Origin of the sequence: Bacillus haimaensis (assembly GCF_048270625.1) — a bacterium.
Taxonomy (GTDB): Bacteria; Bacillota; Bacilli; order Bacillales; family Bacillaceae_I; genus Sutcliffiella_A; species Sutcliffiella_A haimaensis.
On sequence record NZ_CP158164.1, the window covers coordinates 2,130,357 to 2,187,478 of the forward strand.

A 57,122-nucleotide genomic window follows, 5' to 3' on the forward strand; every position below is an offset into this window, starting at 1 on the left:
TGCTTTTTCTACCATTTTAACATGCTCAAAAGTAGCGATCATATAGGAATACACCTCCGATTCCATCATACCATGAAAACTAAAGGAAGTATAATACCCAACCCTAATTTATCTCTACTTCAAAAGAGTCCGAAATTCCGTATTCAGTCTGGTCATTGTGCATCAGCTTTACGCTTATAGTGTGTTTTCCAGTCGGCATCCCTTTCAGAATGAAGGCTCCCTGTGACTTGGTTTCATAAAATTTTCCATCTACATAGACATGGAGGCGTCCCTCTCCCTGCTTTCTTTTTCTGCTATCGTCGGTAAAATGAAAATTCGGACCAACGATGCATTCCATGTAGACATGCTGACCCTTGATATGGTGATGAATGGTCATCGATAACGATTTACTGGATGGTTTCTTCGCCTGTGAAGACATTAAAGATACTTCTGTTGCCAGTTCATTTACATTGTTCATTACTTCGGGCTCTTTGCGCTTCTCTTCTTTGCAGCCTGATAGAAGCACAAGAGTAAAGCAGGTAAAGGTAATAAAAAACTTATTCATCATGGTTGCTCCTCCCAATTTTTACTTAGTTTGAGAAATTGGAAGTGTTTCTATTCTTGGATATGTAAAATGGAGCTGTCTATTAGCTCCATTAAAATCAAGTTTTATTTTGTTCAATCCATATTCTTCATGGTCTGAAACATATGCACCATCATGGACGCCATCTGGACGGAATTCTGGAATTTTTCTACCTTGTGGGGAATGGTCTGTTTGTAATAGTGCATGGATGATAACTCAAAATCATTTAGTTTTTCAGGGTTTCTCGTCAGTGTTCGATACCAGGATGGCTGTTCACGCAAGTATGACTTTAATGTTTTTTTCTTTTGGATATATTCGTACACATCTTTTCTCATGATCTTCATCCATTCCTATCAGCTTAATCTTTTCGAAACGAAAAAGGATTTTTGGCACCTTGGGATGGCGAACTTCCCTTTGATGAGCTTGGGATAAACTGTTGAATGAGCTGTTGGATATTGCCTATTGCAGAGTTTACATTGGTTAGATGGTACTGCATCTGATTCATATCCATTTTCTTTAAAGATTGTAGTATTTGAGGAATAACATCTGATTTTGACTGCTTGGAGCTCTCCTCCTCCTCTGGAAGGTTGGGGTCCCGGAAGCTTTTCCAGCTTTCGTCCTCCTCCCCAAGCAAATACCATTCTTCAAAAAGCTCCTGCCAGGTTTTTTTGTTGCTTTTCACTTCCTGAGCAAGCTTCGGATGCTTTTTGACAAACGCTTTGAACTTTTCAATACTTGGGTGCTTTTCTTTCGTTGCCATTCTCTCACCTCTCTCCTCTATATGCCTAGTGTATTTTATTGAAAAAAAAGAAAAAGTGTTCGCCTATTTTTCTTTTCTTTCCATGACATTAATTGATAAGATGAGAGGAGACTGTTTAGAAAAGAGGAACAAAAATGGATTTAACACAACAATGGAACGATTTTTTAATAGATGCTACAGAGGAGGAGCGCGAGATTGCCTCTTTATACCTTGATAGCCTAAAGCGGAAAAAGGCGGGTAAGAATGGAACTCATATCGGTGCACTAATGGGGATCACGAGTGTGTTCCATGAGCCTGGTACATTGACAATGACCATTCCAAATACCGAGATTCTTCAGAATTCATTAGACATATTGCATGGCGGACTTACTGCCACTCTTCTTGATTCAGCAATGGGAACATTGGCCTTCAGGCTACTACCGGAAGATAAAGCAGCTGTTACCACCGAGATGAAAATCAACTATGTTGCAAAAGGCGTCGGAAATGAATTTAAATGTGTCGCAAATGTTATACATAAAGGCTCCAAGCTTCTGGTAATGGAAGGGAGAGTTTTCAGGGACGACCAAACATTGATTGCTCATGCTACCGGAAGCTTCTTCATTATCCCCAAAAAAGTGTAAAGAGGTTGTTTTTATGGTAACAGCAGTAATCATTCCTATTTTAATCCTGTATTTTTATTGGATTACGAAAAAAGAGAAAGTCAGGCAGCGTCGAAAATGGGAAGTTCTGGACCATGTTAGGCTGGAGGCCCGTTTACATGGTACCATCACCGACTTGAGGACAGTGAAAAAGCGCTATTACCATGAAATGTACATGATGGTAACCACCATTCGGCTACAGACCAACGACCGGACCGTTCCTGTGGTGCTTCGTCAACCATTCACTCAGGATTGGAAAGAAATAAACCTTCACTCCGGCAACGATGTATTGGTGGAGGGACAGTGGGAAAAAGACATGTTTATTGCTGGAAGCATAAAAAAAAGCTGAACATCGCGAGTGTCCTCCGATGTTCAGCTTTTTTACCATGTCTCAATGAAGTTCTGGGTATAATATTTTTCATTCACCCCTACTCCCAGATGGGTAAAACGTTCATTGAGCAAGGTTTTGCGGTGCCCTTCGCTATTGAGCCAGCCTTCGACGGCAGCTATTCCATCGACATACTGTGCCGCAATATTCTCCCCTGCATATTGAAATGGTACATTACCGGTTGTCAGTCTGTCAGAAAGACTTCCGGAAGTAGGAGACGTATGTGAAAAATAATCTGCATCCTTCATATCCTTACTGTGCAGAAAAGCAACATCTGCCGTTTCATCGTGCCACTCCACAGGAGCAAGCTCAAATCGGTGCCTGATCATATTGGTAAAATCGATGATCTGTTGTTCTGCCCCTGCTTCCACCGCTTTCCATTCCTCACGGTCCAGCTCCTTCGGGTCGAGCAATGGCCCCCGGTAAACCAGTTCATACGGCCGCTGCTTGATTAAAGTCTCGGCATTCAAATACCGTATACTCGAGAGCTTTTTATCAAAGCTGTCAAAGTATAATTGTACATACACATCCCCCAGCAGTACTAAAGGACGAGTCTGTAGCTCCTCTTCTTTCATTTCGAAACGATAGGAACCTTCTTCATATAAAACAGTGACAGAATCTGCAAAGGACCATTCCTCGTTAAGGGAATCATATGCTTGACCAATTCGGAAAGGACTGTTTTCACTGTTTGACCCTGTACTGAAAGCTGTTACCACTTTCCCGTTTTCCACTCCGAATTGAATATATTCTTCAGGATAATTATGATAGATATACCATTCATAGTCATAAGCGGATAGATCTTTTCTATCCGGTTCGCCGTAGGTATGCAATAGTTCACTGACAGATTTCCCGATAAATGATGCTATTCCTTCCACTGTGTCGGATGATTGGATTTTTGACTGGATCACGGCCTGCTCTTCCTCATTAGTGTCACCAGATTCAAGCTGTTCTGTTTGAGGCTGGTTGCCCAACAGTTCTTCCAGCTGCTCGGGCTCTACATTAACAAAGAGGTAAAGGCAGAAAGCAACAAACAATAGTATAAATAGTCCTCTCATTTTCCGGTCGATCCCTCCTTTTCTATTAATATATTTGATAGACTTCCTTTAGATTCTAATTATGTACACAAAATGGTAGATTTTTTATCTTTATCACTTTTATACCCAACTTCTGATGAATGAATACGCTTTTTTCCATATTTACTTCATTATAAAAGATTTGAAAGTGGAAGGACAAAAAAAAGACTGCAGCTTTTTATATTAACTGCAGTCTTCCTCTTATCTTTCGGAAATATCGCTTAAAGCTTCTCCAGCACTGTCATCTGACATTTGATTTACAGCAAGATCTCCTAAAGCCAATATTCCAATCAACTGTCCATGCTCCACCACAGGAAGTCTTCTGACTTGATGCTTGGCCATCAGATGGGCAGCTTCATCAACAGATGCTTCCGGAGTGATGGTTACCAGGTGATCACTCATCACATTGGTTACAGAATTGGAACCTGCATGCTTTTCAGCAATTCCTCTAACAACAAGGTCCCGGTCTGTTATCATTCCTACAAGCTGATTATTTTCCACAATAGGGATTGCTCCCACATTCAAATCCTTCATTTTCGTTGCAACTTCATATACATTGTCTAATGGTGTGCAAACATCTACATTCGTCGTCATTACTTCTCGTACTGTTTTCATTATGTCACCTCGTATTTTTCGATTAAATTGGATAGGATACATAGTAGAGGAGGAATCTTACTTCTCCTTCAGAGATAGTTTGACCATTTTCTACAAAATCATGACTTTTTCTAAAAAAGTGCGACGAAAAGGCGAGTTCGACTATTCCTTTATTGAAAGTTATCCTTATTCGTACTATTATTAACAAGGAGCGTACTTTTTTGGTAAGGATCGAAAGGGAGTGTACATACATGAGAATTGAAAACACTGGAATTGAAAATGAAGTAGTGGAATTATCCCGTTTAACGGATATCATGGAAGACTTAGGGTTCGTACTGGCAGGACAATGGGATTATGAGCGCGTTACATTTGATCGTAAATTCGAAAATAAAGGTGACGTATATTACTTGCGTGTCCAAGGCTTTGCTGTTGAAGGAGATGTTGGGGGATCTCATGCAATGATCAAACTGATGCCTCCACTTTTAGGTAAGCATTACTATCCTCATGGCGTGGAATATGGAGAAGGCGAAACTTTCCCCTCAAATGTTGTAGAGACATCCAAATCTCTATTGGTACAATCAAAAGAAAGAATGGATCAAATGAAATAAAATTCTGTATAGAGGGTGAGTTTGTTTGTGCATGGCACAGGCATTCCACCTTCTTTTTAATTTCTATAGACCTCCCCTACAAAGATACGGACCGATTTTACCTGATAACCTGTCATTACCTCTATCTCATTCTTGATATGCTGCTGTAATCTAATACAAACATCTGGGATGCTTGTGTTAAAAGCTACGGCAATAAATACATCTATTGTAACCAAATGTTCCTTTTCCAAATGAATAATGGCCGATTGCCTTTGTTCTTGTTGCAATAAGGAATATACTTTGCCGAGTAGTCTTGGCGCAATCTGTTTGATGCCCTCTATATCAGAAACACATATGGAAGTGATCGTTTGTAGCAGTAACGTGCTGACTTCAATCTGCCCTTTACTGATTTCCATAAAAGCCTCCTAGAATTTTGTCTTTACCAAATCATGATTGTGGTATAGAAAATGCGCTCCTATTGGCGATAGCTATATATTTCCCTTAAGGAAGCAATCATTATCATTTTTTGACTTCCTATACATAATTATTTTCCTACATACTATTATTTCAGTAAAATCCATACTATAATCTATATTAGAGAAGTATGTGTTTAGAAAGGAGTCATCCATTGTCCTCATTGTTTACGAAGAAAACGTTATTAATTGTTATTATCATTGCCGCAATCTGTGTGGTAGGTTATTTCATTTTACCGGTATCCATACCGATCATATTAGCACTTGTAACAACATTTTTTTTAGAACCAATTGTTAAACTTCTCCAGCAACGCGTCAACTTGAAAAGAAACCTTTCCGTCATGATTGTATTCCTTCTGTTTGTCGCTTCCATTGGAGCAGTTGGCTATTTTATTACTACTAAGGTGATTACAGAAGCAATCAATCTTGTGGAAAATGCTCCATCCTACATAAATGAAGTAAATAGAGTATGGCGAGATTTTCAAGTAGATCTTCATAATGCTTCTGAAGAACTGCCACCTGAAGTAGTGGATGCAATAAGTGACCAGGTGGAATCCTTCCTGTATGATCTTAGAATATTTTTGACGGACTTTTTGAATATCCAAAATATCAGCAGCCTCTTTACGGATATTCCTAATTATCTGGTCAGTTTTCTTGTTTATCTAATCGCCCTGTTCCTCTTCCTCATGGATATGCCGCGATTAAAGGTTGGATTCTATTCTCACTTGAAGGAGTCGACTGCCAATAAAGTCAAATTTATGACCTCTAGACTATCATATGTTGTATTTGGCTTCTTTAAAGCCCAGTTTTTGGTCAGTGTCATCATTTTTTTCGTTTCACTGGTTGGACTATGGATCATTGCACCTGAAACGGCTCTAATCATGTCTCTGATCATCTGGCTGATTGACTTCATCCCTATTATCGGTTCTATTGTCATCCTTGGCCCTTGGGCGATATTCCATCTCATAACGGGTGATATCGGACTCGGAACCCAGCTTACAGTTCTGGCCATCGTTCTTCTTATAATCAGAAGAACGGTGGAACCGAAAGTAATGGGAACACATATAGGTTTGTCCCCTCTTGCCACATTGATTGCGATGTATTTAGGCCTGAAGCTTCTCGGAATTCTGGGTTTCATTGTAGGGCCGCTGATCCTGATTGCATTCAATTCCGCACGAGAAGCTGGAATCATCAAGACAAATTTTAAAATATGATAAAAAAGGTGCTCGGAATTTTATCCGAACACCTTTTTTCATGTTTATTGCAAATTGTAGACAAGATGAAATTAAAATCCCAAAATGGCTTTAAAGACAGATGTCGTTTCTCCACCCTGATAAATCACATAGAGAAGCAGGTAAACTGCAACTCCAGTAATACCCGTAGAAAACCAGATAATACTTGTAATTGGTCCAAGTTTTCTATGCTTGGATAGGTTGTTTTTATATCCTGTCCATAATGTGATGATACCCATTACTGCTCCTATCGTTGCCAATGTTATGTGGAATAGCAGGAACAATGTATAGTAAATCTTAATATTATCCGGTCCGCCAAAGCTGGTATTACCGACGAATATCGTTCTTGAGGCATATATAATGAAAAAGATGATCGCAAATACCGCTGCAAGCAGCATGGTTCGCTTGTGTGCCTCAATCTTTCTTTTACTGATTAAATACCAACCGATACCGACAAAAATAGCACTTAGTACAATAAAAAAAGTACTGATGGTTGGTAGGATAGGAATTGAATAATCCATGTGTTTCTCCTCTCACACTTATGCTCTACTCAAGACTATTTTAAGTTAACTTTCATAAATCTTGCAATATGAAAGTAGAACGTTCATGATATTGTAAAATTCACTGACCTCAATAAAAAACAGCAACGTTGCATGGTTGCTGTCGAAGCTGTTGCTACTCCACTACTTTTGGATTCATCGATTGTGATAATTCCATCTCTTCTTTTTCTCTTTCACGGCGAGCCCATTGGAAGAACACATAGGCCAAAATGCTTCCGTACATGATTTCTTGAATGATTTTCATAATAACACCGCCAAGCTTTTGATCTTCAATAAGCGGAAGGGCGTTGAAGAGTTCCGGTCCACCCAGATCTAAGCCTGCCAATGTTCCAGCAGGTACACATAGCTCAAGTGCAGCCAGCCATGCAGTCAGTTCCGAGTAGGTCGCATAAAGCGGTTGATCGGCGAAAATGATTAATGCACATGCCGGTGTCAACAGTATTCCATCACCCATGATGTAGCCGATTTTCAGAATACCTGAAAGTCTCTGTTCTTCTGGAAGAGGATTAACAAGCGGCCACCACATGATGAAAGCAGCCAAAAACATCACGGCGGTGTAAGTCGTATGCAAAGTCATATCCACTTTCACAATGTCAAAAATAACTGGAATGTGATAGATGGAGAAAATGGCATTAAATACGATCAATGCAATCAAGGGCTTGGAGAAAAACCTGAAAACAGGCTTCACTACTGGCAGATTGATCGCTTTTCGTAGCAGCCATGCAGGCGTACCCATCAACAAAAGCGGTGGGATCACCAGGTAAAGTATTGCCATCTGCGTCATATGAGCGCTTAACATCAAGTGGCTCAGAAGATCGACTGGTGACCCTTTTACAAGATAGAACATGATTAAACTGATAATGAAAAAGGATCTCTGCTTATTCGTAATGGCTTCTGACTCCTTAAAATGCTTCCGTCCGCTTCCTGTTATATATAGATACAATGCAATGATTGCAATGGTCGTGACAAGTAAAAACGGGCTCCAGAGTGCCTGAAAGCCAAACATATCCAAGTTGCCTAACATGAAAGAAGTCACCTCAATTTTAATGGTGCCACATTGGACACTTATTTCCATACGACCATTATACTACACCCCCTTTCCCCCTTCAATGCGAGGCAGAGTCGTGTAGAGGTATGTCAGAGCAATTGTCATGAATTGGACATACGGAGAGGAGTTTGAACGCCTGGAATGGAACTCAACAAAGTATTCAAAGGTGCAATCAAAAAAAGCGGAGTACCAGATAACTGGTCTCCGCTTTTTCTTTTTACCACCAAATAATTGTCGTAAACGCTAAGATTGTAATCAATCCAACAGCTAATCCAGAGAATAGGAACAATGAAGGCACTTCATGACCTTTATGGTTCATATGCATGAAATAGTATAGTTGGAAAATACATTGTACCACTGCCATTAAAATGATAACTGGTACAATGAACAATTTAGACATTTCCGCTCCTACTGCCAAAAATGCAAGAAGCGTAAGGAAGATCATTAATACAAATGATACTACCTGATATTTCATTTCTTCCTTGCTCTTTTTACGACGATATGCTAAATCTACTTTTGGATTTCCGGTATTAGTTTGATTTGCCATATGTCATCACACCATTCCCATTAAGTATACTACAGTAAAGATGAACAACCATACAACGTCGATAAAGTGCCAGTATAAAGAAGCTACATAGAACTTTGGAGCATTGTACAGGTCAAGACCACGCTTCATGTTACGGATCAACAATGTACCGATCCATAAAAGACCAAAGAATACGTGGGCACCGTGAGTACCTACTAATGTATAGAACGCGGAACCGAATGCACTGCTAGTAAATGTGTGTCCCAAATGAATGTAGTGGTTGAATTCGTAAATTTCAAGGATTAGGAACGCTAATCCAAGTAACCAAGTAATCCCCATCCACAATTGCATTTTCTTGAAATTGAAGTTCTTCATGTGATACATAGCGTACACACTTGTTAATGAACTTGTTAAAAGAATCATGGTTGCCGCAAAAACTAGTGGTAAGTCAAAAAGTTCCTGAGTTGTTTTACCCCCAGCAGTCGAATCATTCAATGCAAGATATGTTGCAAACAAAGATGCAAATAGAACTGTTTCTCCCCCAAGGAAGAGCCAGAAGCCTAAAAATTTGTTTTTACCTTCAAGGGTCGCTTTTTCAGGCGATGCAGGAAAAGTTTCTGCAGTTAATTTTTCTTCTGTATGCATTATAACTTCGCCCCCTTGTCATCATCTTCAGCCAATAGATCTTCCTTATGAATATGATACCCATGATCGTCGATGACAGAACGGAAGAACATTGCGCCAAATGTAATTACCAATCCAAGAATCATCACAGGTAATCCCCATGCATAATCCAATCTGTACATTACACCAAACGCGGCTACAAAAAGACCGAACGAAATGATGAATGGAAGAATGGAACCATTAGGCATATGGATATCACCAACAGGCTCGGCTGGAGTCATACCCTTTTTGCCTTCCATTTTCTCCACCCAGAGTGGATCCAATCCACGAACAAGTGGAGTTTGCTTGAAGTTATATTCAGGCGGTGGTGATGGGATGGACCATTCCAAAGTACGGCCATAACCCCAAGCATCGCCAGCAACTGTCTGCTTGCTTAATGCTGTCTTTACAATGTTAATTACTAATACAATCGTTGCTAAAGCCATGAATGCAGCTCCGATTGAACTGATCAAGTTGGAAAGATCCCAACCTTGGTCCGCTTTGAACGTGAATACACGACGAGGCATACCCATCAGTCCAAGGAAATGCTGAATGAAGAATGTTAAATGGAAACCGAAGAAGAACAGCCAGAAAGTAATCTTTCCTAATGTTTCATCCAAGATTTTTCCAAAGATTTTTGGCCACCAGTAATGTAGACCAGCGAAAAGGCCAAATACTACGCCCCCTACAATTACATAGTGGAAGTGAGCTACTACAAAGTAAGAGTCATGATACTGATAGTCAGCAGCTGCTGATGCTAGCATTACCCCTGTTACCCCACCAAGTACGAACGTAGGGATAAAGGCTACAGACCAAAGCATTGCAGTATTGATTTTCAACTGTCCGCCCCACATTGTGAACATCCAGTTGAAGATTTTGATACCTGTTGGAACGGCAATCGCCATTGTTGCAACTGCGAAAATCGCATTCGCGATCGGACCAAGACCTGTTGTGAACATATGGTGAGCCCAAACCATGAATCCTAGGAAACCGATTAGAACGGTAGCGAATACCATGGATGAGTAACCGAATAGACGTTTTTTAGAGAATGTAGAGAATACATCCGAGAAAATACCGAAAGCAGGTAATACAAGGATGTATACCTCAGGATGTCCGAAAATCCAGAATAAATGCTCCCAGATAACCGTGTTACCACCCAATGCTGGATCAAAGAATGCCGATCCGAATAGACGGTCTAACATCATAAGTGCTAATCCAACCGTTAATGGAGGGAAAGCGAAAAGAATAAGTGCAGATGCTACAAACGTAGACCATGTGAAAAGTGGCATACGCATATAAGTCATACCAGGTGCACGCATATTGATGATGGTAACAAGGAAGTTGATACCACCAATTAACGTACCGATACCCGAGATTTGAAGACCAAGTGCATAAAAGTCAATACCATGACCGGGTGATGCCAGTGATAGAGACGCGTATGAAGTCCAACCTGCATCAGGTGCTCCTCCTAGGAACCAGCTAAGGTTAAGGAAGATTCCACCGAATAGGAACAACCAGAATCCGAGTGCATTAATGAATGGGAATGCTACGTCACGTGCACCGATCTGCAACGGAACAGCAGCGTTCATAAATGCAAACAATAACGGCATCGCTGCCAGGAATATCATGGTTGTACCATGCATTGTAAGTATTTCATTATATAATCCAGCTGCAATGAAGCCGCTATCCGGCACTGCCAGTTGGATACGGATAAGCATCGCTTCTATCCCACCGACGACAAAGAAGAATCCGCCGGCAATTAAGTAAAGGATGGCAATTTTCTTATGGTCAACCGTTGTCAGGTAATCCCATAGAGTTGCGCCAAATCCCTTTTTCTGTGCTAACGTACTCACAATGTAACCTCCTTTTCGTGAAAATCTATTCTACTTTTAGTCCTGATAAATATTCTACAAGTGCTTTAATTTCATTTGGTTTAAGTTCGTCGTAAGCACCAGTCATTTTGTTTCCTGGTTTAAACGTCTCTGGATCTTCCAGCCAATCAGCCAGGTTTTCCGGAGTATTCGCTTTGTGTCCAGCAACCATTTGTCTGTTGCCAAAGTTAGTCAGGTTAGGTGCAACACCCTTTTGGTCAGCAGATACCGCGTGACAGGTGATACAGCTTTGTTCGAAGATTTCTTCCCCTGCTTGCGCAAGTTCAGTTTCTGCAGTTGGCTCTGCATTCTTCATGTTTTCAATCCATTGATCGAACTCGTCGCGAGGAAGAGTTTTCACTTTAAAGTCCATTAATGCATGGGACGGTCCACAAAGCTCAGCGCATTTTCCGTAGAAAAGCTCTTCAGGTGCCTGCCCTACACGTTTAGAGTCGAACTCCAACCAGAACTTGTTTTCGTTTTCTGTATTCGTATCCATTTTCCCACCAGCAGAAGGAATCCAGAAAGAGTGCTTTACATCGCTTGCTTTAAGGTTGAAATAAATCTTCTCATCTGTTGGTACGTATAGGTCCTGACTTGTTACAACCTCTTGGTTAGGGTATTCAAACTCCCACCAGTACAAATGTGCAGTAACATTGACAACAAGTGCGTCAGTCTCTTTTTTCTCCATTTCCTTCACATCAGCCAATTGGAATGTGTAGGAAACAGTTGGAACTGCTAGGATCAATAATAGTAAAATCGGAATAACAGTCCAGGTAATTTCTAATTTGTGGCTTCCTTCTACTTGTTTAGGAATGCGCTCTTCTTCTCCATCACGTTGACGGAACTTAATCACAACGTAAACGAAGATAATGGAAACAACCACTACTACAAGAATCATAATTGCCGAACTTAACAAGATCAGTGATTTTTGCATATCTGCTACCTCACCAACCGGCTGAAGTGCAGATAGGAATGGTTTACCACAGCCTGCTAAGAATAGCGTCATTACACTAAAAAGCGATAGTATTCGCCAATTTGGTAGCCATTTCTTCATAGCTTAATCAAACCCCTCTTTCATATTTAGTAAGTGAAGTAGAATGTATTGATAAATTCCTTCCAATCGAAGAGAAAGAATTAAATCATAATTTGGAAAGCGAGAAGTGCTGGATGCAATTTGAGCGCATAAAACGATGCTCGGTAGTTGCAGGCAGGTTCTCTTCGCTTTTATGTAGCCTCGACAAGCATAAGGCATTTTCCGACAGAGGTTAACAGCAACATCTGCCGGAAAATGACTTATGGTGTCGAGGTCCATCACACATTCTGTCTTCATTTGATGAAAATTTTGCCTCTAGTTGTTACTATACCACAGCTTACACTCTTTCACCCTTCATCTTTAAAGTTTCCGTTAAAAAAAGACAGTCATTTCTTTATAGGAACTGGGCTTATACTGTCTTGTTTTAAAAAATTGTTACAATAATCATGGAAACAAAAAGGATGGTAAGATAATTCAAGGAATAGACGAACATCAATGTCGCCCACTTCATTTCATCCTTCATTCTAAATCCTGCGAGGCTTAATGCAAACCAGCCCAGATTCAGCAGGGTTGCCAATATGACAAAAGCAAGACCCAGGTCAAACATATAGAATGGCAATGGCAATAAACAAGCCACCCATACGAGCATTTGTCGTCTGGTTATGTTGAATCCATGCACGACAGGGAGCATTGGGATACCGGCACTCCGATATTCTTCACAGCGACGAATCGCGATTGCCAAGAAATGTGGAATCTGCCAAAGGAACATGATGAAAAACAGCATCCATGCAATCAATGAAAGGTCCGGATCCACTGCTGCCCAGCCAATTAGCGGAGGGACCGCACCCGAAATACTGCCTATCACAGTATTTAAAGTATTCCTTCTTTTGGACCACATAGAATAGAGGACCACATAAGTGAAGGCTCCTATCAAACCAATAATGGCTGCAGTATATGTTGTCAGTGCTAATAGAATAGTACCGATTACTGTTAAAGCCAGACCAAGATAAAGTGCACCTACCGGATTCATTCGACCTGTTACGGTAGGACGGTTTTTGGTTCTCTTCATTAGATGGTCGATATCGCGATCGATATAGTTGTTAAGGCTACAGGAGCCGGCTACTACCAGTGAAGAACCGATGATTGTGAGTAGAACAACATCTATATTGGCTATAAAACTTCTTTGGGTAAAAAACAATGCTAACCAAAGCCCAGTAAAAGTAGTAATAAAATTAGAATTGACAATTCCTATTTTAATAAGCGCTAAGAAGTCCTTCCAAACAGAATTCACTTCTTTATCTTGAGGACGGTCACCTGACAAAGAAGCAGATGCTTGATCCAAAGTCCTCAATTTTGCCATTTGTATTCCTCCTTTGAACCTTGGTCCATACATGATAAACACATAATATCCTGTACATTCAGGATTGAATCCGTTTCCACTAAGGAACTTTGAGATAGTGTAAAACACACGAAAACACAAGGATGTTAAGTAACATTCTCTCTGTATATTAAATCATATTTGCCTAAAACATTGTGAATTATATTTGAAGAAAATATGACTAATTTGTGTCACCTACACAGAATATTACCTACACTCTCTAAATCAGTATATAATAGGGTTTGTTGACCATATTGTCGATTGGACAGCTACCATTTCAACATGTCCCATATATATTTCTAGCAAACTCCTCACCATTATTCAACCTTTTTCACGATAATAAATTCGCTTTTGTAGCTTTAGGTTGGTTATTGTCATTTTCCGTTACATTGTGTAGTATTGGGAGGACGTTTACTATTTTACCATTTCTGCTTGTTTATATATATATGGGAGAAATAAATTCTTTGTTAGAAGGTGAATCGGTTGTATAGATTATTGAAATGGTTCGCCGTTTGTACTTCTATTATCATGCTTTTTGTACTTATTGGGGGAGCGCTAGTCACAAAAACCGGATCTGGCATGGGTTGCGGAAGATCATGGCCACTATGCCACGGCGAACTTATACCTAGCAATATCGATTTTGCACTGGTTGTCGAGCTGAGCCATCGTATTGTTTCAGGCTTGGCTGCAATTGTGGTATTGGTCCTTTCAATTTGGGCCTGGAGGGTAATCGGCCATAAAAGAGAAACGAAATTCCTTGCGTTGCTTTCATTTGCCGTACTCATGCTACAGGCTCTTATCGGGGCAGCTGCCGTAATCTGGGGACAGTCATCGGCTGTATTAGCGCTACATTTCGGAATTTCTCTAGTATCGTTCGCATCTGTCTTTCTGTTAACGTTACTTATCTTCGAAGCGGACAAGCGATTTGACGCAGAAACATTGATCATTGACCGCCGTATGTCTTTTCACATCATTGGAATCATCACCTATTGTTATATGGTTGTCTATTCTGGCGCTTTGGTCCGTCACGTCGGTGCAAGCTTAGCATGCCCTACATGGCCGACATGTACCCGAAATGGACTTGGCCTCCCTACACAAATGCATGAATGGATTCAAATGGGGCACCGGGCCGCTGCAGGACTCATCGTAGTCTGGATCTTGTATGTAGCAATTCTCGCTTTCAGGAAGTACAAGCATCAACCAGTCATTTATAAAGGTTGGATGGTTTGTGCAGTGTTGGTTTTATTGCAGGCGACGACAGGTGCATTAGTCGTATTTACAAAATTGAATATTTTTGTTTCACTTTTACATGCCCTGATCATTTCCTGTCTCTTTGGAGTACTTAGCTATCTATTGATGCTAGTGACAAGAAATAAAGTGAATAGGCAAAAACAACAATAAAAGCGAGCGGATCAACTATCAGATCCCTCGCTTTTTTCTTTTGCTTTATTAAACACCTCCTTTGATGCCAAAAAAGGAAGTAGCCCCAATTTTGGATAGGGCTGGGCTTAAGATAAGATGTCAACATTAAACACCCTGTTGGTCTCCGTTCCAGGCGTTCGCTTATCCTAAGGTGGCCTCGGGAGCCTAATGATAAGCGCAGTGCCTGGAACGGAAATCAACGGGGATAATTATAAAGATGCATAAAAAAACTGTAGACAACCTCGAATTTACTCGAGTTTGTCTACAGTCTGAAGCCCCAAATGTATATTGGGGCTTTTTTTTATTTGAGACTGGTTAGATCTGTTCCACTTCTATTAATAAGTCGCCTGTGGCAATGCCTTCTCCGGCGTTTGCATGGATTTCCTTGACTGTTCCACTGAAAGGAGCCTGAACGGTCGTTTCCATTTTCATGGCCTCTGTGATCATAAGGTGGTCGCCCTTTGAGACCTTCTCCCCTTTTTCAACTAGCACTTTAATAACGGTGCCCGGCATGGTTGCTCCAATATGAGTCGGATTACTGCCATCCATTTTCGGTTTGGTCACAACAGCCGACTTCACGCTTTCGTCCTTGATATTCACTTCACGAGGCTGTCCATTCAATTCAAAGTAGACCACTCTCGTTCCGTCCTTTTGAGGTTGTCCAATTGAAACAAGCTTCACCATCAATGTTTTCCCTTGTTCAATTTCCACTTGAATCTCTTCTCCAAGCCTCATTCCGAAAAAGAAGGTCGGAGTATCGATCACGGAAACATTTCCGTATTCCTCCTGCTTCTTCTGGTAATCCAGAAATACTTTCGGATATAGAGCATAAGCAATCATCTCATGGCTTGTCACCTGACGGTTTAATGTATCAAACAGCTTATGGCGGATCTCATCAAAGTCCACATCGTCCAATAGTTCACCAGGTCTGACTGTAATCGGCGATTTGCCTTTCAGTATGACATTCTGCAGCTCTTTCGGGAATCCGCCATGCGGTTGACCCAAGTAGCCTTCAAAAAGTTCGATGACCGAATCAGGGAAATCAATGGATTCTCCTTTTTCTATTACATCTTCTTCCGTAAGATTGTTTTGAACCATAAACAAGGCCATATCCCCCACCACTTTGGAAGAAGGTGTTACCTTCACGATATCACCGAACATATCATTTACCCGGCGATACATTTCTTTTACTTCCTCCCAGCGTGCACCAAGCCCCACGGCTTTCGCTTGCTGTTGAAGATTACTGTATTGGCCTCCAGGCATTTCATGCATATATACTTCAGAGTGAGGACTCATCATACCACTTTCAAAATCGCTATAATATTTTCGGACATCCTCCCAATAGTGAGATAGCTGCTCCAACGCTTTTACAGACACGTCAGGTTTGCGTTCCGTTTCCTCCAAGGCGTAGTACAAAGAGTTTGCACTTGGTTGTGAGGTCAATCCTGCCATCGAGCTGATAGCGACATCGACAATATCAACACCGGCTTCTATTGCTTTTGCGTACATATAAATTCCATTCCCGCTTGTGTCATGGGTATGAAGATGAATCGGAATATCAATCGTTTCCTTGAGTGTAGAGATCAGTCGGTAGGCTGCCTGTGGCTTCAGAAGCCCCGCCATATCTTTTATGGCCAGGATATGCGCACCGCTGGCTTCCAGTTCCTTAGCAAGGTTGCAGTAATAGTTTAGGTCATATTTCGTTCTGGCAGGATCGTTGATATCACCCGTGTAGCAGATGGCAGCCTCGGCGATTTTACCGCTATCCCTGACAGCATCAATAGCTAAGGTCATCCCTTTGACCCAGTTCAAGCTATCAAAGATCCGGAACACATCAACCCCGGCATATGCGGATTTTTCTACAAATTCCTTTATCAGGTTATCCGGATAGTTTTTGTAGCCTACTGCATTGGAAGCACGCAACAGCATTTGGAAAAGCACGTTTGGTGCCTTTTCACGCAGGGTGAGAAGACGGTCCCATGGATCTTCACTTAAGAAGCGATATGCGACATCAAAGGTAGCTCCACCCCACATTTCCATCGAAAAGAGGTTTGGCAACAGTTTTGCGGTAGGTTCAGCAATCTGCTTGATATCATGTGTACGCAGGCGAGTAGCAAGCAGTGACTGATGCGCATCGCGGAAGGTTGTGTCAGTTAAGAGTACTTCCTTTTGCTCACCGATCCACTTGACAAGACCGTCTGCACCTTTCTCATCCAAAATCTGCTTTGTACCGCTTGGAACCGTCTCCATGCCTTTCATTTGCGGCATTCTAGGATTTGGGAAGATCGGCTTCTTTCGCTTTTCCACTCCAGGGAATCCATTAACAGTAACGTTCCCGATATAGCTAAGCATTTTGGTTCCTCGGTCTTTTCGCTTTGGAAACACGAACAATTCAGGTGTCGTATCAATGAATGATGTATCATATTCCCCATTCATAAATTTCGGATGGCGTACAACATTCTCTAGAAAAGGAATATTCGTTTTGATTCCACGTATACGAAACTCCTTTAAATTACGCTCCATCTTGTTTGCTGCCTGTTCAAAGGTCAATGCCCAAGTGGAAAGCTTAACGAGCAAGGAATCGTAGTAAGGGGTTATCACAGCCCCCTGATAGCCGTTACCTGCATCCAGGCGGACACCAAAACCTCCACCCGATCGGTATGCCATAATCTTTCCTGTATCCGGCATGAAGCCATTTAACGGATCCTCTGTTGTTACTCGGGATTGAATGGCAAAACCATGAACACGAATATCCTCTTGTTTCGGGATACCAAGCTTACTGCCATGCAGGGCATGTCCTTCTGCAATCATGATTTGTGATTGTACGATATCAATCCCAGTGACCATCTCTGTGATGGTATGCTCGACCTGTACGCGCGGGTTTACTTCTATGAAGTAATATTCATCCCCTGCCACCAGAAACTCCACTGTCCCGGCATTAATGTAATCCACATTCTTCATCAGTTCAACTGCAGCATTACAGATCCGGTCACGCAATTCATCGGGGATGGAGACGCTTGGAGCAATCTCGACTACCTTCTGGTGACGGCGTTGTATGGAGCAGTCACGTTCGAATAAGTGGATGATTTCTCCGTGCTGATCTCCTAAAATCTGCACTTCAATATGCTTTGGATTCTCAATCAGCTTCTCTATGTATACATCATCGTTGCCAAAGGCAGCTTTCGCCTCCGATTTTGCACGTTCAAAGGACTCTTTCAGTTCCGATTTACTGCGTACAATACGCATTCCACGGCCACCGCCACCTAAAGCGGCTTTGATCATCAACGGGTAGCCGTAAGTTGCGGCAAAATCCATCACTTCATCAAGTGAATCAACAGGCCCGTCCGTCCCAGGGATTACCGGGATGTTTGCCAGTTGAGCCTGACTGCGAGCTTTCACTTTGTCTCCGAACATATCAAGATGCTTGGAGGTTGGACCAATAAAGATAATGCCCTCATCTTCACATTTTTTGGCAAAATGAATGTTTTCAGATAAAAACCCATATCCAGGATGAATGGCATCCACGCCATTAGCTTTTGCTATTTCAATGATGCCTTCAATATCCAGATAGGCATCGATAGGCTTCTTCCCTTCTCCCACTAGATAAGCTTCATCAGCTTTATATCGGTGAAAGGACCCGATATCTTCATTTGAGTAAATAGCAACCGTTCGAATATTTAATTCAGTACAAGCTCGAAAAACACGAATTGCAATCTCGCCGCGGTTGGCAACAAGTATCTTATTGATTTTCTTCGTCATTTTGTCTCCCCCTAGTAGCTACTTCTCTCCAGAAAAGTTTAGAATATTTTTTTAATTATACTTGCAATTATACCTTATGTATTTAAATTTTTCCTTCTTTTCACATCGGATTTGGAAAAATGTAAATATTTGCTTATCTTTTCAGATTAATAAAAACGCTCAATCAACAATGTTGTTGTAGATTGAGCGTTCTATTCATTCAATTTTTCTCCCAGGCTTCATGTAAAGCAGACAATTCCCTCTCTAGCTTGGAGAGGATGTCTTTGCCTTCCTTTTCGGAAATCAAGCCTAGGCGAACAGCGAAGTCCATTTCCCTGGACAAACCAAACATCTGGGTATCCAGGACCTCTTCGTATAGTGGACATTGAGGCATAGTCAAATTATCCATTTGTACTTGAATCAACTTCAAAATTTTATCTGAATCAGCCTTTAAAAGCGAAATAGCTTTATCACGATGATCGACCACGATATCTGATGCCAATATCGATCCCTCCGTTTACGAACAAATACCTATCTTATCTATAAATATTATCGTTATTCTGGAAAAATTGCAAGCTTCGTGCGAAAAGATTGGATTCCACGGGTGAATAAAGGATGCGTTAATTTGCCCAGGGCTTCAGTGGACATGACAAAAATTTTTCTAGGCATTATAATGATGAAAAAGACTACAATTTCTAGGGGGACCACATGGAATCAATCATCAGAATAGAAGGAAAGGTGCAATTCTCAATTACACTAGATCCAGGTGTATGGATTTTTGACGACCGCCGTTTGGATTTGGATACATATTTCACAGAACAGATCAGTGAGGAACCTGACGAACTAGAGGCTTACACGAAGGCTGCTTCAAAACAGTGGGAACGCGAAATAAGCGAGGGTGCCATCCAGCCACCTACATTAAAAACAGAACGAAAATTTAAAAAGGAACAGTTGTTGACAGGGTCATTCGGTATTAAATTCGCTCCATTCCTGCAAAATGCTGAGCCGCATGAGGATGCCTCCTCTATCGTTTTTGTCAGTGGCGAACAAGAAGTGGAAGTAACTATCGACCATGCACAAGATATTATTTTTGGATTCTCAAACAAAGGCAAACCTTTGAAAGAGGATGGACCTGTCCATGTTTACTTTGGGGACGGATCCAATCAACTTAACCCGTTGAAGTGTGTAAATAGAATAATCGTAAAGTGAAATATGCGCCGCCTTTGGGTCTGAGAGGAAATATCTCAGACCCTTGCTTTTGCAGCATAATATTTCAGTTCTAGAGTAAATCTGCTGCCAATTTTGCCAGCATGGACCTTTCCCCTTTGATCAGCTTGACATGTCCTGCCAGCTTTTGGTCCTTAAATCGTTCCACAACATATGTCAGACCATTATTATATTCATCAAGATACGGATGGTCGATTTGTTCAGGGTCTCCCATCAGGACTATTTTACTTCGTTCTCCTACTCTCGTAAGTATCGTTTTCACCTCATGCTTCGTTAGGTTCTGGGCTTCATCAATGATGATGAATTGTTCAGGAATGCTTCTTCCTCTTATATAGGTCAAAGCCTCGACTTCAATAGATCCCATACCTGCCAATATGGCATCCAGTTCACCTGGTTTCTTTGTATTGAACAGATACTCCAGATTATCAAAAATAGGCTGCATCCACGGCCTTAGTTTTTCCTCTTTTTCGCCTGGCAGAAATCCGATATCCTTTCCTACGGGTACAATGGGCCTTGCAACCAATAGTTTCTTGTAGCGATTTAAGTCTTCCGTCTGAAGGAGACCTGCAGCCAATGCCAAGAGCGTTTTTCCGGTGCCAGCTTTTCCTGTCAGGGTAACAAGTGGAATATCAGCCCGTAGTAGCATTTCAAACGCCATAGTCTGTTGTACATTTCTTGGTCTGATTCCCCAGATATGATCCTGGTCAAAAACTAGCTTCTTCACCTTTTTTCCCGTTCCATCAACAAGCCCCAGCCCAGATGCAGACCCTCCCAAAGCATCTTTCAAAATAATGAATTGGTTTGCGTAAAAGGGATGATTGGCAAGCTCCGATACATTCATTTCCCCCTTTTCATAAAAAAGGTTCATTTTATCTGCGGCTACATAAACCTCCAAAAATCCTTTATAAATGTGATCCACTTCCACCACTCGGTCATTGAGAAAATCCTCGGAATTAAGGCCGATTGCATCTGCCTTTACCCTTACAAGCGCGTCTTTGCTGACTAGGATGACAGCTCTTCCACCCTCCTTTGTCTGCTCTTCCAATGAAAGGTTTTTAGCTACTGCAAGGATTCGGTTATCATTCGTTTTTTCCACAAAAATTTCTTGCAACTGGTGGAAGCTCCGATGATTCAATTCAATCCTCAGGGCGCCTCCATTATGCAAAGGAATTTTTTCATGCAGCTTGCCTGTTTGCCTTAATGAATCGATAATTTTTGACACTTGTCTTGCATTTCTTCCTATTTCATCCATATATCGTTTTTTCGAATCCACTTCCTCCAGGACTACTGCCGGTATAACCACTTCATTATCAGAAAAAGAATAAATGGAATATGGATCCTGTAACAATACATTTGTATCTAAGACATAAATTTTATTCAACCTGCCGCCTCCTACTCCTGGCTCTATATTCTTATTTTCTTTCGGGAGTGAATCAAGGCATCCATCACCTTCAGAATTTATGGCCCCACTGTACTGCGAGTCCTTTTGCTTGACCATATTAAGGGACGGACCGTTGATAAAATATATGTCTAAATGAATAAAGATAGAAGAACAAATAAACAATAAAATCAAGCGACATGACAAATTGGTCAAAGTACGTTAAAGGAGTGAGTAGAATGAAAAAACGACTTTTTGTGTTATTCATTGTTATACTGGCTGTTTCAGGCTGTAATAATCAGCCCCGGAATATATCCCGAGAAGAAGATGATAAGTCCCAGATTATCCATGTCAAAGACTCTGCTGACATACATGTGGATAGAAAAACGGGACAAGAGGTTTCCGCTCATCTTGTAGAATTGGCTACACGCGTACCGAATGTCAATGATGCAACTGCCGTAGTATTGGGACCATATGCTGTGGTTGGTATAGATGTCAATTCTGATCTGGATCGTTCAAGAGTAAGCACCATCAAATACTCTGTTGCAGAAAGTCTGAAAAACGATCCTTATGGTGCAACAGCAGTCATCATTGCAGATGCAGACTCCTTTGTCCGCCTGGAAGAAATGGGGAGGGACATTCAGCGCGGGAGGCCACTTGCTGGGATCATGGAGGAGCTTGCCGAAATAGTTGGACGTGTCATGCCGGAGATTCCGATTGATTTGAAAGAACCTACTGCTCCGAATCCGACAGAGCAGAACAATTCCCAACTTCCAGAAAATCAACAGAAGGAATTAGAAGAAAAACAGCAGGAGCAATCAAACCATCATAAGGATGAAGAACGGAATAAAAAGGTCGAACAAGATTAAAAAAGTGCCAGAACCACAATTTCCCCTGTGTGTTCTGGCACTTTGCTTTTATTTTAAATTCTTTAGGAGTCTCATTACTTGCTGATCAAGTTTTTTTGCTGCTTCCTTGTCATATGTTTTCTCGAAACGAGGTTCAACGCATATTTTAGCACCATAGAACATCACGTCCCGCACCTCTTTTATTTTCAAAGTGATGAGTGCCAGCTTTAGAGGGAGCTGGTCTGCCTCTTTTTCTTGAACATTTGCTGTGGTATGTATGGAATAGACCGATTCATTGGCATACAACGTAACCACAACATGGTTATTGTTTTCAATATTTTGGACAATCCTGGACTTGGCGGTGACTGCAAGATGGATGGTTGTCTCGTCACTGGCATAGATCCAGGACAAAGCGCTGACATTTGGACCACCTGTTTCAAAATCCACTGTGCTTATGGAAACAAGCTGCTCTTCCTGTAAAGCTGACAACAGCGATTCGACAAGTGTAGATTCCACCAGATTTGGCATATAAATAACCCCCTTCAATTTGGATTTTCTATTATCATACCACAACCGTTCTTTGGGGCGTGCTACTATTATATTGAAATTAACCGGACCTTCTTTTGTTATTCTGTTCCTTCTCCTTTATGCTATACTATACGTAATGTTGGATTAGATGAGGTGGACCATGAGAGTCAAGTGTGTAATTTGCGATAAAATTGAAAGTATAAATGATGAATCCCTGATAGCAAAAAGACTTCGAAACAGACCTATCCACACCTATATGTGTGATGATTGCAGCGCAAGAATCGAAAAAAGAACAAATGAAAGAATTGCTACTGGCAACTTCCGTCTTTACGAACAGAAGCAAAATCAGGATGAGTGGTAAAGGATGATACTGAGAGGGGCACTTTCAGGTTTCATCAGCGGCTCGATTATGGGGCTTGCGATGAAAGGCTTGGAGGCCATTTTCTCCAAGAAGATCTATATTTTATTGCTGAATGTTGATTTCATCCCTTTTATCGGCAACCGGAATTTTCCGGAGCTTGTGGAATTTTTGTTCCATGTTCTTATAGCCGTCTTTATTGGGATTATTTTTGCCTGGCTGATGGAAAGAAAGGCAAACTCTAAAACCAGCCCTTATATTTGGTCTTTCCTTTTAACTTTGCCTACTGTGTTTCTTTACTTTCCATTGACCATTCTTGCGAAAAAGGATACTCCTCCTGCGGACGACCCTATCAGTTTTTCCTTATGGACAATCGGTCATATACTTTTTGCAATATTAATTCCTATTTTTTATTTTCCTAAACAAAAACAAAGAGGATGACTCAAATGGTGTGCTTTGCACTAGTGAGTGATCCTCTTTTTCATTTATTCATAATTATGGTATTTTTCCGGTTCATTCTTGATCTGCTCGAGCATGACATCAATCAATTCAATCGGAAAGCGGTTTTTCTGAGCTTCCCCATCCTTTATGTACGATACATAGTACATCGGGTCTTCCTTCGTTACCCTTATCTCCGTTAGCTTATGGTCATCAATCAGGATGGATTCGAACAATTTCATCGTATCCTGTGCAGATTTATCATCTGGTCTGGCTTCAGCAACCACTTTAATGGTCAGCCAATTATAAAGCGTATCTTGCAAGGACCTCATCACGAGACCTCCCTTTAAGATTCTGTGCCTTCTTCTTGCTTATGACGGCGCAAACGTATTTTGTAGATAATCAGAATCAAGGCTGCCACAACCAACCCTTCTGCTACTGGCAGGAAAATCCCTAAAAATGTAAGTACAGTCCCACCCAATGCCAGGAATAGATAAATAATAGCAGACTTTAAGATTGGCAGCTTTAATGCAAATCCAAGCTTGTACACCAAAATGGATAGTGCCAAAATGGTTAGGTATAGCAACCACATACCTAATACAGGGTTTTCAACCACATTGTAGAGGCTGGCAAAAAAAGAAAGATATTCCGGTACTTTTTCTTCACTCACGGTATTCTCACCTTTCCCTTCTTTAATTTAGAAAAAGGGGAGCAAGGATAGACCTGTTAGTCGATCCTCGCTTCCCCTATTCATTTGCAAATTAAGCTTCTGCGTATTTCTTTTTCTTTGCTGCTCTTTCACGCTCGTTCTTGTCTAAAATCTTCTTGCGTAAACGGATGGACTGAGGAGTGATTTCACAGTACTCATCGTCGTTCAAGTACTCCAAAGATTCTTCCAAAGTCATAAGACGAGGCTTTTTCATACTAACTGTCTGGTCTTTTGTTGCAGAACGGACGTTAGTAGCCTGCTTCATTTTACATACGTTAACTACAAGATCATTTTCACGGTTATGCTCGCCCACGATCATTCCTTCGTAAACTTCCGTACCTGGCTCTACGAAGATAACACCGCGGTCTTCAATACCCATGATGCCGTAAGTGGATGCTTTTCCTGCTTCCATGGAAACAAGTACACCCTGGCGGCGTCCACCAACTTGACCTGCAGCCATTGGCTGGTAGCTGTCAAATGTGTGGTTGATGATTCCATATCCACGAGTCAAGGAAAGGAATTCAGTTGTATAACCGATTAATCCACGGGAAGGAACCATGAAAATAAGTCGAACTTGCCCATTACCGTTATTGATCATGTCCACCATTTCACCTTTACGGGCACCAATGGATTCCATAACCGCTCCTGTGTAATCCTCAGGAACATCGATTTGAACGCGCTCAACCGGCTCTGATTTCTTGCCATCAACGTTTTTGATGATAACTTCAGGCTTGGATACTTGAAGCTCGAAACCTTCACGGCGCATGTTTTCAATCAGGATGGACAAGTGAAGCTCTCCACGTCCTGAAACAACCCATGCATCAGGAGAATCAGTTGGATCTACACGTAGACTTACGTCCGTTTCCAATTGCGCCTCAAGACGCTCTTCGATTTTACGGGAAGTTACAAATTTACCTTCTTTACCTGCAAACGGACTGTTGTTTACAAGGAAAGTCATTTGTAGTGTCGGCTCATCGATACGTAGTACCGGTAAAGCTTCCTGATGGTCAACCGGGCAGACTGTTTCCCCGACGTTGATATCTTCCATTCCGGAGACTGCTACAAGATCCCCAGCTTTTGCTTCTTCGATTTCCACACGCTTAAGTCCGATGAAACCGAACAGCTTTGTTACACGGAACTGCTTCACAGAACCGTCAAGCTTCATCAATGCTACCTGCTGGCCAACCTTCATTGTACCGCGGAAAATACGGCCAACCCCGATACGACCTACATAGTCGTTGTAGTCAAGAAGGGCAACCTGGAATTGAAGCGGCTCTTCACTGTTGTCGATTGGTGCTGGGATATGCTCGATGATGGATTCATAAATTGCTTCCATGTTCTCATCTTGTTTTTCCGGGTTAGTACTTGCAGTACCATTAATGGCAGAAGCATATACTACCGGGAATTCCAATTGCTCTTCTGTAGCGTCAAGTTCGATGAACAAGTCGATCACTTCGTCCACTACCTCAGTAGGACGGGCAAAGTCACGGTCGATTTTGTTTACGACAACAATCGGTGTCAAGTTCTGCTCTAACGCCTTCTTCAATACGAAGCGCGTCTGAGGCATACAGCCTTCATAAGCATCAACCACTAAAAGTACACCGTCTACCATTTTCATGATACGTTCCACTTCTCCACCAAAGTCGGCATGTCCTGGTGTGTCCATGATGTTAATGCGTGTATCTTTATAGTTAATTGCCGTATTTTTTGCCAATATGGTAATCCCACGTTCTCTTTCTAGATCGTTTGAGTCCATGGCACGTTCTGCTACCTGCTCGTTCGTTCTGAACGTACCAGCTTGGTGTAGCAATTTGTCTACTAACGTTGTTTTACCATGGTCAACGTGAGCAATAATTGCGATGTTTCTAATATCATTGCGGATGTTCACTATTTCATCTCCCTAATTTACAACTTGATAACTTTAGTATTATACCACAAACATAGTAGAAAAGACGAAGAGACTTCTGTAAAATATGTGTTAAGTGTTGAATGCGTTAACAAAAAGGAGTGAAAATCATGAAAAACATTCAATGGATCTTCGTACTTTTCGCTTGTTTGGCGGCTTCCTCCATGGGATTGATTGGTATAGCAATAGCAGAAAGAAGCTTAACAGGTATAGTATTTGCAATTATTTTATTATTTATAATAATGGGTTTCGGATTCAAAAAGAAACGAAGTATGAGGGAAAATGACCACTAGGATGTGTTTTTGCTTTTTGAGCTGAAGAAACCCCCTCAGTATTTCTGCGGGGGTTTTTACCATACTACTTTGACTTTTTCTCAAGCTTCGACAAATACTCTTTGCTAATGGCTTCATGCAGGCCAGGCTTGCAGACAAACACACTGTTCTGACCTAGGAGGTTCAGCTCTTCTCCGTGTAAGGTCGTCACTTTCCCTCCAACTTCATTTACCAGGATTAGACCGGCAGCAAAATCCCAAGGTGATAAGCGAAGCGTAATATACGCATCAATACGTCCTGTCGTTACATAGGCCATTTCAAGTGCAGCAGATCCATATGAGCGTGTTCCTCGCACTCTTCGTACTAGAGGGGCCAATATGGAAGGATCGATTCTTTTATTTTCAGTAATCCACGTTGCATTCAGGCCGATTATTGCCTGCTCCATCGCCACCTCTTCAAGCTTAGGCAATTTTACATCATCAAGGTAAGCACCCTCATCGGCTTTTGCATGATAAAGCTCATCATGCACAACATCATAGATCAACCCTATTTTACCGACTCCATCATGATACACCGCCACAGAAATGGCGAAGTTTCTCTGCTGGTGCACAAAGTTCATCGTTCCATCTATGGGATCAATGATCCAGACGGTTCCGTCGAGTTTATCTATCTTATCACCAAAGCCCTCTTCACCAAGTATTTGATGTTCCGGATAGGTGCTTCTTATTTTTTCAATAAAATATTGCTCTGTTTCCCGATCGATATTCGTAACAAGATCATCCGGAGACGTTTTCGTATGTATCATCAGCTTTTCATTAAAGGAAGCGCGTATCCTTTCCCCGGCCTCTCTTGTCCATCTCTTTGCATTTTCATCAATTTGTGACCAGTTCATGCCGACTCCTGCCCTTCCACAACTATGTATTCCTTGTTATTTTATGCTAATTGTTCTTTTTAGCTTACTTAAACGGGCGTTTAAAATCAAGTAATGCGGCACAGAGAAAAACGAACCTCTTACAGGTTCGTTAGGTAGCGATGGCTACTAAACCTCTAAACTCAACAGTTCTTTACGCAATTTCTCTAATTTGACTTTGCTGCTATTGATCATGTCGGTATTATTTTCCGTCATCGCATCAAACAAAGTTACCAGTTCATAATCAATTTCAAGCTTCAGCACTGCCATCTGATTTTCTTCCTTCTTCTTTTTCCAAGGCTTCACAACCTGCTTCATTACAATCCCTCCCTCGGGTGATGTTCATGGTTTCAAGATACTCTCAACTTTTATGGTTGATATATCATATGAAGGGATTAAAAGTTGGTAACTAAAATGTGCAATAACCCAGAAAGAAAAAATAGGCATACTGGACGAAGCTCAATCTTTTTGAAAAGACATGCGGCTATGCTAGAATAACCAGTATACGTGGCACCTGAAAAGAAAAATTCAACTTGTTCATCTTTTTGAGTGGAATACATATATGTGGAGTGATAAATGTGGCATCAAGAAAATTTAACGGCTTTAAAAAAGCAGATTTTAATGTCTTCAAAATTGATGGTCTGGAGGAGCGAATGGCTGCTCTCCAAGAAAAAATCCAACCGAAGTTCCAGCATCTTGGAGAGCATTTTGCACCTTCATTGACAGCTATGACCGGTGATGAAATGCAATATCACATTGCCAAGCATGCAAGACGCACTATCAACCCTCCTAAGGATTCGTGGGTGGCATTCGCAAACAGTAACCGGGGTATAAAATGCTCCCTCACTTTCAGATCGGACTTTGGGAAACGCACGTTTTTGTCTGGTTTGCAGTGATCTATGAGGCGCCGATCAAGGAAGCATATGGGGAAAAGCTACTTGAGGATGTAAAACAGATTCGCGAATCGATTCCCTCCAATTATGTTTGGTCCAAAGATCATACAAAACCGGAAGTTATCCTTCAAAGTGATATGACAGAGGACGACCACAAGGAACTTTTTCAACGATTAATGAATGTAAAAAAAGCGGAAATCCTATGCGGCATTCAAATCCCTAGAGAAGAAGCGATCACCCTCTCCGGCGACGAAACGATCGCAAGGATAGAAGAGGCATTCCAAACGCTGAGACCTCTCTATAATCTGACAAAGAAAACAGCTGTATCATAAAAAAACAAGAATCGGATCATTTCCGATTCTTGTTTTTTCTACATTTTCACTTTATCTCCTGATTCCAGGCTTTTAGCTTTTTTAATCGTCTGGTAGGCAGAGAAACCGCTCAATTCTTCATACTCATTAGCGAGATTCCGCTCCTGCGCTTTTCCAGGCACTATTTCCTTGAAGCGTCGATACACGCTCATCAGTTGTTCACGATCTATTCCTTTGGCATATGCCTGCTCCACAGCTTCGTAGAAAGCAATCACATCCACGATTTCATCTGTTGTCCAGTCGTAGGAAATGGGATAAGAAAAGTCCATACCGTCACCTCATTAATCTAAGCTTATTTCGATACATAGTATAGCACTTATTTCAGTTAGATTGTCCATTCTATACGAATTTCTTCCGCTTGATGAATGATTCTCTTTATCAGCTCGCCTGCAGAGGGGACATCATCAATCAAGCCCATCACCTGTCCTGCCCATGCAAAGCCCTGTTCAATTTCCCCGTCAAAGATGAAACGTTTATTCGCCAATCCGCTGATATATTCCTTTAATCCTTCATACCCCTCAGCGTTCTGTTCACGCACCAGTATTTCTTCCGTCCATTTATTGTGAATGGCCCTTGCAGGAGCACCTATACTTCTCTTAATAATGACTGTATCGTTTTCCGTACCATTAACAAGCATTTCCTTATAGATGGGATGCGCATGCAGGCATTCTTTCGTCGCGATAAATCGGGTTCCCATCTCTATCCCTTCTGCCCCAAGGCTCAATGCTGCCATCAGTCCCCTACCGTCTCCGATTCCACCAGAAGCAATCACAGGAATGGTTAAGGCATCCACCACTTTAGGGACGAGCACCATCGTGCCAAGATCCTGCTTTCCTAAATGTCCTCCACCTTCCTGGCCAACGACCATGACAGCGTCCGCTCCCAATTCCTCTGCCTTTTCCGCCTGTCTTCTTGCTGCAACCAGAACAAGCTTTTTACAAGAGGTGCCCTCCAACCTTTTGAAAATAGGAGCAGGGTTTCCTCCTGTCATCGATATAACAGGGACCTCTTCTTCGATTGCGACATCCAGCATATGCTCAAAAGGTCTGCCATGCTGACCGATGGCGTAATTCACGCCAAATGGCTTATCCGTCAAGCTCTTCAATTTATGTATCTCAGCCCGAAGCTCTTCCGGTGTATCAAGGCTCATTGCTGTAATTTGCCCAAGTCCACCAGCATTAGAAACCGCAGCAGCAAGATCAGCATAAGCCAAATATGCCAGTCCCCCTTGAATGATTGGATATTCTATGTCCAATAGATCTGTAATTCTCGTTTTCCATTTCATCTGTATAAGCCCCTTTCTGCTGTTCCCATATATCTTCTTTTTCGAATGCTTAAATCCTGTTTTTTTCTACAAAAATATATGTAAGAAAAATCTATGCAAGCTTAGTTTAAAATGCTATAATTCATTTGTTTTATGTGTAAGTTTGTTCTGCGTTTTAAGATACGTTAAGATGAAGATATATTTTACATGATAAAAATGTCAAAGAATTTATATAAAGAGGTGCTTAGTAAAGTTGACATACTCCCAAAATGAAACACCATTGTTTACTGGACTGCTTGAACACGCAAAAAAGAATCCGGTTCAATTTCATATACCCGGCCATAAAAAAGGGGCAGGCATCGATCCTGAGTTTCGTGCTTTCATCGGCGATAATGCATTGTCCATCGATTTGATAAATATTGGTCCTCTAGACGACCTGCACCAACCAAAAGGTATGATTAAGGATGCACAGGATTTAGCTGCAAAGGCTTTCGGTGCCGATCATACTTTTTTCTCTGTACAAGGTACTAGCGGAGCCATCATGACGATGGTCATGGCGGTTTGCGGACCTGGCGAAAAAATAATTGTACCAAGAAACGTGCATAAGTCTGTCATGTCGGCGATCGTTTTTTCTGGTGCTGTACCAATATTCATTCACCCTGAAGTAGACAAGGAACTTGGGATCTCCCACGGGATAACAACTGATTCTGTCGAAAGGGCCCTGCAACAGCATCCTGATGCAAAGGGTGTACTGGTCATCAATCCGACCTACTTCGGCATTTCAGCCGACCTGAGCCAGATTGTAGAAATTGCACATAGCTTCAATGTACCTGTATTAGTGGATGAAGCACACGGGGTTCATATTCATTTCCATGAAGAGCTTCCACTGTCCGCCATGCAGGCTGGCGCAGACATGGCAGCAACAAGCGTACATAAGCTTGGAGGGTCTATGACACAAAGCTCCATTCTGAATGTACGTGAAGGACTCGTGAATGTAAATCGTATTCAATCCATCCTGAGCATGCTAACAACGACCTCGACTTCCTACCTGTTATTAGCTTCCTTGGATGTCGCTCGTAAAAGGCTTGCAACAGAGGGGCACATGTTAATTGAAAAAACAATCCATCTTGCCAACCAGACAAGGGATGCAATCAATGAAATTGACAATTTATATTGTGTAGGACCTGAAATTCTCGGAAGAAAAGCAACCTTCGATTACGACCCGACCAAACTGATCATATCTGTAAAGAAATTGAACCTGACTGGTTATGATGTAGAAAAATGGCTCCGTAAAAACTATAACATTGAAGTGGAACTTTCCGACCTGTACAATATCCTATGTATTGTAACTCCTGGGGATACTTCAGAAGAAACAGGGATACTGCTTACTGCTTTGAGAGAGCTTGCCAACCAGCATCGCGACCAGGCTGAAGATCAAGAAAACCAGGTCAAGGTATTTTTGCCGGACATCCCTGTACTGGCTATTGCACCCCGTGATGCCTTTTATTCAGAAACGGAAGTCGTGCCTTTTGAAAAGTCAGCAGGAAGAATCATCGCTGAATTCATTATGGTCTATCCTCCAGGGATCCCGATCTTTACACCTGGGGAAATTATTACAGAAGAGAACTTGGCCTACATTTCCAAAACATTGGAAGTTGGTCTACCCGTACAAGGCCCTGAAGACTACGAACTCAAAACACTTAGGGTTATCAAGGAACATAAAGCGATCAAATAATACAAAGAAACAGCAGTCTAAGTTGCGACTGCTGTTTTATTTTGGTTGCTATTAATCAACATTCTATTAGTCTAGGTCTTCCACTTTCTCAGAGCACTTACATTCCGCACATTTCGCATAATAAGTCGTAACTTTTTCATCCTCGAAGTGATCTACTGCACTGTTGCAAGTTTGACAAATAATTGTACCCATACACATTTACCCCTTTTCAAAATAGATTTTATTGGAAAACAGATTGTGTATCAAGAAATTGTAAGCGTTTTCTCTTATTAATTACATAATAAACCGTTAAATGTGTTATGTCAATAGACAAATTGTATAACACATTTAAAAATATTTTTGCATATTATGCATACTCAATTATATAATGGAAGATTCATAAATATAGTAGGGCCATCACCCTATCGATGGATGATGGCCCCTAAACTTTTGAAAGACTTATTCGTACTGTTCTTGGAAAGGAATTGCAGGAATGGCTTCGGAAAAGAATTCCGCAAGGTCTTCCGCCTGTTCTTGAGAGTCGATTCGGAATACATGTTGAAGGTGATTTAGGTCGGTAATATCTTTGGGATCGAGGAGCGTGGAGCGGCCGGTTTGCATACAGATGACGAGAGGTTTACCAAAAAACATATTCGTATAGACAATACCGAAATCATATCTGGTATCCTTGGTGGTGAATCCTACGAATCGGACAGGAACACTTTCATTGTTATCATAAAGCTTATCAAATAGGTTCATACGGTTCCTCCTTCTGAATTTTTTGTTTATTCAGATATTTATTATACCCTACAATTTAGGCTAATTGCAAGAATTTTAACTTAATGATTGTCAAGGACTTTCTGCAAGTGCTAGAATAATATTCAAATGGATTGTCATATTTGGGAGTGAAACGAATGGCTAGCAGCGCATATATTAACCTTGTTCCAAAATCTTCGAAGAAAACCCTTACCATTCAAGATGTTAAGGAACTTCTCACCTACTATAAAGAAATCACAGAAAAAACCGGAAAGCAATTGGGCTGGGAATACAGCCAAGCCGCTTTCCCTTATGAAATCAAGGAAACTCCAGAGGGACAAGGGCAATGGTTCTACCTGAAGGCCAAGGAGGACCGCTATAAGATGATACTGATAGGAGTAGGCACCCAAGATGGTGAAGACGAGCCTCTATCGTACATACAAGTGACACTGCACGATCAAAGTACACATGGAGACAAGGGAAAAGCAAATGAACTATGTAAGTTTCTAGCTAAAAAGCTTGAAGCGGAGCTAAAACTATTTACCGGAAGCATCATGTATTACTATAAGCGATGATAAACCGTAAAGACCCGTCAGACAATGTCTGACGGGTCTTTGTTTTCCAATTTTTAACAACGTCCAAAAACCTCTTTATTCTGTATTACTAATGTATATTTTAATCGGTTCACCCGTAATCCCAAAGCCATCCTCCATATAGCTCCATCCATACTTTTCATAATAGTCCACTATATCAGTAGCTAAATACAGCTTTTTGAATCCTTTCACATTTGCCTGTTTTTTCGCATGCTCCAAAAGTCGGAAGCCAATTTTATTACCTCTATAATCCGGCTCCACAAAAAGACAAGCAAACCAAGGGCAAAGGTCCTGTCTGCTGATCAGGTCGTTTCTGAGCAAAGCATATGTACCAACAATTCGGCTATCATCAAGCATCACATAGAACTTAGGTAATTCATTATCAGGATCTAATGAGTGTTCTATGCAATTTTGATAAAAAGGAAGGTTTGTTTCACTTCCCCATTGCTTCCAAAAGTATTCTGCAGCTTCCCTGAGCATATCTGGTCGCTTGTCCAATTCCAATATTACCATCAATTACTCTCCCTCTTTCTTCCACCTTTATCAGAAAAAAGAAACCCTGCAAACAGCGCTTCTTTTTTTACTCTTTTACAATTCCGAGTCATCCATCTGAACATCTATCAGGTCTGGATCGAGCATTTCATACCCTTTATCCTGCAAGCCTTTTACAATATCGGCAAGGGCAGCGTTTGTCCATTTCCGGTCATGCATGAGAAGGTTTGCCCCGCTTCTCAATTCCTTTGCATTTACCATGATGTCCGCTATAGCTTCGGCAGTTGTATATTCCTGTTCCCAATCATAACCGTAGGTCCAATTCATCCGTACCATACCCTCACTTGCTACTAGCTCATCGGAATAGTCCGTATTGATGCCAAAAGGTGCACGGAAGAACTTTGGTCGCTCTCCTATAATCTCTTCAATTAGATCATTCAATGCTACTATTTCCTCATATTGTTCTTCTTCTGATATTTGCCTTAATGATTTATGGTTCATTGTATGATTTCCAATGGGAAAACCCATTTCATGAATTTTTTTCAATGTAGCTTTTTCTTCATCCGTCTGCAGGAAGTGTCCATTAACAAAGAAAATCGCTTTTACACCTAGTTCTTTCAATGTCGTTGCCATCTCCATGGCGTAGCGGTCGGGGGCATCATCGATTGTAAGAAGTACCACTTCTGCATTTGCTTCACCAATTGGCTGAATGGAAGAATCTGCAGGATTGATTGTATATTGAGGCTCTTCAGGTTTCCCCTCCTCTGATTCGGTATCAGTTGTTGCCTCTTCAGCATCTTCCGGACTTTCTTCTTCCTCAGGAACATTCTCTTGTTCGTTCTGTGTCGCCGGGTCTTCCTCTTCTTTGTTATTGTTGTCGTTCTTATTTTCTGCTCCAGCAGGTTCCTCTTCATTCGCTTGTCCGTTTTCTTTTTGAGGTGAAGCAGTACAAGCGGTCAGGAGGAGCATTAGTAGCGTAAGCACTATCCATTTTTTCATGTTCTTTCCTCCATATGTAAAGTTCACCTTTTATCATACTAGCTCTTGTAACCTTCTGGCAATGCTTTTACTGAATTTTGGCTTCACTCCATAAATCAGGCTGATAATGAACAGTAAAAAATGCCTAGAATTAAAAAATGAAGTAATAAAATAGACTCTGGAAACTAAAATAGAAAAGGAAGCTAAATACCGTAGTAATGGCTGCCTGCTTCTTCTTATGAATGATCGAGTGCGCCAATACATAACAAAGATAGATAAATATACCCAGAAGAATGACCTTTGCCTGAAGTTTATCCCTTACAGAAAACCATTCAATGAGACTGTAAGCGCCAAACAGGATATTCTGTATTAAAAACACTACATAATTTTTCATAATAGCAGCTCCTTACTGCATATTTCTATTATGGTAATAGCCTTTTTAACCCAATAGAAAACCTTTGTTATAATTATGCAGGTAAGGAGCATTCTATTTTTCAATTTTGTAACATTTCCATGACAAGCAATAAATTGTTATTTTTTCATGATAGAATAGCAGCGTATAGTTACATAGTAGGAGTTTTTTTCAGTACTATTCAGTGGTTGATTAAATAATCTTTGTTGCTTACATATATCTTTTTACAGAAAGTGAGGATTGCCATGATTAGAGGCTCTGTCATTTTGATAACGTTGTCTTTTTTCATATTGTCTTCCTGCCAAGAGAACAATACAATTACTCACGTTAAATTTCCCGAGCATTCCAAAACCCTTGTTTTTTTTACTGACGAAAGCAATATACAGGATGAGAGTACTTATTATGATGCGATTTTGGATTTAAAGGGATTGTATCCGAACGAGGTCGCTAATCTGATGGTAGTTCCGTTAAGAGAGGAAAAAACATTATACAAGCAGTTTAATATAAAGAGCACTCCCTCCTTGCTGGTAGTGCTTGATAACGAAGTGGTAACACAAATAGATGGAACACGCCAAAAAGAAGACATCATCGTTTCCATTGAAAAAGCATTAAGCAACTCGGAAGAAGTCTTTCATTGAGAGGCTTCTTTTTTTCATCCGTTATATACATATAAAAAAGCACCCGAAAAATCCGGGTGCTTTTTAGTTGATTACTTAACGATATGAATCGGGCTACCCATCGCTACTTCTGCAGCTTCCATTGTGATTTCTCCCAATGTTGGATGAGCATGGATTGTCATAGCGATATCTTCCGCTGTCATTCCAGCTTCGATAGCAAGTCCAAGTTCAGCGATCATGTCTGATGCACTGGAACCGGCAATTTGAGCTCCAATGATCAAACCATCCTCTTTACGTGTAACAAGCTTCAAGAACCCGTCAGTAGCGTTCAGTGCAAGCGCACGTCCGTTAGCTGCAAATGGGAATTTGGCAGCGACTACTTCTAGACCTTCTTCTTTAGCTTGCGCTTCTGTATATCCTACAGATGCCAATTCAGGCTCAGAGAATACGACAGCCGGAATTCCAAGATAGTCGATTTCTGCAGGATGTCCAGCGATAGCTTCTGCAGCGATCTTACCTTCATAAGATGCTTTATGAGCAAGCGGTGGTCCTTCTACGATGTCACCGATAGCATAGATGTTAGAAACACTAGTGCGGCACTGCTTATCAATTTTGATAACGCCACGGTCTGTCATTTCTACGCCAACCTGGTCTAGTCCAAGCTCATCTGTGTTAGGACGGCGGCCGACAGTAACCAATACATAATCAGCGTCGATTGTTTGCTCTTCGCCTTTTACTTCGATTGTTACTTTCACGCCATCTTCCGTTTCTTTCACACCTTTAGCCATTGCTTTTGTGAAGATTTCCACGTTTCCTTTTTTCTTCAGGTTACGTTTAACAAGTGAGCTCATTTGCTTTTCGAATCCAGCTAAGATCTCATCTGCAGCTTCCACAATAACAACTTCGGTTCCAAAGTTGGCATAAGCTGTTCCAAGCTCTGTACCGATGTAGCCTCCACCGATAACAACCAATTTCTTTGGAATTTCTTTTAGTGCCAATGCACCTGTTGAATCAAGCACACGCTTGGAATACTTGAATGTTGGGATTTCGATAGGGCGAGAACCTGTCGCAATGATACAGTTGTTGAACTTGTATGTTTGGGCAGAATTTTCGTCCATGATACGTACCGTGTTTCCGTCCACGAAATAAGCTTCACCTGAAACGATGTCGACTTTATTTCCCTTTAGTAGACCTTCTACACCGCCAGTAAGTTTTTTAACAACTCCAGCTTTCCATTCTTGTACCTTTGTGAAATCCACTGTCACGTTCTCAGCGGTAATTCCCATGTCATCAGAATGTTTAGCTGTTTCATAGCGGTGTCCTGCAGAAATTAGAGCTTTGGAAGGGATACATCCTACGTTCAGACATACTCCTCCAAGCGTTCCTTTTTCTACGATTGTTACTTTTTGTCCCAGCTGAGCCGCGCGGATTGCAGCAACATATCCGCCAGGGCCAGACCCGATGACAAGCGTATCTACATCAATTGCGAAATCTCCTACTACCATTTAAATTAACCCTCCATTAACAATAATTGTGGATCGTTCAATAGACGCTTGATATGGTTAAGCGCATTTTGAGCAGTAGCACCATCAATCATACGATGGTCAAAGCTTAGTGATAATGCAAGAACTGGAGCTACTACAATTTCTCCGTCTTTCACTACAGGTTTTTCAGCGATACGGCCGATACCCAAGATTGCTACTTCAGGGTGGTTAATTACTGGAGTGAACCATTGTCCACCAGCAGAACCGATGTTTGTAATTGTGCAAGAAGCGCCCTTCATTTCATCGGAAGCTAATTTCCCATCACGAGCTTTTCCAGCAAGTTCATTGATTTCATTAGAGATGGAGAAGATTGATTTTCTGTCTGCATCTTTCACAACAGGTACTAGTAAGCCTTTTTCTGTATCTGCAGCAATTCCGATGTTGTAATAGTGCTTGTGTACAATTTCGTCCGTAGCATCATCTAGAGATGTGTTAAGTACAGGGAACTCGCGTAACGCAGATGTAAGTGCTTTTACTACGTATGGTAAGAATGTTAACTTAATACCTTTGTCCGCTGCAACATTTTTGAACTTTTTACGGTGAGCAACAAGATCTGTTACGTCAATTTCATCCATCAATGTTACGTGTGGAGCTGTGTGCTTGGAGTTGACCATCGCTTTTGCGATTGCACGGCGCATTCCACTCATTTTCTCGCGGGTTTCTGGGTATTGACCCGCTGGAATAGCTTGTTTTTCCTGCTTAGTTTCTGTTTTTGCTTCTTCTTTTGCTACTGGAGCCGCATCTGTTGTAGTTTCTTCTGCTTTCGCGCTTCCTCCGGATAGGAATGCATCGATATCGCTTTTAATAACACGACCATTGTCTCCAGAACCTGCTACTTGGCGAATTTCTACGCCTTTTTCACGGGCATATTTACGAACGGATGGCATTGCAATAACACGTCTGTTCGGGTCCACTTCAGCTTGGGCTTGTGAGCCTGCACCCGTTTCAGCTTTTGGTTCTTCTTTAGGTGCATCTTCTTTTTTCACGTCTTGGCCAGCTTCAGCTGTAGCTTGAACTTGAGCCTCAGTTTTCTCTTCTTTTTTCTCTTCATCATGGCCGTGGTCGTCGCCTTTGAATTTCAGGTCTTCGTAACCAGGAGCATCCAATGTAATGATGGTCTGACCAACTGTTGCTACTGTACCTTCTTCTACTTTCAATTCCAATACTTTACCTTTTACAGGAGATGGAATTTCAACAACCGCTTTGTCATTTTGCACTTCAGCTAAGATTGCATCTTCTTCGATCTCATCACCTGGTTTTACAAACCATTTAACGATTTCACCTTCATGGATACCTTCACCGATATCTGGCAGTTTAAATTCGAATGCCACAGTATTCAACCTCCTATGATAATCATGCTTTATTTCCAAGAATAAAGTAGGGAATGATCCGCTACTATAATGTTAAATTGGAGAGCCCAATCTAAGCTTAGCTAAGAATGGGCTTCAATCAGAACTCATTTATTGCAAACACGAGGCTATTAATATTGCAATTAGAAATTAAGAACTTTTTTCGCAGTTTCCAATACATCCTTATGGTTCGGTAACCATACGCTCTCTGCTTGAGAGAATGGGAATACAGTATCAGGAGCTGCTACACGAAGTACAGGAGCTTCTAAGCTTAAAATTGCGCGATCGTTGATTTCCGCAACAATTTGCGCACCAATTCCAGCTTGCTTTTGAGCTTCTTGTACAACAATTGCACGGCCTGTTTTTTCAACAGATGCAATGATAGTATCGATATCAAGCGGGCTGATCGTACGCAAGTCGATAACCTCAGCTTTAACACCGTCTTTTTCCAATTCATCTGCAGCTTTAAGGCACTCATGTACCATTGCGCCATATGTGATCATCGTTAAGTCGGAACCTTCACGCTTTACGTCCGCTTTTCCAAGTTCAATTGTGTATTCCTCTTCAGGCACCTCTTGACGGAAAGAACGGTAAAGTTTCATATGCTCCAAGAAAATAACTGGATCGTTGTCACGAATCGCAGAAATCAACAATCCTTTTGCATCATATGGAGTTGCCGGAATAACGACCTTTAAACCAGGTTGTTGAGCCATTAGTCCTTCTAAGCTGTCTGCATGAAGCTCAGGTGTATGCACACCGCCGCCAAATGGAGAACGAATTGTAACAGGAGAACTCCAGCGTCCGCCAGTACGGTAGCGCATACGAGCAAGCTGTCCACTCACGGAGTCCATTACTTCATAAACGAAACCGAAGAATTGGATTTCCATGACAGGACGGAATCCAGTTACGCCAAGGCCGACAGCTAGTCCACCAATACCTGATTCTGCTAGTGGCGTGTCAAATACGCGGTCTTCTCCAAATTCAGCTTGAAGACCCTCGGTTGCACGGAAAACCCCACCGTTTTGACCAACATCTTCACCGAAAAGCAAGACGTTTTCGTCGTTTTTCAATTCTGTGCGTAACGCATCAGTGATTGCCTGAATCATTGTCATTTGCGCCATGGCTTACTTCGACTCCTTCTCTTTATAAATTTCATTTTGTTCTTTTAAGTTGTATGGAAGCTCTTCGTACATGAAAGAGATTAAGTCCGTAACTTTTTGCTTAGGCTGTCCATCCGCTTTTTTGATTGCTTCTTTGATGTCTTCCTTCGCTTCTTCAATCACTTTGTTTTCCTCATCTTCGCTCCAAATGCCTTTGTTTTCAAGGAATTTGCGGAAACGAACCAAAGGATCTTTCTTTTCCCACTCATTATCCAACTCTGAAGTACGGTAACGAGTCGGGTCATCACCAGCCATAGTATGTGGACCATAACGGTAAGTCAGTGTTTCAATCAGTGTAGGACCTTCTCCGTTAACAGCTCGCTCACGAGCATCACGAGTTGCTGCGTAAACAGCTAAAGCGTCCATTCCATCAACCTGAACACCAGGAATACCTGCTGCTACTGCTTTTTGTGCAATAGTTCCTGCTGCAGATTGTTTTTCAACAGGAGTGGAAATCGCGAATCGGTTGTTTTGTACAACGAAAATCGCTGGCGCCTGGTAAGCACCTGCAAAGTTCAATCCTTCGTAGAAGTCACCTTGAGATGCTCCACCGTCACCTGTATATGTAATTGCAACGGATTTTTTACCTTTTTTCTTCAATCCAAGTGCGACACCGGCAGTTTGGATGATTTGTGCACCAATAATGATCTGAGGTGGCAATAGATTAACACCCTCAGGCATCTGGTTACCATGGAAGTGACCACGGGAGAATAAGAATGCTTGGTATAAAGGAAGACCATGCCAGATCATTTGGGGAACATCACGATATCCCGGTAAGATGAAGTCTTCACTCTCCAACGCAAACTGTGAAGCCAATTGTGAGGCTTCCTGTCCAGCTGTAGGAGCATAGAAACCTAGTCGTCCTTGACGGTTTAAACTGATGGAACGCTGATCAAGAACACGAGTATATACCATGCGGCGCATTAATTCTTTTAGTTGATCATCACTTAATTCAGGCATTGCAGCTTCGTTAACTACTTCGCCCTCTTCATTTAAGATTTGAAACGTTTGGAATTGCTCTTCCACTTTTGCTAACTGCTGCTTTGGATCGAACTTGGCATTTTTAGTTTTTGCAGCCATCTACGTCACCTCTTCCTTTCTATTAAGAGAACTGATTGATACATAGTTTACATACAAAATTAGGGTACCCAAAAATGTACATTAAAAGACATTTTTCTGCATCCCACGTAAAATTGTACTTTTTCTCTTTTATTGTGCTTTTCAATTTGAAATCAATAAGCAAGACTACTCATCTGTATTAATTCTTCAATTAAATATATTAATACAACTTTTGAACAAGTTCAAGTATACAACCAAGCCGATTATTCCGTCAATCTCTTTGCATTTATTGATTTCATGCGTTAAACCGAAAACATACTAACTTATCCATTTACAATCTGTACTAATACAATTTCCCTTTCTGTATCATACGGAGTGTGCAGGTTGTCTTTCAAGTTATATTATCATAACAAAATAGCGGATATTAACCCTTTCCCTTTCCACAACAAACATAATCATCTAGAGCAAATTGACTATTTCAAAATACATTTCCCTTTCATTGTTATAAGACAATATATATTTATGTTCTGTTATTTTCCGACAAAAAAAGAGATCGTCCCGAATCAGGGCCGACCTCTTCCTCATATTATTTTTTGTATTCTACATTCAGTCCTGCGTTTTTATAGAAGGTGAATTTAGCTTCATTATATTGCTCTGTAAATTCATTGAAGGCTTGATTGGATTCTTTGATCTTTACTAGCAGCTCGTTGATCTTATTGATTTGAAGCTGCAGTTCTTCCAAAGTCAGATCCTCTTTTTGAAAAAGTTCATAAAGCTCCTTGTCCAATTCAATCGCTTCCATATAGTGGTCAGATAGCGTCATGTATGCTTCATAACGCTTTTCCATCAACTGATACAAGTTTTGCCCTTCTTTTTTCAGGTCCTCATCGTCCAAGGATTCAATCGAAGTTTTCACTTCTTCAAACTGTTTTCTGGCTGTTTCGATACTTTCTTTTTCTGCTGTCATAGCCTCTTTTCTTTGTTCAACCAATGAGGAGCCCTCTTCGGCAAGCTTGACAATCTGATCGAATTCTTTCATTCCCAGAGTGATGATTTCATCGTAGATCTGCTTTTCCTTCTGTTCCAACTCCAATAAAGGTTCTTGCTGCGCTTCAAAGCTTTCTTCCAAATCGACAACCTTTTCGAGAGTCTCAAATATCTCCTGCTCCGGTGTTTCTCCATTCATACAGCCGGATAATAGCAGAGAACTTGCAAAAGTAACAGAAGCAATTGTTTTTTTCCATTGACGCAATTTAAATCCCCCTAACATTTCTTCCCCTTTAACTATAAAATTTATCATGTATTTTGACAACATCTATTTGAATACAATGGAAGAATAACGTAAATAATCCATTTCCATTATATAATAAATGTATGAATGGGTCGAAATTAAAATGTCCCATTCTTTCATTTCCCCTACTGATGCTTTTTCTGTTAAAATTATTAAATTAATGTGTGAATATTAATAAAGAAATAGTTTTCCGATTGGAGTGGTCAATGCTATGCTAACGACAAATGAAATCATTAGGGAAGGTCATCCCACACTTAGAATTGCAGCAAAGGAAGTCGATCTGCCTCCGACACAAGAGGAGAAAGACACGCTACATGACATGTTGCAATATTTGATAAATAGTCAGGATCCAGAAACATCGATGAAATACAACCTTCGCCCTGGGGTTGGTCTCGCAGCGCCCCAAATTAATGTACAAAAAAGAATGATTGCTGTTCATATTGCCGATGAAACAGGAAAACAGCACAGCTACGCGCTGCTTAACCCCAAAATAGTAAGTCATTCAGTGGAAAAAAGTTATCTTACTACAGGGGAAGGTTGTTTATCTGTAGATAGGGATGTCCCTGGTTTTGTCCCAAGGTATGCCAGAGTAACAGTCAAAGCCACGACGGTTAATGGGGAGGAAGTCAAACTCCGATTAAAAGGTCTTGTAGCGATTGTGTTCCAGCATGAAATAGACCATTTGAACGGTGTGATGTTCTACGACCATATTAACAAGCGGGACCCTTTTCATGTACCTGATAACGCCATTGCCATTGAACGATAAAAAAAGGTGAATCCACGGATTCACCTTTTTTCTTTAAATAAGTCCAACAAGTTCCAGTCCATTTTTTATGCCATCCTGTGATACATCTGTTGTCACTTTGTCCGCAACCTTCAACAGATCGGAATGTGCATTTCCCATAGCAATTCCAGTTCCCACATATTCAAGCATCTCTAGGTCATTTAAACCATCACCAAATGCAAAGACATTTTCTTTTTTAAATGGCAAACGCTCCAGCATACGTTGGATTCCAATGGCTTTCGAACCACCTTTTGGCAGAATGTCTGTGGAATAGGAGTGCCATCGGATAAAATGAAAATCCTTGTACGCTTCAAGATATGTTTGCTGGTCCTTCTCTTCTATAAACAGAAGCGCCTGATAGATTTCCGTTTCTTCCAGAAAACCGGGATAATGCTCTGGATGTGTAAACTTCAAGCTACCCATGCTCTCATGTATAAATGGATGGTCCCCCACATTCGCTTTCATTGTTTCATGATTTAAATATACAAGCGGATGCTGCTGTTTTTCTGCATACTTTCTTAATATCTTCATTTTTTCAAGGTTAAGGGGATTCTTATAGATAACCTCCCCTTCAAAGACAACATATTGTCCATTAAAGCTTACAAAGGAATTTATATCCAGCTCTTCTCTGAGGTCTTCGAACATGAATGGCGCTCTCCCTGTTGCAATTGCAACGTATACACCATTTTCCTTCAGTTTCTTTATCGCTTCCTTTGTTGAAGCCGGAATTTCTTTGTCATGGTTAAGCAATGTACCGTCTATATCAAAAAATACGATTTTCTTGTTGTCATCCATCATTTGAAACCACCTTTATTAAGCAACAATTTTATTGGCCAATTTTTGCTTTTTTGTTTTATACGACGATAAGTATACACCACTGAAAATCAGAACTAAACCTATAAGCATTGTTAGACTGATATGCTCATCCAAGAGGAGGCTTCCCCATAGCATGGCCGTGATTGGGACGATATAGGTGACAAGGGAAGCAAATTCCGCGCTGCCCTCTTTTACCATATAATAATAAAGAAGATAGGCAATTCCCGAACCGAATACACCTAATCCAATCAAGGAAAAAAGAGTCGATATACTTGTTATTCCCAAAAATGCTTCCGGCTGAAAGAGAAGGACGAAAAAGCCTGAAACAATTCCTGCAAGCCCCAAGGTACTGAAGGAAATTATAGTAATCGGTACTTTTTTCAGGTATTTTCTACTCAGATGTGCGCCGAACCCATAGCAGATTGTGGCACCGAGCATCGTCCCGACTCCCATTAGATTATGATGGAATAGCTGCACAATATTTAGATCTAATAGGACAAGAATGCCGAAAAAACCGACAGCCACGCCTATCCACTGCGTTTTCTCCATTCTGCTTGAAAAAAGAGAAAAGCCGATCAGGATTGTCCATATGGGCGTGGTGGCATTTACAACAGAAGCCATGCTGCTGCTGATGGACATTTCACTCACAGCAATCAGAGCCCATGGAAGAGCATTATTTAAAATGGCTATTAGTAGCAGTGGTACCCATGGGAGATTTTTTAGAAGCCTCAATTTCCCTTGGAAGAAAAGCAAGATGAATAATGTTCCTACACCGAACATGCATCTCCAGAAAACCACGCCCCATACTCCAATTTCTCCGACAAGCAATTTAATAAATAGAAATGATGTTCCCCAAATCAAGCTTAACGTTAACAATGCCATATAAAGTCGCTTCATTTTTCTTACCACCTTGTTATTCTTAGGGTATCGAAATATTAGTTTACACTTAACCTACATGAGGAAAGCGTTTACTGTCAATAAGTTTTTGCGCCATTATATCCTTACAAAACGGATAGCTGCAGAAAGATATATGCGCAAAGCTTATTCCCAAGTCAGCAAAGATATGATAGGCTAAAGACAGTACGTCTTTAATTTATTAAAGAGCCCATATGCCTCTGACTGTTATTGGCCATTCCTTGGATAAAATAAAATACTTTTTTTCCTAATAACTAATTGTCCTGTTTGAGCATACTAACACTACTACAAACAGACAAACCTTGATAACAAGGAGTGAGGCGCAAATGCTTAGAAGGCTTCGAAAAAAAATACTGCGACGAATGAACAACTTCCTAAAAAGAAAAACGATAGCTTAAGAAGTTTTGATCAATGAGTCCTTCATTTTTGAAGGGCTCTTACATATATGTAGCGAGAATAAATTTTACAAGACCAGTTCCTCTCACTATAATAGGATTAAGTACAGTGCTGCCAGCCATGTAATCATGGTCTTTTTTTATACATATCAGACTCGGACTTTTAATTTTTTTGCCATTTGGAGAAAATAGAAAGTAAACTCTTACATGAAAAACATGAAATTTCCTATTATTTCGTATATAATATAGGATATTAATGGCTTTCATGCCAAAGTACGGCTATGTTTAAAATGAAAGAAGCATTGATAATTAGCGCGTTGTCTTTTTGTAAGGTTGCGTATGCATAGATGAATCGCACAAAACGGAGAGTCGTCGGACACTTCAGCTTATGCAGCCAAACATAAAATAACTATAGATATACCTTCCCCTTTCATCATCTGCTGACTTCTCAGCGATAGACAAAGTTTGGAGGAGAAATTTTTTAAGGAGAGATTAGAATGATATTTAAAGTGTATTACCAGGAGAACATTGCAGAAGCACCGGTAAGAGAGAATACCGAATCATTATTTGTAGAAGCTTCTGCTGTTTTTGAGGTGCGCAGAAAATTAAAGGACAAACCATACAATATCGAGTTCATTCAGGCAGTGGATGGAGCTTTTTATGAGTATGAAAAACAAGCTGAAAACTTTAAAGTATTGGAGATATGATAGAAAATGAAATTTGTAAAAAATAATCAAGCAGCGGTTTTCGCTTTAGGGGGACTAGGTGAGATCGGGAAAAACACCTATGCAGTCCAATTCCAAGATGAAATTATTCTGATCGACGCTGGAATCAAATTTCCTGAAGACGAACTTTTAGGAATCGACTATGTTATTCCTGACTACACATACCTAGTTAAAAACCAAGAAAAAATCAAAGGCTTATTCGTCACTCATGGACATGAAGATCACATCGGAGGTATTCCTTACCTTCTTCGCGAAATTGATGTACCAGTTTATGGAGGGAAGCTTGCTCTCGGATTGATTAAAAACAAACTTGAAGAGCACGGCTTATTACGTAAAGCCAAGCTAATTGAAATCCAGGAAGATGATATTATCAAATTCCGTAAAACATCTGTTACTTTCTTCCGTACCACTCATAGTATTCCTGATTCATACGGGGTTGTTGTTAAAACACCTCAAGGAAATATCGTGCATACAGGAGATTTCAAGTTCGACTTCACTCCTGTGGGTGAACCGGCTAACTTGACGAAAATGGCGGAAATCGGAAAAGAGGGCGTTCTTTGCCTACTTTCCGATAGTACAAACAGTGAGATTCCTGATTTCACGATGTCAGAACGCCGTGTTGGGGAAAGCATCCAGGATATCTTCCGTAAAGTGGATGGACGTGTCATTTTTGCAACATTCGCTTCTAACATTCACCGTTTGCAGCAAGTGGTCGAAGCTGCTGTTGCTCATGGAAGAAAAGTTGCTGTATTTGGACGCAGTATGGAAGCGGCAATCAATATCGGGCAGGATCTCGGATATATCCGCGCTCCAAAGGACACGTTTATTGATACGCATCAAATTAACCGTATGCCAGCAAACAAAGTAACGATCCTATGTACAGGAAGCCAAGGAGAACCGATGGCTGCACTTTCAAGAATCGCAAACGGTACACACCGTCAAATTCAAATCATCCCTGGTGATACGGTTGTATTCTCATCTTCCCCTATCCCGGGTAATACGTTGAGTGTAAACCGCACAATCAATATGCTATTCCGTGCCGGTGCAGATGTCATTCACGGTTCATTAAGTGATATCCACACTTCCGGTCATGGTGGTCAGCAGGAACAAAAGCTTATGCTTCGTTTAATCAAGCCTAAGTATTTCATGCCGATCCATGGTGAGTACCGTATGCAGATCACTCATAAACAGCTTGCCATCGATTGCGGAGTTGCAGAAGAGAACTGCTTTATCATGGATAATGGTGAAGTATTGGCACTGTCCGAAACAGAAGCATCAGTAGCAGGTAAGATCCCTTCAGGAAATGTGTACATTGATGGAAACGGAATCGGAGACATCGGTAACATCGTATTGCGCGACCGTCGCATCCTTTCTGAAGAAGGACTTGTTGTGGTAGTCGTAAGCATCAATATGAAGGACTTCAAGATTGCATCTGGTCCGGATATCATCTCACGTGGATTTGTTTACATGAGAGAATCCGGTGACCTGATTAATGATGCACAGTCCTTGATCACAAAGCACCTGTCCAAAACGATGGAGCGTCGTACAACTCAATGGTCTGAGATTAAAAATGAAATCACAGATACACTAGCTCCTTTCCTTTATGAAAAAACGAAACGCCGTCCAATGATTTTACCGATCATTATGGAGGTTTGATAAGAAAGCCACGTGCAATTTATCGCACGTGGCTTTTTATTGAACATTAGTATGGTCTTTGAAGTAATACTGTTCCTCTTCATACATATAATCTATTTTGTATTCCGATCCCACTTCAAACTTTTCACAATATGAAGTAGCTTCCCCACTATCAGCCCCTACGAACCTATAGTTGATACCCGACTCTTCGTCCACGACATCACAATAATATTGATCCGTTGATTCATTCAAGCTGACAGATTCCACTGTAATAGTTGCCTCCCCCTCCACCACCGGACGGTTCTCATTCACCACAAACCCAATGATAATCAGAATGATCCCTACTAAAACAGATCTTAATGCAACCTTATTATCACGTTGCGTAAAGAAGTAGAACATTCCCAATCCAATTGCACCTATCCCAATGGCATAAAGCGATAACACCAAATACATGATGATTCCCAACCTAATCACTCCCCTGTCCCAGTTATAGGTTATATATGATTCCACATCCGATTTATGCCGAAGATTCTTGCTGCTCTATTTTAAATACGAATCAACCTGGAAAAAGTTACAAAAAAAGTGGGATATCAGATATCCCACTAAGGTTCATTGCTTATTCCTCAACCAAATTCTTTTCAAATCTATCAATATCCTTGTCTGCACCGATCACAATCAGTATATCGCCCTGTTTGATCCCCTCGTTAGCCTGGGGTGAAACGATGATATTTTTTCCCCTTTTGATTGCGACAATATTTATCCCATATTTTGCTCGGATATCAAGGTCAATCAACGTGTATCCACCCAATCTTCTACTGGCGACAATCTCCACGATACTGTGCTCATCCGAAAGCTCCAAATAATCAAGAACATTATTTGATACAATGTTATGCGCTATTCTTCTACCCATATCCCGTTCCGGATGTACCACTTGATCGGCTCCAATTCGGCTAAGCACTTTTTCATGATAGTCATTGGTGGCTTTGACTGTAATATGCTTAACCCCTAGTTCCTTCAAGATAAGTGTGGTCAAGATACTCGCCTGGATGTTATCACCGATTGCAACGATGACATGATCAAAATTTCGGATGCCTATGCTCTTCAATACCGCTTCATCTGTTGTATCACCTACAACAGCATGTGAGGCTATGTTAGCGTATTCATTTACTTTATCTTCGTCCATGTCGATGGCAAGGACCTCTACTCCCTCTTCACTCAATGCCTTTACCATGCTTCCTCCGAACCGGCCAAGGCCGATAACAGCAAACTCTTTTCTCTTCAACGGATATTCCCCCAATAACAACGTTTTCAATTACTTATATTGTACCATAATTTTTAGAAATCATTGCTGACAAGGTCACTCTCCATTAAATTTTTCCGACTTAATGCTTTCACATAAGGTAGTTCGCGTCATAGTATGTTGTACCGTGATGGAGTGGAAAACGAGGTAGTGGCGGTATGAAAGCTCTGGATTCGTACCGTGATGGAGCGGAAAATGAGGTAGTGGCGGTATGAAAGCTCTGGATTCGTACCGTGATGGAGTGAAAAACGAGGTAGTGGCGGTATGAAAGCACAGGATTCGTACCGTGAGTGGAAAAACGAGCCAGTGGCGGTATGAAAGCACAGGATTCGTACCGTGATGGAGCGGAAAACAAGGTAGTGGCGGTATGAAAGCACTGGATTCATACCGTGATGGAGTGAAAAACAAGGTAGTGGCGGCATGAAAGCACTGGATTCATACCGTGATGGAGCGGAAAACAAGGTAGTGGTGGTATGAAAGCACAGGATTCGTACCGTAATGGAACAAAAACCGAGGCAGTGACGGTATGAATACAAGATTCATTTAGTGAAGCAGTCGAAACAGCACATTGATGGTACCATTTCGAAGCAGCAGAAATGAAGCCTCTAACTTAAAAACCTCCTTGCTTTCATAAAGGAGGTTTTACCATTGTAACAAACTCAACCCCATTTTGTTCAAAGCTGATTTCCTCCTCGAATCCAAATTTTGAGTATAATGCCATAGCCCTTTTGTTAAATGTCGCTACAGTAAGCCTGAACGCCGCTTCCCCTTCTTTTTCCTCAGCCAAGGAATCCAGTATAAATGAGAAGAAAGAGCTTCCCTTGCCTGATCCAGTCAGATATGGCTTCATGCCTAGGCCGACATCCAGGCAGGCATCCAAATAAGCCCCCTTCGCATGTCCTGCCGGAACCTGGGCAGAATTGCCCTTACAGTAGTAGCCAAACAGACGATCATCCCCTGAATATACAGCATCATAACTTCCGTCCAGCAGTTCCGATAATGCCTCTTCACTATTTTCCATATTATAAAAATCGTATGGTGCCTCATAGCGCCATAACAATATATCTTCGGCATCAACCCTATTCATCTTTCGAATATAGAATGTCACCAATGTTTCCTCCTTTCTTAAAGTTTTTTCGATAATGTACTGTAAAGAATCATCCCCACAATTATGATGACCAGCCCTACTGTTGCAAGTTTACTTGGCAGCGGACTGGATAACAGTACCACCTCTCCTATAAGTACGAAAATGACTTGTGTCGATTGGGTTGCTTCAACTGAGGCAAGCTTCCCATGATTATCCCTCACCCGGTCTGTTGCGAAGAAGAATAATGTGGTAGCGATAATACCTGAACAGACTGCTACAATAAAGGTTTGCAGAACTTGGCCTGTTGATGGAAGACCTACCTTTACAATGCCTACGACGGAGACAATGAGCCAAACTGGTAGCGTTGCTATGGTCATTCCGAATATACGCTGAAAGGTATCCAAACGACCACCACAAAGCTCCATCATTTTCCGATTGCCAAGGGGATAGGCGAATGCAGCTATGACTACTGGTACCACCCCGTACATGAAAGCTGATAGTGAGATGCTTTGCGCTTTTTCCCATTGGATCAACACAACACCAATAAAGATGACCATCGATATCCCGAGGGCCTTATAGGGTATTTTCTGTCTAACAGTAATGATTCCTGCATCTGATTCCCGAGTATAATAAAATAAAGGTCCAAGGAGAATACCTGCAATTATTGTAAGCTGCCACGTTCCTGCAACAAGCCAGCCAGGGCCAAAAGCCGCTGCGAACGTTATCGGTCCATAAAACAATACAAAACCCACCACACTCCAGCAGAACCATGCAAGCGGGTATTTTGCCATTTCTACGAGGACCTCTTTTAGATTGCGACGCATAAAGACAATAAGAAGCAGAAATGGGACCATAAAGTAGAAACGCAAAGAGGAGCTCCACAACCAGCTCCCACCTGAAAGCTCCATGGACCTATTTAAAATAAAGGTTACTGCAAAAAACATGGAAGCAAATATGCCGATCACTATCTCCTTCATCAGGTTCATCCTCTCAATTCCCACATATTATACTAGATACAAGCTAAGGCACCGGCTGATTGCACCGGTGCCCTACTTATGAATAAATGTCTATTACCCTGCATCCTGCATCGTGAATTGGGCTTTAACCAAATGATAGTATATCCCTTTATGCTCCATTAACCTATCATGGTTCCCCTGCTCCATGATGTTTCCATGGTCAAGGACGAAAATATTATCCGCTTCCCTGATTGTAGATAATCGATGGGCGATAATGATAGCCGTTCTTCCTTTTAGCAGTTTTTTCAACGCAAGCTGGATTTGAACCTCTGTTTCCGTATCAATGCTGGCAGTAGCTTCATCCAGAATGATGATACTTGGATCTGCCAGCAAAGCACGGGCAAACGAAATCAGCTGCCTCTCCCCAACGGATAGAACGTTACCTCTCTCTTCCACTTCCGTTTCATAGCCATTCTTCAAACGCTCGATGAATGTGTTGGCACCAACAGCTTCTGCAGCTGCCTTCACTTCTTCATCTGTCGCTGTAGGACGTCCGAAACGGATATTGTCATTGATAGTTCCAGAGAAAATAAAGGTATCTTGAAGAACAACACTGATTTGAGATCGTAAGCTCTGCAAGGAAATATCACGAATGTTGTTGCCGTCAATCTTGACCACTCCACCGGTTGCATCATAAAAGCGGGAAATTAAATTGGCAATGGTCGTCTTCCCTGAACCGGTATGGCCAACCAAAGCAACAGTCTGACCTGCTTCCATCTTCAAGGAGATGCGGTTTAATGCTGTGCGCTTACTGTCGTAGGAGAATTCCACATCTTTGAATTCAATTTCCCCACGAATTTCTTCCAGTCTGACTGCATTATCCTTTTCATCGACAATCGGCTTTTCATCAAGGAATTCAAATATACGTTCCGATGAAGCCATACCGACGAGGAGCATATTATAAAGCTGCCCTAATCGGGAAATCGGCTCCCAGAACATGCCCAGATAGAAAGCGAAGGAAATGAAAACACCAATAGTCAGTGTACTTGTTCCACCTTGCAGGCTTGATTGAATGAGATATGCGCCAAACCAAATTAAAATGGCTGTTCCGACCGCATTGGTCATCTCAACAAAAGGCCGGAAAATCGCATTCTGTTGGGTGGCATTTCTCCAAGATTCGAAGTTTTCGGTATTGATACGATCGAAGAATGCGATGTTTTCCCATTCCTGGGTAAAGGATTGCGTGACACGAACCCCTTGGATGCTTTCATTTAGATGGGAATTCAACATCGCCTGCTTAATACGTACATCCTGCCAGGCTCTTCTGATCTTTCTTCTAAGACTTGTAGAAATGAAGAACATGAGCGGCAATATGATCAGGATCGCTGTAGCAAGCTCCGGACTAAGCGCAAACAGAATGACGACAATCCCTATTAAAAGTATAAAGTCCATTAAAAGATTGATGACTCCGTTTGTAAACAATTCCTGCAGGGAGTTGATATCATTCATAATACGGACAAGTATCGACCCTGCAGAACGCTGATCGAAAAATCGGTGGGACAATCCCTGAACATGGGTAAACAAATGTTTCCGCAAATCATAAATGACATTCTGACCCAGCATATTCATCCATCTGATACGCAGTGCATTTGCCACATAAGAGACGACATATAGACCTGTGATCAGAATGGCAAGGTTCACCAACAGATCCATATCCCTCTCCCCGATGGCAAAGTCAAACATGTATTTTCCGATGATGATCGGTATGGCAAGTCTGACTCCAGTTGCAATCAGCATTGTGATGATGGCAAGCGGGAGCAGGTTCTTTGAGTAAGGCTTCATGTAAGAAAATAGACGCCACATCTGCTGCCAGTTAAAGGGTTTTTCAATGGCATTATCGGTAGAATAGTAGAATCTCTTTTTTACGTTATCGTTCATTTCTATTTTTTGTTTCTTTCGCACTCTTTTTCACCTGCCTTCAATTTGTCTGTGCTTGCAAAACCGTTTTTTGGTCCTTATATTGAATATCGTAAATCCGACGGTACGGTCCATTCATCTGAATTAGTTCTTCGTGTGTACCTCTTTCCACCACTTTACCTTCATCTAACACAAGTATTTCGTCAGCGTGCTTCAATGATGAAATGCGGTGAGCGATGATAAAGGTGGTTCTGCCAGCAAGAGCCTCTTTCAGTTCTTTCTGGATATTGAATTCCGTCTGCATATCCACTGCGCTTGTAGCATCGTCGAGGACAAGGATTGTCGGATCGAGAATCAATGCACGGGCGATTGCAATACGCTGCTTCTGTCCTCCAGAAAGACCCATTCCCCGTTCCCCAAGCATAGTATCGTATCCATTAGGCAGTTCCATGATAAATTCATGCGCTTGTGCCATCTTTGCAGCACGAACAATTTCGTCCATCGATGCATTCGGTCTGCCATAGGCTATGTTTGATTTGATGGAAGAGGAGAACAGGAACGATTCCTGCAGGACAAATCCTATCTGATTTCTAAGTGAATGGAGTGTGTAGTTGTTTACTTCTTTTCCATCAATTAAAATACGGCCTTCTTCCGGCTCATAGAATCGTGTAATCAACTGGGTGATACTTGTTTTCCCTGAACCTGTTGCCCCAATCAAACCAATCTGTTTACCAGGTGGTGCATCAAATGACACATTTTGAAGAGCTGCTTTCTCTTCATTCGGATAGCTGAATGTCACATTCTCAAATGTTACATGGCCATTTAGGTTTGGTACGTCTTTTGCACCAGGGATATCATGAATGTCCTCTTCTGCTTCGAGTATCTCCAATAGACGTTCCCCGGAAGCCTTTGCCTGTGAAAATTGATTGATGACAAACCCAAGATTGGCAATCGGCCAAACAATGTACCAAACCAAGCTGAAGAATGCCACAAGAGCACCTTCCGATAATTGGCCATCTATAACCAAATAACCTCCAAAGCCAAGCAGTCCGACCACACAGGCATTCCCGATAAACTCCATAAGTGGGAAGTACTTTGCCCAAACATTGGCTGTAGAAATAAATTTATCCTTGTAATCGACATTGGAATTATTGAATTTATCGATTTGGTAGCCTTCACGTGATAAAGATTTTACCGTATTGATTCCACTGATATTCTCCTGTACATTCGTGTTCAGTTTTCCGAAAGATTTTCTTATTCCACGAAATGCAGGGTGAACCCTTTTATCAAAACGGTAGGTGACAAATGCAAGGAATGGCATTGCCAACAAGGTAACGAAAGTCAGAGCCACTGAATAATAAAACATCAGACTTAAACTGATCGTTACAAGCAAAGCAAATCTGATCAATTCCGAAAAACCGTAGGATAGGAAGAAGCGGAACCCTTCCACATCAGCCGTCAGCCTAGACATCAAATCCCCGGTTTTGGCATTGTCATAATAACGGAAAGGTAAAAATTGCAGTTTTTCGTAAAGTTCATTCCTCAACCGGTAAACGGAACGGATACCGAACACATCTCCCAAGTATTGGTTAAAATACGTAAACAACCCTTTTAACGCCATGATTCCAATAAACCCAAGCGCAATATACGGTACATAATGGAATTGCTGTTTCTTCATTACTTCATCTATGGTCACTTGCAAAATGACTGGATAGATCACAGTAATAACTGTAACCAAAAGTAAAAAAATCAATGAAATATAGAAATTTTTACGGTAAGGCCAGTAAAATTGTTTTAATTTCTTAAAAGTCTCCACATGTATTCCCTCCCTTTGTTCACTCATGCTGGAAAATATAAGATAGTATCTAATATATCGAGTTTCGAAATATTTTTCCAGTGTTTTTTACAAAAATTAAAATAATTTACACTATTAATTTTATATGGGGCAAACAAATTTGTAAGCAACACGAAGTCGGATGTTTTCTACATCTTTAGATGGAGAAAAATTGAATAACTTTAGAATATATGTAAGTTGATGAATGATAAGAATAGGATAGAAGGATTATTATTATAGGTATGGCTTTCTGGCGACTTGTCATATAAAACGACGCCATTAAATACCGCTGTTGATTTCCGCACTAGGCGCAGCGACCCAAGGGGCGTTAGTGGAGCCTCCTCGGCTTCGCCTGTGGGGTCTCCACTATACGCCGCTTCCCGCAGGAGTCTTCGCCTATTGCTCCAATCAACAGCTAGGTTCTTAAAAATCAACAATAGTCTTTAGCAGAGCCAAAAAAAGAAAAAGGGCTTATTGCCCTTTTTCACTTTAAGATTATTTTTCGTTTTCCCCTAGTACACGGTTAACACGTTTCTCTAGCATTTTCATTCCGCTTCCGCCTGCTTGGAAATGGCGAAGGTTTCCTTCTGCATCAAATACGTAATATGCAGGTACATATTGATTTTCAAAAGCATCCGTGAGCTTATGGTTATTGTCCACAAATATCGGCTGCGTGATATCATGCTCACTTGCCACTTTTTTGATCTCATCCATGTTCAAATCGTCCTCGGAGCGAGGCATGTGTACAGCGATGACATTCAATTTATCCTTATAATTATCGCGGAATTCATTCACTTGCGGCATCGCTTCTTTGCATAGGTGGCAGCTGATTGACCAAAAGTGAATCAATGTCGGCTTTTCTCCGATCAGTTCCGCTTTTGTCACTTCTCCATTTAACCATTCCGTTGCACCAGAAAGCTCTGGCATTGGTGAGCGTAGTTTCATTATTGATAGACCTCCCATTAATATGTATATAGAGGATGTTCAAAAAGTCCGGTAAAAAAGCTATAGAATTTCTTCGTCAGCTTGCCTCTCCGCTCCGCAACATTACAAATCATACGCTGCGGTGCTCGAGACTTCGCTTCCTCGAAATTCTTTGCTCTATTTATCCTCCTTTTTGAACAAACTAATATAGTGAAAGAAAAGGCCTAACGATTTCGTTAGACCTTATTCTCCAATGAATGAAATTATAATGTAGCTTGTCCAGGCTTCCAGTTAGCTGGGCAAAGACCACCAGTTTGTAATGCTTGAAGTACACGTAGTGTTTCTTCTACGTCACGACCAATGTTGTTGTGGAATACTGTTTGATATTGCAATTCCCCTTCAGGGCTGATGATGTATAGGCCGCGAAGTGCGATACCCTCGTCTTCGATAAGCACTCCGTATTCACGGGATACTACGTGGTTAGTGTCTGCAGCTAAAGGATATGCTAACTCACCAAGACCGTTGCTTTTGCGGTCAGTGTTAATCCAAGCCAAGTGAGTGTGGATTGTATCAGTGGATACTCCAATGATCTCTGCATCTAAGTCTTCGAACTCATCGTAGCGATCAGACATTGCAGTGATTTCAGTTGGGCATACGAACGTGAAATCCATTGGGTAAAAGAAAAGAACTGTCCATTTTCCGTTTTTCATGTTCTCTTCCAAACTTACTTTACCAAATTCTTTATTCGGCATTACAGCGTCCATCTCAAAACGAGGAGCTTGTTTGCCAACCATGCGTTCTGCCATTAAAAATCCCTCCAAGTTGTATTTATTGAGAATATAACCTATACATTCTCAATTACTTTTATAATCAACAGTACCCATTATAAAACATACAATATTTTTAGTCAATGTTAAATGATAATTAATTTAATATAGGATTCATTAAAAGGAACGTGCCTCCTTTTATCCTTAATTGGTATTCCCTACTTTCAATGGAATTACACTTTCTCAGATAAATACGGGAATTATTTTCTAAAACAATTTTAACATTCTTTTTTATGGGAATGAAATAATTAGCATATACTTTTTATTTGCCGTATTGATTGGATTTATGGGGACTATCCTATATAATGCCTAACTATAGATGTACTATCAATACTAGAGAGGAGTAAGGGAAAGATGATTATTGACTTTTCAGATTTGGATCTTTACGCCATTTTGGCGGCGATTGGAATTATATTTCTTAAGTTGCTTGTCATTATTGTCGTATATGCCATCGTCAAATCAATAGGAACCAAAATAATTACCCGGTTATTCAAACGGGCAACCGAAAAACAAGGAATATCAGCAGGACGGGGGAAAACGCTCGAGAAATTGACAACGAATATTTTTACATATGCCTTGATCTTCTTCTTAGTGATTATGGTGCTTGAAAATGTATTTGATGTTCGTACAACAGCAATCTTGGCAGGGGCTGGGATTGTGGGATTGGCAATCGGTTTTGGTGCACAGGGAATTGTAAGTGATGTTGTAACAGGATTCTTTCTTCTTTTGGAAAAACAAGTGGATGTAGATGATTATGTCACTACTGCTGGATTTTCCGGAATTGTCGAAGAGGTCGGATTAAGAACTACAAAAATACGCGACTTTGACGGGTCACTTCACTATCTGCCGAATAGGGAAATATCCAGTTTGACAAACCACTCTCGCGGAAACATGCGTGCCCTTGTCGATATAGGCATTTCTTATGAGGATAATATCGATCACGCCATCGAGGTGATCCAGGGGGTCTGTGATGCGATAGCAGCAGAGGATCCTGCAATAAAAGATGGTCCTAATGTAATTGGCGTCCAAGGGTTGGGCGATTCGGATGTTGTCATCCGCATTATCGCCAAGACAGAAAACATGATGCAGTGGGCAGTAGAACGAAAATTGCGAAAGGGTATTAAAGAGGCGCTTGATGCTAATGGCATCGATATACCTTACCCACATCAGGTGAACGTTGAGAAAACAGCGGAATAGCAAGGAATATGAGGTTGGGACAACCGTCCCGCCTCTTTTTTATTGATTATACGGACCTCCTAATATCGAACCCAAAAAAAGAAGCCGATAAACGGCTCCTCCTAGTGGTTTAAGCGGCTTTCCACCTGCTGGCATACTTCATCTGCAGAAAGTCCATGAGCAGCTATTACGCTTCCTGCTGTAACAGCATTGGA

At 41.2% G+C, this 57,122-nt stretch carries 63 protein-coding genes and 1 pseudogene (2 of these 64 cut by a window edge); 18 read left to right on the forward strand and 46 right to left on the reverse strand.

The window, feature by feature from the left end; translation table 11 throughout:
- The 4 genes from ABN702_RS10800 to ABN702_RS10815 all read right to left on the reverse strand — a co-directional run.
- Positions 1-42, reverse strand: the 5' end (the start) of a protein-coding gene (locus tag ABN702_RS10800) for a YlbF family regulator (RefSeq protein ID WP_417900654.1). The gene continues 408 nt to the left of window position 1, outside the view; the window shows 42 of its 450 coding nt (coding positions 1-42); it begins with the start codon at positions 40-42; the stop codon falls past the left edge of the window.
- Positions 43-103: 61 nt separating this feature from the next.
- Positions 104-547, reverse strand: a complete 444-nt coding sequence (locus tag ABN702_RS10805) for a hypothetical protein (RefSeq protein ID WP_417900655.1) — start codon at positions 545-547, stop codon at positions 104-106.
- A 110-nt stretch (positions 548-657) separates the two neighbouring features.
- Positions 658-897, reverse strand: a complete 240-nt coding sequence (locus ABN702_RS10810) for a YlbE-like family protein (protein WP_386644204.1) — start codon at positions 895-897, stop codon at positions 658-660.
- Between the two features lie 23 nt (positions 898-920).
- A complete protein-coding gene (locus tag ABN702_RS10815; protein WP_417900656.1) occupies positions 921-1,322 on the reverse strand; it encodes a YlbD family protein in 402 nt (133 codons plus the stop codon).
- A 134-nt stretch (positions 1,323-1,456) separates the two neighbouring features.
- Here ABN702_RS10815 and ABN702_RS10820 point away from each other — a divergent pair, with 134 nt between their 5' ends.
- Both ABN702_RS10820 and ABN702_RS10825 read left to right on the forward strand, forming a co-directional pair.
- Positions 1,457-1,942, forward strand: a complete 486-nt coding sequence (locus ABN702_RS10820; RefSeq protein ID WP_417900657.1) for a PaaI family thioesterase — start codon at positions 1,457-1,459, stop codon at positions 1,940-1,942.
- 13 nt (positions 1,943-1,955) lie between these two features.
- On the forward strand, positions 1,956-2,309 hold the full coding sequence (locus tag ABN702_RS10825) for a hypothetical protein (RefSeq protein ID WP_417900658.1): 354 nt from the start codon (positions 1,956-1,958) through the stop codon (positions 2,307-2,309).
- Positions 2,310-2,341: 32 nt separating this feature from the next.
- Here ABN702_RS10825 and ABN702_RS10830 read toward each other — a convergent pair whose 3' ends face one another.
- Both ABN702_RS10830 and ABN702_RS10835 read right to left on the reverse strand, forming a co-directional pair.
- Entirely contained in the window at positions 2,342-3,415 is a 1,074-nt protein-coding gene (locus ABN702_RS10830; protein WP_417900878.1) for a CAP domain-containing protein, read from the reverse strand.
- A gap of 207 nt (positions 3,416-3,622) precedes the next feature.
- A complete protein-coding gene (locus ABN702_RS10835) occupies positions 3,623-4,036 on the reverse strand; it encodes a CBS domain-containing protein (RefSeq protein ID WP_417900659.1) in 414 nt (137 codons plus the stop codon).
- A 230-nt stretch (positions 4,037-4,266) separates the two neighbouring features.
- Between ABN702_RS10835 and ABN702_RS10840 the strand changes: the two genes are divergently transcribed.
- Complete coding sequence (locus tag ABN702_RS10840) at positions 4,267-4,623, forward strand: YugN family protein (RefSeq protein ID WP_417900660.1); 357 nt, start codon at positions 4,267-4,269, stop codon at positions 4,621-4,623.
- A 56-nt stretch (positions 4,624-4,679) separates the two neighbouring features.
- On the opposite strand, the gene ABN702_RS10845 is transcribed toward ABN702_RS10840, so the two are convergent.
- Positions 4,680-5,018 (reverse strand): Asp23/Gls24 family envelope stress response protein, encoded by a 339-nt coding sequence (locus ABN702_RS10845; protein ID WP_417900661.1) that lies wholly within the window; start codon positions 5,016-5,018, stop codon positions 4,680-4,682.
- A 212-nt stretch (positions 5,019-5,230) separates the two neighbouring features.
- Here ABN702_RS10845 and ytvI point away from each other — a divergent pair, with 212 nt between their 5' ends.
- Positions 5,231-6,289, forward strand: a complete 1,059-nt coding sequence (gene ytvI, locus ABN702_RS10850; protein WP_417900662.1) for a sporulation integral membrane protein YtvI — start codon at positions 5,231-5,233, stop codon at positions 6,287-6,289.
- Positions 6,290-6,360: 71 nt separating this feature from the next.
- Here the strand turns inward: ytvI and ABN702_RS10855 are convergent, their stop codons facing one another.
- From ABN702_RS10855 to cyoE, 7 genes are all read right to left on the reverse strand, one after another.
- Positions 6,361-6,828, reverse strand: coding sequence for a DUF420 domain-containing protein (locus ABN702_RS10855; protein WP_417900663.1), 468 nt, complete (start codon positions 6,826-6,828; stop codon positions 6,361-6,363).
- A gap of 154 nt (positions 6,829-6,982) precedes the next feature.
- Complete coding sequence (gene ctaG, locus ABN702_RS10860; RefSeq protein ID WP_417900664.1) at positions 6,983-7,891, reverse strand: cytochrome c oxidase assembly factor CtaG; 909 nt, start codon at positions 7,889-7,891, stop codon at positions 6,983-6,985.
- Positions 7,892-8,132: 241 nt separating this feature from the next.
- On the reverse strand, positions 8,133-8,462 hold the full coding sequence (gene ctaF, locus ABN702_RS10865; protein ID WP_204418502.1) for a cytochrome c oxidase subunit IVB: 330 nt from the start codon (positions 8,460-8,462) through the stop codon (positions 8,133-8,135).
- Between the two features lie 6 nt (positions 8,463-8,468).
- The gene (ctaE, locus tag ABN702_RS10870; RefSeq protein WP_417900665.1) at positions 8,469-9,086 is read right to left on the reverse strand and encodes a cytochrome c oxidase subunit III; all 618 of its coding nucleotides are present in this window, start codon (positions 9,084-9,086) and stop codon (positions 8,469-8,471) included.
- Positions 9,086-10,957 carry a cytochrome c oxidase subunit I gene (ctaD, locus tag ABN702_RS10875; protein WP_417900666.1) on the reverse strand — a complete coding sequence of 624 codons (1,872 nt, stop codon included), beginning with the start codon at positions 10,955-10,957 and terminating at the stop codon, positions 9,086-9,088. Before ctaD ends, ctaE begins: the two co-directional genes overlap by 1 nt.
- Positions 10,958-10,982: 25 nt before the next feature.
- Positions 10,983-12,032: a cytochrome c oxidase subunit II gene (gene coxB / locus ABN702_RS10880; RefSeq protein ID WP_417900667.1), complete on the reverse strand. Its 1,050-nt coding sequence runs from the start codon at positions 12,030-12,032 to the stop codon at positions 10,983-10,985.
- Positions 12,033-12,435: 403 nt separating this feature from the next.
- Entirely contained in the window at positions 12,436-13,371 is a 936-nt protein-coding gene (gene cyoE, locus ABN702_RS10885) for a heme o synthase (RefSeq protein ID WP_417900668.1), read from the reverse strand.
- A gap of 501 nt (positions 13,372-13,872) precedes the next feature.
- Between cyoE and ABN702_RS10890 the strand changes: the two genes are divergently transcribed.
- On the forward strand, positions 13,873-14,790 hold the full coding sequence (locus ABN702_RS10890) for a COX15/CtaA family protein (protein ID WP_417900669.1): 918 nt from the start codon (positions 13,873-13,875) through the stop codon (positions 14,788-14,790).
- Between the two features lie 336 nt (positions 14,791-15,126).
- On the opposite strand, the gene pyc is transcribed toward ABN702_RS10890, so the two are convergent.
- The gene (pyc, locus tag ABN702_RS10895; RefSeq protein ID WP_417900670.1) at positions 15,127-18,570 is read right to left on the reverse strand and encodes a pyruvate carboxylase; all 3,444 of its coding nucleotides are present in this window, start codon (positions 18,568-18,570) and stop codon (positions 15,127-15,129) included.
- Between the two features lie 199 nt (positions 18,571-18,769).
- The gene (locus ABN702_RS10900; protein WP_204418508.1) at positions 18,770-19,051 is read right to left on the reverse strand and encodes a YlaN family protein; all 282 of its coding nucleotides are present in this window, start codon (positions 19,049-19,051) and stop codon (positions 18,770-18,772) included.
- A 206-nt stretch (positions 19,052-19,257) separates the two neighbouring features.
- Here ABN702_RS10900 and ABN702_RS10905 point away from each other — a divergent pair, with 206 nt between their 5' ends.
- Entirely contained in the window at positions 19,258-19,758 is a 501-nt protein-coding gene (locus tag ABN702_RS10905) for a peptidyl-prolyl cis-trans isomerase (RefSeq protein WP_417900671.1), read from the forward strand.
- A 70-nt stretch (positions 19,759-19,828) separates the two neighbouring features.
- Here ABN702_RS10905 and ABN702_RS10910 read toward each other — a convergent pair whose 3' ends face one another.
- Positions 19,829-21,157, reverse strand: coding sequence for a PhoH family protein (locus ABN702_RS10910; RefSeq protein WP_417900672.1), 1,329 nt, complete (start codon positions 21,155-21,157; stop codon positions 19,829-19,831).
- Positions 21,158-21,393: 236 nt separating this feature from the next.
- On the opposite strand from ABN702_RS10910, the gene ABN702_RS10915 reads away from it, so the two are divergent.
- Positions 21,394-22,023, forward strand: coding sequence for a YhcN/YlaJ family sporulation lipoprotein (locus tag ABN702_RS10915; RefSeq protein WP_417900673.1), 630 nt, complete (start codon positions 21,394-21,396; stop codon positions 22,021-22,023).
- 48 nt (positions 22,024-22,071) lie between these two features.
- Here ABN702_RS10915 and ABN702_RS10920 read toward each other — a convergent pair whose 3' ends face one another.
- Positions 22,072-22,530, reverse strand: coding sequence for a pyridoxamine 5'-phosphate oxidase family protein (locus tag ABN702_RS10920; protein WP_417900674.1), 459 nt, complete (start codon positions 22,528-22,530; stop codon positions 22,072-22,074).
- A gap of 160 nt (positions 22,531-22,690) precedes the next feature.
- Between ABN702_RS10920 and ABN702_RS10925 the strand changes: the two genes are divergently transcribed.
- Together ABN702_RS10925 and ABN702_RS10930 are read left to right on the forward strand one after the other, a co-directional pair.
- Positions 22,691-22,891 (forward strand): YlaI family protein, encoded by a 201-nt coding sequence (locus ABN702_RS10925; RefSeq protein WP_204418513.1) that lies wholly within the window; start codon positions 22,691-22,693, stop codon positions 22,889-22,891.
- A gap of 3 nt (positions 22,892-22,894) precedes the next feature.
- Complete coding sequence (locus tag ABN702_RS10930; protein WP_417900675.1) at positions 22,895-23,329, forward strand: hypothetical protein; 435 nt, start codon at positions 22,895-22,897, stop codon at positions 23,327-23,329.
- 44 nt (positions 23,330-23,373) lie between these two features.
- Here the strand turns inward: ABN702_RS10930 and ABN702_RS10935 are convergent, their stop codons facing one another.
- The 3 genes from ABN702_RS10935 to typA form a co-directional block, all read right to left on the reverse strand.
- On the reverse strand, positions 23,374-23,658 hold the full coding sequence (locus ABN702_RS10935; protein WP_417900676.1) for a hypothetical protein: 285 nt from the start codon (positions 23,656-23,658) through the stop codon (positions 23,374-23,376).
- Between the two features lie 14 nt (positions 23,659-23,672).
- Positions 23,673-23,996: a YlaH-like family protein gene (locus ABN702_RS10940; protein WP_204418516.1), complete on the reverse strand. Its 324-nt coding sequence runs from the start codon at positions 23,994-23,996 to the stop codon at positions 23,673-23,675.
- Positions 23,997-24,087: 91 nt separating this feature from the next.
- Positions 24,088-25,923: a translational GTPase TypA gene (typA, locus tag ABN702_RS10945; RefSeq protein ID WP_417900677.1), complete on the reverse strand. Its 1,836-nt coding sequence runs from the start codon at positions 25,921-25,923 to the stop codon at positions 24,088-24,090.
- Between the two features lie 128 nt (positions 25,924-26,051).
- Here typA and ABN702_RS10950 point away from each other — a divergent pair, with 128 nt between their 5' ends.
- Positions 26,052-26,234 (forward strand): YlaF family protein, encoded by a 183-nt coding sequence (locus tag ABN702_RS10950; protein ID WP_417900678.1) that lies wholly within the window; start codon positions 26,052-26,054, stop codon positions 26,232-26,234.
- Positions 26,235-26,298: 64 nt separating this feature from the next.
- Here ABN702_RS10950 and ABN702_RS10955 read toward each other — a convergent pair whose 3' ends face one another.
- Together ABN702_RS10955 and ABN702_RS10960 are read right to left on the reverse strand one after the other, a co-directional pair.
- Positions 26,299-27,105, reverse strand: a complete 807-nt coding sequence (locus ABN702_RS10955; RefSeq protein WP_417900679.1) for an inositol monophosphatase family protein — start codon at positions 27,103-27,105, stop codon at positions 26,299-26,301.
- A gap of 147 nt (positions 27,106-27,252) precedes the next feature.
- The gene (locus ABN702_RS10960) at positions 27,253-27,441 is read right to left on the reverse strand and encodes a hypothetical protein (protein ID WP_386644282.1); all 189 of its coding nucleotides are present in this window, start codon (positions 27,439-27,441) and stop codon (positions 27,253-27,255) included.
- A gap of 260 nt (positions 27,442-27,701) precedes the next feature.
- Between ABN702_RS10960 and ABN702_RS10965 the strand changes: the two are divergent.
- Positions 27,702-28,348, forward strand: a pseudogene (locus ABN702_RS10965) (YktB family protein).
- Positions 28,349-28,386: 38 nt separating this feature from the next.
- On the opposite strand, the gene ABN702_RS10970 reads toward ABN702_RS10965, so the two are convergent.
- Positions 28,387-28,656: a UPF0223 family protein gene (locus tag ABN702_RS10970; RefSeq protein WP_417900680.1), complete on the reverse strand. Its 270-nt coding sequence runs from the start codon at positions 28,654-28,656 to the stop codon at positions 28,387-28,389.
- Positions 28,657-28,712: 56 nt separating this feature from the next.
- On the reverse strand, positions 28,713-29,672 hold the full coding sequence (locus tag ABN702_RS10975) for an NAD(P)H-dependent flavin oxidoreductase (RefSeq protein ID WP_417900681.1): 960 nt from the start codon (positions 29,670-29,672) through the stop codon (positions 28,713-28,715).
- 232 nt (positions 29,673-29,904) lie between these two features.
- Between ABN702_RS10975 and ABN702_RS10980 the strand changes: the two genes are divergently transcribed.
- Positions 29,905-31,386, forward strand: coding sequence for an aminotransferase class I/II-fold pyridoxal phosphate-dependent enzyme (locus ABN702_RS10980; protein WP_417900682.1), 1,482 nt, complete (start codon positions 29,905-29,907; stop codon positions 31,384-31,386).
- Between the two features lie 66 nt (positions 31,387-31,452).
- On the opposite strand, the gene ABN702_RS10985 is transcribed toward ABN702_RS10980, so the two are convergent.
- Both ABN702_RS10985 and ABN702_RS10990 read right to left on the reverse strand, forming a co-directional pair.
- Positions 31,453-31,578, reverse strand: a complete 126-nt coding sequence (locus ABN702_RS10985) for a GapA-binding peptide SR1P (RefSeq protein ID WP_417900683.1) — start codon at positions 31,576-31,578, stop codon at positions 31,453-31,455.
- Between the two features lie 246 nt (positions 31,579-31,824).
- Positions 31,825-32,124, reverse strand: a complete 300-nt coding sequence (locus tag ABN702_RS10990) for a DUF3055 domain-containing protein (protein WP_417900684.1) — start codon at positions 32,122-32,124, stop codon at positions 31,825-31,827.
- A 155-nt stretch (positions 32,125-32,279) separates the two neighbouring features.
- Here ABN702_RS10990 and ABN702_RS10995 point away from each other — a divergent pair, with 155 nt between their 5' ends.
- On the forward strand, positions 32,280-32,696 hold the full coding sequence (locus ABN702_RS10995) for a DUF1885 family protein (RefSeq protein WP_417900685.1): 417 nt from the start codon (positions 32,280-32,282) through the stop codon (positions 32,694-32,696).
- A gap of 75 nt (positions 32,697-32,771) precedes the next feature.
- Here the strand turns inward: ABN702_RS10995 and ABN702_RS11000 are convergent, their stop codons facing one another.
- The 3 genes from ABN702_RS11000 to ABN702_RS11010 form a co-directional block, all read right to left on the reverse strand.
- Positions 32,772-33,227, reverse strand: coding sequence for a GNAT family N-acetyltransferase (locus tag ABN702_RS11000; protein WP_417900879.1), 456 nt, complete (start codon positions 33,225-33,227; stop codon positions 32,772-32,774).
- A gap of 75 nt (positions 33,228-33,302) precedes the next feature.
- A complete protein-coding gene (locus ABN702_RS11005; protein ID WP_417900686.1) occupies positions 33,303-34,205 on the reverse strand; it encodes a polysaccharide deacetylase family protein in 903 nt (300 codons plus the stop codon).
- Positions 34,206-34,335: 130 nt separating this feature from the next.
- Positions 34,336-34,578 (reverse strand): hypothetical protein, encoded by a 243-nt coding sequence (locus ABN702_RS11010; protein WP_417900687.1) that lies wholly within the window; start codon positions 34,576-34,578, stop codon positions 34,336-34,338.
- A gap of 263 nt (positions 34,579-34,841) precedes the next feature.
- Between ABN702_RS11010 and ABN702_RS11015 the strand changes: the two genes are divergently transcribed.
- Complete coding sequence (locus ABN702_RS11015; protein ID WP_417900688.1) at positions 34,842-35,234, forward strand: hypothetical protein; 393 nt, start codon at positions 34,842-34,844, stop codon at positions 35,232-35,234.
- 71 nt (positions 35,235-35,305) lie between these two features.
- Here ABN702_RS11015 and lpdA read toward each other — a convergent pair whose 3' ends face one another.
- From lpdA to ABN702_RS11040, 5 genes are all read right to left on the reverse strand, one after another.
- A complete protein-coding gene (gene lpdA, locus ABN702_RS11020; RefSeq protein WP_417900689.1) occupies positions 35,306-36,718 on the reverse strand; it encodes a dihydrolipoyl dehydrogenase in 1,413 nt (470 codons plus the stop codon).
- 5 nt (positions 36,719-36,723) lie between these two features.
- Positions 36,724-38,088 carry a dihydrolipoamide acetyltransferase family protein gene (locus ABN702_RS11025; protein ID WP_417900690.1) on the reverse strand — a complete coding sequence of 455 codons (1,365 nt, stop codon included), beginning with the start codon at positions 38,086-38,088 and terminating at the stop codon, positions 36,724-36,726.
- Positions 38,089-38,249: 161 nt separating this feature from the next.
- Complete coding sequence (locus tag ABN702_RS11030; RefSeq protein WP_417900691.1) at positions 38,250-39,227, reverse strand: alpha-ketoacid dehydrogenase subunit beta; 978 nt, start codon at positions 39,225-39,227, stop codon at positions 38,250-38,252.
- 3 nt (positions 39,228-39,230) lie between these two features.
- Entirely contained in the window at positions 39,231-40,346 is a 1,116-nt protein-coding gene (gene pdhA, locus ABN702_RS11035) for a pyruvate dehydrogenase (acetyl-transferring) E1 component subunit alpha (protein ID WP_417900692.1), read from the reverse strand.
- 565 nt (positions 40,347-40,911) lie between these two features.
- Complete coding sequence (locus ABN702_RS11040; protein WP_417900693.1) at positions 40,912-41,577, reverse strand: YkyA family protein; 666 nt, start codon at positions 41,575-41,577, stop codon at positions 40,912-40,914.
- Between the two features lie 250 nt (positions 41,578-41,827).
- On the opposite strand from ABN702_RS11040, the gene def reads away from it, so the two are divergent.
- Positions 41,828-42,382, forward strand: a complete 555-nt coding sequence (def, locus tag ABN702_RS11045; protein WP_417900694.1) for a peptide deformylase — start codon at positions 41,828-41,830, stop codon at positions 42,380-42,382.
- Between the two features lie 33 nt (positions 42,383-42,415).
- Here the strand turns inward: def and ABN702_RS11050 are convergent, their stop codons facing one another.
- Positions 42,416-43,195: a Cof-type HAD-IIB family hydrolase gene (locus tag ABN702_RS11050; RefSeq protein WP_417900880.1), complete on the reverse strand. Its 780-nt coding sequence runs from the start codon at positions 43,193-43,195 to the stop codon at positions 42,416-42,418.
- Positions 43,196-43,213: 18 nt separating this feature from the next.
- Positions 43,214-44,113: a DMT family transporter gene (locus ABN702_RS11055; RefSeq protein WP_417900695.1), complete on the reverse strand. Its 900-nt coding sequence runs from the start codon at positions 44,111-44,113 to the stop codon at positions 43,214-43,216.
- 910 nt (positions 44,114-45,023) lie between these two features.
- Here ABN702_RS11055 and ABN702_RS11060 point away from each other — a divergent pair.
- Positions 45,024-45,233 carry a DNA-dependent RNA polymerase subunit epsilon gene (locus ABN702_RS11060; protein WP_417900696.1) on the forward strand — a complete coding sequence of 70 codons (210 nt, stop codon included), beginning with the start codon at positions 45,024-45,026 and terminating at the stop codon, positions 45,231-45,233.
- Positions 45,234-45,239: 6 nt separating this feature from the next.
- A complete protein-coding gene (gene rnjA / locus ABN702_RS11065) occupies positions 45,240-46,907 on the forward strand; it encodes a ribonuclease J1 (RefSeq protein ID WP_417900697.1) in 1,668 nt (555 codons plus the stop codon).
- A gap of 36 nt (positions 46,908-46,943) precedes the next feature.
- Here rnjA and ABN702_RS11070 read toward each other — a convergent pair whose 3' ends face one another.
- From ABN702_RS11070 to ABN702_RS11105, 8 genes are all read right to left on the reverse strand, one after another.
- On the reverse strand, positions 46,944-47,351 hold the full coding sequence (locus ABN702_RS11070) for a hypothetical protein (protein ID WP_417900698.1): 408 nt from the start codon (positions 47,349-47,351) through the stop codon (positions 46,944-46,946).
- Between the two features lie 151 nt (positions 47,352-47,502).
- Positions 47,503-48,168: a potassium channel family protein gene (locus ABN702_RS11075; RefSeq protein WP_386644341.1), complete on the reverse strand. Its 666-nt coding sequence runs from the start codon at positions 48,166-48,168 to the stop codon at positions 47,503-47,505.
- Positions 48,169-48,814: 646 nt separating this feature from the next.
- A complete protein-coding gene (locus ABN702_RS11080; protein ID WP_417900699.1) occupies positions 48,815-49,294 on the reverse strand; it encodes a GNAT family N-acetyltransferase in 480 nt (159 codons plus the stop codon).
- Positions 49,295-49,311: 17 nt separating this feature from the next.
- Positions 49,312-50,250, reverse strand: a complete 939-nt coding sequence (locus ABN702_RS11085) for a multidrug resistance efflux transporter family protein (protein ID WP_417900700.1) — start codon at positions 50,248-50,250, stop codon at positions 49,312-49,314.
- Positions 50,251-50,343: 93 nt separating this feature from the next.
- Positions 50,344-52,167: an ABC transporter ATP-binding protein gene (locus ABN702_RS11090; protein WP_417900881.1), complete on the reverse strand. Its 1,824-nt coding sequence runs from the start codon at positions 52,165-52,167 to the stop codon at positions 50,344-50,346.
- 40 nt (positions 52,168-52,207) lie between these two features.
- Entirely contained in the window at positions 52,208-53,962 is a 1,755-nt protein-coding gene (locus ABN702_RS11095) for an ABC transporter ATP-binding protein (RefSeq protein ID WP_417900701.1), read from the reverse strand.
- A gap of 513 nt (positions 53,963-54,475) precedes the next feature.
- A complete protein-coding gene (locus ABN702_RS11100; RefSeq protein WP_417900702.1) occupies positions 54,476-54,925 on the reverse strand; it encodes a TlpA family protein disulfide reductase in 450 nt (149 codons plus the stop codon).
- A 242-nt stretch (positions 54,926-55,167) separates the two neighbouring features.
- Positions 55,168-55,710 (reverse strand): peroxiredoxin, encoded by a 543-nt coding sequence (locus tag ABN702_RS11105; protein WP_417900703.1) that lies wholly within the window; start codon positions 55,708-55,710, stop codon positions 55,168-55,170.
- A 375-nt stretch (positions 55,711-56,085) separates the two neighbouring features.
- Between ABN702_RS11105 and ABN702_RS11110 the strand changes: the two genes are divergently transcribed.
- Positions 56,086-56,928 carry a mechanosensitive ion channel family protein gene (locus ABN702_RS11110; RefSeq protein ID WP_417900704.1) on the forward strand — a complete coding sequence of 281 codons (843 nt, stop codon included), beginning with the start codon at positions 56,086-56,088 and terminating at the stop codon, positions 56,926-56,928.
- A 101-nt stretch (positions 56,929-57,029) separates the two neighbouring features.
- Here the strand turns inward: ABN702_RS11110 and ABN702_RS11115 are convergent, their stop codons facing one another.
- Positions 57,030-57,122 carry the final stretch of a YkuS family protein gene (locus tag ABN702_RS11115; RefSeq protein WP_204418565.1) on the reverse strand. The gene runs 153 nt beyond the window's last position, so 93 of the gene's 246 nt are visible here — the last part of the coding sequence; its start codon lies beyond the right edge, outside the window — the gene reads right to left on this strand; the stop codon is at positions 57,030-57,032.

Excerpts from the sequence above, each read along its gene's own strand:
- ABN702_RS10960 (WP_386644282.1), bottom strand. The coding sequence starts at position 27,441 with ATGAAGCAGGTTGTGAAGCCTTGGAAAAAGAAGAAGGAAGAAAATCAG.
- ABN702_RS10905 (WP_417900671.1), top strand. The coding sequence starts at position 19,258 with ATGGAATCAATCATCAGAATAGAAGGAAAGGTGCAATTCTCAATTACA.
- ABN702_RS10855 (WP_417900663.1), bottom strand. The coding sequence starts at position 6,828 with ATGGATTATTCAATTCCTATCCTACCAACCATCAGTACTTTTTTTATT.
- ABN702_RS11015 (WP_417900688.1), top strand. The coding sequence starts at position 34,842 with ATGATTAGAGGCTCTGTCATTTTGATAACGTTGTCTTTTTTCATATTG.
- ABN702_RS10985 (WP_417900683.1), bottom strand. The coding sequence starts at position 31,578 with ATGGGTACAATTATTTGTCAAACTTGCAACAGTGCAGTAGATCACTTC.
- ABN702_RS10975 (WP_417900681.1), bottom strand. The coding sequence starts at position 29,672 with ATGAAATGGAAAACGAGAATTACAGATCTATTGGACATAGAATATCCA.
- ctaG (WP_417900664.1), bottom strand. The coding sequence starts at position 7,891 with ATGTTAGGCAACTTGGATATGTTTGGCTTTCAGGCACTCTGGAGCCCG.
- ABN702_RS10990 (WP_417900684.1), bottom strand. The coding sequence starts at position 32,124 with ATGAACCTATTTGATAAGCTTTATGATAACAATGAAAGTGTTCCTGTC.
- ABN702_RS10915 (WP_417900673.1), top strand. The coding sequence starts at position 21,394 with ATGAAAAAACGACTTTTTGTGTTATTCATTGTTATACTGGCTGTTTCA.
- pdhA (WP_417900692.1), bottom strand. The coding sequence starts at position 40,346 with ATGGCTGCAAAAACTAAAAATGCCAAGTTCGATCCAAAGCAGCAGTTA.
- ABN702_RS10935 (WP_417900676.1), bottom strand. The coding sequence starts at position 23,658 with ATGAGGTCCTTGCAAGATACGCTTTATAATTGGCTGACCATTAAAGTG.
- ABN702_RS10825 (WP_417900658.1), top strand. The coding sequence starts at position 1,956 with ATGGTAACAGCAGTAATCATTCCTATTTTAATCCTGTATTTTTATTGG.
- rnjA (WP_417900697.1), top strand. The coding sequence starts at position 45,240 with ATGAAATTTGTAAAAAATAATCAAGCAGCGGTTTTCGCTTTAGGGGGA.
- ABN702_RS10970 (WP_417900680.1), bottom strand. The coding sequence starts at position 28,656 with ATGGACTTTTCTTATCCCATTTCCTACGACTGGACAACAGATGAAATC.
- ABN702_RS11085 (WP_417900700.1), bottom strand. The coding sequence starts at position 50,250 with ATGAAGGAGATAGTGATCGGCATATTTGCTTCCATGTTTTTTGCAGTA.
- pyc (WP_417900670.1), bottom strand. The coding sequence starts at position 18,570 with ATGACGAAGAAAATCAATAAGATACTTGTTGCCAACCGCGGCGAGATT.
- ABN702_RS10955 (WP_417900679.1), bottom strand. The coding sequence starts at position 27,105 with ATGAACTGGTCACAAATTGATGAAAATGCAAAGAGATGGACAAGAGAG.
- ABN702_RS11110 (WP_417900704.1), top strand. The coding sequence starts at position 56,086 with ATGATTATTGACTTTTCAGATTTGGATCTTTACGCCATTTTGGCGGCG.
- ABN702_RS11100 (WP_417900702.1), bottom strand. The coding sequence starts at position 54,925 with ATGAAACTACGCTCACCAATGCCAGAGCTTTCTGGTGCAACGGAATGG.
- ABN702_RS11010 (WP_417900687.1), bottom strand. The coding sequence starts at position 34,578 with ATGAAAAATTATGTAGTGTTTTTAATACAGAATATCCTGTTTGGCGCT.
- ABN702_RS10925 (WP_204418513.1), top strand. The coding sequence starts at position 22,691 with ATGAGAGTCAAGTGTGTAATTTGCGATAAAATTGAAAGTATAAATGAT.
- ABN702_RS10835 (WP_417900659.1), bottom strand. The coding sequence starts at position 4,036 with ATGAAAACAGTACGAGAAGTAATGACGACGAATGTAGATGTTTGCACA.
- ABN702_RS11105 (WP_417900703.1), bottom strand. The coding sequence starts at position 55,710 with ATGGCAGAACGCATGGTTGGCAAACAAGCTCCTCGTTTTGAGATGGAC.
- ABN702_RS11055 (WP_417900695.1), bottom strand. The coding sequence starts at position 44,113 with ATGAAGCGACTTTATATGGCATTGTTAACGTTAAGCTTGATTTGGGGA.
- ABN702_RS10930 (WP_417900675.1), top strand. The coding sequence starts at position 22,895 with ATGATACTGAGAGGGGCACTTTCAGGTTTCATCAGCGGCTCGATTATG.
- ABN702_RS11090 (WP_417900881.1), bottom strand. The coding sequence starts at position 52,167 with ATGAACGATAACGTAAAAAAGAGATTCTACTATTCTACCGATAATGCC.
- ABN702_RS11005 (WP_417900686.1), bottom strand. The coding sequence starts at position 34,205 with ATGAAAAAATGGATAGTGCTTACGCTACTAATGCTCCTCCTGACCGCT.
- ABN702_RS10805 (WP_417900655.1), bottom strand. The coding sequence starts at position 547 with ATGATGAATAAGTTTTTTATTACCTTTACCTGCTTTACTCTTGTGCTT.
- ABN702_RS11030 (WP_417900691.1), bottom strand. The coding sequence starts at position 39,227 with ATGGCGCAAATGACAATGATTCAGGCAATCACTGATGCGTTACGCACA.
- ABN702_RS10845 (WP_417900661.1), bottom strand. The coding sequence starts at position 5,018 with ATGGAAATCAGTAAAGGGCAGATTGAAGTCAGCACGTTACTGCTACAA.
- ctaE (WP_417900665.1), bottom strand. The coding sequence starts at position 9,086 with ATGCATACAGAAGAAAAATTAACTGCAGAAACTTTTCCTGCATCGCCT.
- ctaF (WP_204418502.1), bottom strand. The coding sequence starts at position 8,462 with ATGGCAAATCAAACTAATACCGGAAATCCAAAAGTAGATTTAGCATAT.
- ABN702_RS10820 (WP_417900657.1), top strand. The coding sequence starts at position 1,457 with ATGGATTTAACACAACAATGGAACGATTTTTTAATAGATGCTACAGAG.
- coxB (WP_417900667.1), bottom strand. The coding sequence starts at position 12,032 with ATGAAGAAATGGCTACCAAATTGGCGAATACTATCGCTTTTTAGTGTA.
- ABN702_RS10840 (WP_417900660.1), top strand. The coding sequence starts at position 4,267 with ATGAGAATTGAAAACACTGGAATTGAAAATGAAGTAGTGGAATTATCC.
- ABN702_RS10920 (WP_417900674.1), bottom strand. The coding sequence starts at position 22,530 with ATGCCAAATCTGGTGGAATCTACACTTGTCGAATCGCTGTTGTCAGCT.
- ABN702_RS11050 (WP_417900880.1), bottom strand. The coding sequence starts at position 43,195 with ATGGATGACAACAAGAAAATCGTATTTTTTGATATAGACGGTACATTG.
- ABN702_RS10950 (WP_417900678.1), top strand. The coding sequence starts at position 26,052 with ATGAAAAACATTCAATGGATCTTCGTACTTTTCGCTTGTTTGGCGGCT.
- ABN702_RS10815 (WP_417900656.1), bottom strand. The coding sequence starts at position 1,322 with ATGGCAACGAAAGAAAAGCACCCAAGTATTGAAAAGTTCAAAGCGTTT.
- lpdA (WP_417900689.1), bottom strand. The coding sequence starts at position 36,718 with ATGGTAGTAGGAGATTTCGCAATTGATGTAGATACGCTTGTCATCGGG.
- ABN702_RS10810 (WP_386644204.1), bottom strand. The coding sequence starts at position 897 with ATGAGAAAAGATGTGTACGAATATATCCAAAAGAAAAAAACATTAAAG.
- ABN702_RS10995 (WP_417900685.1), top strand. The coding sequence starts at position 32,280 with ATGGCTAGCAGCGCATATATTAACCTTGTTCCAAAATCTTCGAAGAAA.
- cyoE (WP_417900668.1), bottom strand. The coding sequence starts at position 13,371 with ATGGCAAAATTGAGGACTTTGGATCAAGCATCTGCTTCTTTGTCAGGT.
- ABN702_RS11000 (WP_417900879.1), bottom strand. The coding sequence starts at position 33,227 with ATGGTAATATTGGAATTGGACAAGCGACCAGATATGCTCAGGGAAGCT.
- ABN702_RS11060 (WP_417900696.1), top strand. The coding sequence starts at position 45,024 with ATGATATTTAAAGTGTATTACCAGGAGAACATTGCAGAAGCACCGGTA.
- def (WP_417900694.1), top strand. The coding sequence starts at position 41,828 with ATGCTAACGACAAATGAAATCATTAGGGAAGGTCATCCCACACTTAGA.